Source organism: Novosphingobium huizhouense (genome assembly GCF_020179475.1).
Classification (GTDB): domain Bacteria; phylum Pseudomonadota; class Alphaproteobacteria; order Sphingomonadales; family Sphingomonadaceae; genus Novosphingobium; species Novosphingobium huizhouense.
Genome location: NZ_JAILXZ010000002.1, coordinates 501173 through 556511, shown reverse-complemented (window position 1 = coordinate 556511; position 55339 = coordinate 501173). Strand labels below are relative to the sequence as shown.

Below are 55339 nucleotides of genomic sequence, written 5' to 3'. Positions count from 1 at the left end.
CGGATCAGCTCGACGTTGATGGAAAAGGCGCGCGCCTCGATCGCGACGAGTTGCCGGCGGCTGGCCAGCAGCGCGTCTTCGGCGGTGAGGACCGAGAGATAGGTCGCAAGCCCGCCTTCGTAGCGCCTGCGCGCCAGGGCATGCGCGTCGGCGGCAGCGGCCACCGCCTCGCGCGCGGCGGCGAGTTGCGCGCTGATCGCGCGCTGCGAGGCGCTGGCGTCCGCCACTTCGCGCACGGCGCGGATCAGCGTGTCGTCGTACTGCGCCACGGCTTCGTCATAGTCGGCGCGCGCCACGCGGTAGTTGCCCGACAGGCGTCCGCCCTGGAAGATCGGCAGGCTCAGCGATGCACCGGCCTGGCCGATGTCCGATCCCGCCGCGGTCAGGTTGCCGAGGCCGAGCGACTGGACCCCGATGAAGGCGAGCAGGTTCACGTTGGGATAGAAAGCCGCGCGCGCCACGTCGATCCTGGCGCCAGCGGCGGCGACGCGGGCCTTGGCGACGGCAATGTCCGACCGGCGCGCGACGAGTTCGAGCGGCAGGTTGGCGGGCAGGGCCACCGCGCGCGGAACCGCCGTCGGCGGCGTGATCGCGGCGCCGCGCTCGGGACCTTGGCCGAGCAGCGCGGCGAGCGCGTTGCGGGTGAGCTGGAGCGACTCTTCCGCGGCGGCGAGGTCCGCCCGGGCGCTCGCGGTCGAAGCCTCGGCCTGGCGCATCTCGGCGCGCGTGTCGAGGCCGTTGGCGACCCGCTGGCGCACCAGTTCGGCGGTGTCCTGGCGAAGCTTCAGCGCCTCGCCCGCGAGATCGCGCTGCGCGGCCGCGCGCCCGAGGTCGGACCACGCCGAGGCGACCGAGGTGGCGAGGGCGAGACGGGCGGCCTGCGCCTCGATCGTCGCCGCCAGCGCATCTTCGCGCGCCGCCCGCAGCGCGGCGCGGTTCTTGCCGAAGAAGTCGATTTCGTACGACAGATCGAGGCTGAGACGGCCAGTCTGCTGCCACCCTTGCGGCACGAACTGGGCGGGAATGCCGTTGTTGTAGCTCTGCTTGGCAAAGCCCGCGTCCGCCGAAGCAGCCGCCGTCGGCAGCAGCGCCGCACCGGCGGCCTGCGCGTATCCCGCGGCCCGCCGCATCCGCGCATCCGCGATGGCGAGCGAGGGCGAACCGCGCAGCGCTTCCTCGACCAGCGACGCCAGCTGCGGATCGGCGAAGTCGGTCCACCAGTCCGCGCGCGGGAACGAGGCGTCCGCGGCGGCACCGGCGTCGAGTCCGCGCGTCACGGCCTCGGCGGCAAGCGGGGCCGGCCTGGGCCCGAGCTGGGGCACGCTCGCGCAACCGCCGAGCGAGGCCAGCAGCGCGGCGAGCGCAAGAGCGGCAGGGAGGGGTTTCGAAGGGGCTGGGTTCGGATCGGACATGGAGACTCGTCACAACTGTACAGATCGGTCACTAACCCGCCACTGCCGTCTTGCACTTCCGCTGTCAAGCGCTATCTGTACACTATGGTCACTAACTGCAGATTGGGGCGCACGTCACCCGACGAGCGCCGCGAACACATCATCGACGTCGCCTCGCAGGTGTTCCAGTCCGAGGGCTACGGCGCCGCGTCGATGGCCACCATCGCAGCGCGCCTCGGCGGCTCGAAGGCGACGCTGTACAAGTACTTTCCGTCGAAGGAGGCGCTGTTCGCCGCGATGCTCGCGCACAAGTGCGAGCGCGTGATCGCGCCCTTGCGGGTGATCGGCATCGAGGCCAACGACTTCGAGAGCTATCTTGCGGCGTTCGCGCGCGGGTTCCTGTCGTCGCTGCTGCAGATCGATGCGCTCAAGGTCTTCCAGATGATCCAGGCCGATGGCGGCCGCTTCCCCGAGATCTCCCGGCAGTTCATGGCCACCGGGCCCGAGGCCGGCTACCGCGAGCTGGCCAAGGGCATCGAGAAGTTCGTCGCCCGCGGCGACATCGTCTGCGACGATCCGCGGCTGGCCGCCGAGCAGTTCTTGGGCGCGGTCCGGGCCGATATCCATCTTCGCGCCACCATCGGCATCGGCGCCCCGCCCGACGAAGCGGAGATCGCCCGGCAGAGCGCCCACGCCGCGCGGATCTTCGCCAAGGGACTCGCCGCCGCGCACTCCTGACGCCCCGAACGGCTCGATCAGAACAGCTCGATCCTGACGCCCTCGCTCGCGTCGGGGCGCGCCTCGTCGAGCACCGCGCTGTGGACGCTGCGCTGGCTGTCCATCACGTAGCTGCTGCGCTGGTCCTGCACCACGTCGAGCAGCGAGCGCTCGGCCGGCGCTCCGCTGCTCGCGCGCGAAACCACGTCCTCGAGCTCGCGCAGGGCATGGAAGACCTGTTCCAGCCGCTGCCGCATCACGTCCTGGAACTGCAGGTTGCCGAGGATGTCCGACAGCGTCGCGACGATCTGCTGGTGCCCGCCGTCGAGGGTCTGGATCATGCGGTCGAGCGCGGCGCCGCTGTCGACGATGCTCTCCTGGGCCGCGCGCAGTTCCTCGACGATCCCGTCGAGGCGCGCGGGGCCGGTGCTGTGGTCGGGCATCGCCGCCGCGATCTGGAGATGCATGCGCTCGGCAAAGGCGTTGATCGTCTGGCCGACATCGCGCGCGCCCTCGGCCGTCTGCCGCGCGAGCGAGCGCATCTCCGCCGCGATCAGCCCGAAGGCGCTGCCGGCGGCGCCCCGGTGCTGGGCTTCGACGGCGGCATTGACCGAGAGAAAGAACGCCTTGTCGGCGATGGTGGTGATCACGTCGACCGCCGAGCGCAGGCTCTGGAATTCGTCGGCGAGCGCTTCCAGCCCGGCGAAGTTGGTCTGGATCTGGCGGTCGCGGTCGGCAAGCATCGCGGCGAGGCGGGCGACGATCGCGCTCGGCACCTGGGCGGCGCGGCGAATGGTGTCCGCGCCGCTGACCGAGGCGCGGATCCGGTCGCGCTGATCCTGCGAGGCGCGGTCGATCGCGCGGACCTTGTCGACCACCTGCACGACCCCGTGTTCGACGTCCTGCTGGATTCCTTCGATCTGCCCGCACAGCGTGTCGACGAAGGGGCGCACCGCCTGCATGTCCGCGAGCACGGGAGGCGGGATGGCGAACGGGTCGGCGAGAAACGCGAGCGAGACCGGCGGAGGCGGAGCAGAGAGGGGCGGAGCGAGGAGGGACGTATCGGAGAGGGACCGATCGCAGAGCGACGCAGCGGTCTGCATGGCGTCGGCCGCGTGGTTTCGCGGGCGCAGGCAAAGCGCGGCAAGCGCGCCGCCGGCAGCCGCCCACCCGAGCGCGACCATGCCGCCGAGCGCGCCGGCCACGGCGAGCAGGATCGCCGCCGCGACGACCCTCGGCCACGCGGACCAGAGTGGGTGGGCCACGGCTGGCTGCGGCTCAGGCGGGAAGCACCTGGCGGATCACGCCCAGCAGGTCCGGTCCGGAGATCGGCTTCACCAGCCATCCGGTCGCGCCGAGCCGCCGGCTCTCCTCGCGCTTGGTGCGCTCGCTCTCGGTGGTCAGCGTCAGGATCGGGGTGAAGCGGCAGCCGGGCAGGCCGCGCGCGTTGCGGATGAAGTCGAGCCCGCCCATGTTGGGCATGTTGATGTCGGTGATGATCAGGTCCGGCTTGAGACCGCCCGACAATGCGCTCAACGCGCGCGCGCCGTCCGCGGCGGTCTCCACGCGAAATCCGTTCATTTCGAGCGTCGCCCTTACGCTCATGATCATCGTCGGAGAGTCGTCGACGATCAGGATGGTCTTGCTCATGGTCACGGTCCTTCCTCATGCCGGGCAGGTGTGCACGCGGTCCCTTCGGGCCCATCCCGCTGTCGACGACGACTTGTCCAACCTTGCGCCTGTTCGGGATCGGCGTTCCCGTCCGGCGCCGGGCGCAGCCACGATCTGTGGCGAAGGGCCTGATGCGCCCCGAACCTCCAAGCAACTGTTGCGCAGCGCGCTTTACATCCGGGGGGACTGGCGCCCGCGAGACTACGTAGGCGGGACAGGATCGGGCGGATCGGGTTGGACAAACGGAGGACCGGGTTAACACTCGATAAGGCATCGCAGGGCGATCGTCCCGGCATGACCGACCCGTCCACCGCTTCCGCCCTGCTCACGCTCGGCGACGTCACCCGATCGACCGGGATGGCGGCCGACCTGTTGCGGGCATGGGAACGGCGCTACGGATTTCCGCAACCCTTGCGCGACGGGCGCGGCAGCCGGGTCTACCCGCAGGCGCAGGTGGAGCGGCTGATCCTGCTGCGCCGCCTCGTCGATCATGGGGCGAGGCCCTCGCGGATCGTCGGGCTGCCGCTGGCGCAGCTCGAACTGCGCGCCGCCGCCTTGCCGGGCGGTCGCGGCGCCGGCGCGGCGTGGATCGGCTATTCGGAGATCGTCGAGCGTTCGGTCGCGCTGCTCGCGCACGACCGGCTCGAAGCGCTCGACACCGAATTGCGGCGCGACATGGCGCTCAAGGGCAGCCGCCGCTTCCTTGTCGAAACCGCCGCGCCCCTTACCGCGGCGGTCGGTACGGCCTGGGAAACCGGCAGGATCGCCGTCCACCAGGAACACGCCTTCGCGCAGGTCATGCTCGAGGTCCTGGCCCTGGCCCGCGCGTCGAGCCCGCGCGGATCGGGCCCGAGGTTCCTCCTGACGACGCCGCCCGGCGAAGCCCACGGCATCGGCCTCGCCATGGCCGAAACCATGATCGCCATCGAAGGAGGGCGCTGCATTCCGGTCGGGCTTCAGACCCCGCCCGACGAGATCGTCGCGGCCGCCTCGGCCCACGCCGTCGATGTGGTCGGCCTCTCGTTCTCGACGTTCTTTTCCCCGCGCGGCGCGCTCGCGTTCGTCGATGACCTGCGCGATCGGCTGGATGCGCGGATCGCGCTGTGGGTCGGGGGTTCGTGCGCCTCGCTCGCCCGGATCGCCGCGCCGGGGCTGCGGCGCTTCGCGGACCTCGACTCGATCGGGCCCGCCATCGCCGAACTGCAGGCGCGCGCACCGGCCTGAGCCGTCCCGTCAGAACAGCTCGATCTTGGGCGCAGTGGCCGCGGCCTCGCCGCGGTGGGCGGCGCGCTGCTGCTCCATGACGTAGTTTTCGAGGATCGAGGCGAGGCAGGTCGCGATCGAGCTGTCGGGCGGCGCGTCGTCGTGGATGATGGCGTTGGACAGCGAAACGAAGTGATCCGAGATCATCGACAGCGCGCGGCTGACCTGCTCGAGCTGCTGGCGCGCAACGTCCTGGAACTGGATCGACCCGCACAACGTGTTCAACGGATGGCGCATTTCCTCGCCGCGCTGCTGCACCTGGCCGATCAGCTCGGCCTGGAACTTGTTGAGCAAGGCCATGTGCGTGGACAGCTTCTCGAAGCTGTCCTGCAGGTCCCTGGCCTTGGCGTCGTCCGAACTCTTCTGGCTCGAGACCTTGCTCAGCAGGTCTTCGCCCACCAGCCGGTCCATTTCCGTCAGCTCGGTGTTGAGGTTGTGCGCCAGCGAACCGGTCTGCGTCGCCAGCGCCCGGATCTCCTCGGCAATCACGTCCAGCCCGGTATTGTTGCCGAGCCCGGCGATGCGGATGCGGGCGTTGATCGCGAGCAGATCGGTATAGCGGCGGATGTCCTCGATCTCGTCGAGGTGCGAGCGCATGCGCTTCGACAAGGTGCGGACCGTCGACAGGCTATCGCGGATTTCCGCCTGGGTCTCGCTGTGGTTGCGGATCAGGTCGGCGATCACCGAGCGCCCGGTGGCGACGCTCAGCTGCAGCGTGTCGCTGGCATCGAGCAGGGCGTCGGATTGCATCGTGTCGCTGACGTGCCGGACCAGCGAGGTGACGCTGCCCTCGATGTCCAGCGCTTGCCCGAGGATGTCCTCCGCCGCGCTCTGCGTCTCGGTGCAGACGTTGGCGAGGTGGTGCTGCATGATCTCGACGAAGCCGGCGTAACTCTTCATCTCCTCGACCAGCGCCATCGTCTGGGGATGGATCCGGTGGAAGCGGTTTTCGCTCGAGGCGATCGGGATCACGTTGCTGACCGGGGGGCGCGCTTCGGCGACGGGATCGGGGGGCGGCTCGGGGGCGCGCTCGGCAGCCGCGTCGGCAGCCGGCGCGAGCTCGTCCACCTGCAGTTCGACCTCGGCGTCCTGCGGCCGGGCGAAGCGACGGAACAAGCGGCGGAGAAGCGGGGGCATCGTCAGGATCCGGGGACCATCTGCTTGACCACAGCGAGCAGGTCGCCGGGCTGCACCGGCTTGACGATCCACCCCGTCGCGCCGGCGCTGCGCGCCTCCTGGCGCTTGTCGAGCGAGGATTCGGTGGTCAGCATGATGATCGGGGTAAAGCGCGTCTGCGGCAGCTGCCGAAGATTGCGGATCAGGTCGATGCCGTTCATCGCCTGCATGTTGAGATCGGTGATCACCAGGTTCGGCCGGCCGCCGCCCTGCAGCTTCTGCAGCGCGTTTTCCCCGCTGTCGGCCTTGAGCACGCCATAGCCGGCCCGCGCAAGGATCGACTCCATGCTCATCAGGATCGTGGGGGAGTCATCGACAATCATCACCGTTTTCATGACGGATCGGCCTTGCTGGTACGGCGGGGAGACTTGGCGCGCCCGGCAGCGCCGGAGCCTGGCGTGGATTTGGCCCCGCGGGTGCGGCGGGTGCGGGCAGGGCGGGCGTCGGCCGGCGCGGCTGCGTCGGGCAGGTCCGGCTCCGCGGCGGCGGGGCCGGCGGCGCCGTCCTCGCTTGCGGTCGCGATCGGCGGGAGCACCCGCGACAGCCAGCGCGACAGCGTCGGGTCGACGGGGCCTGCCGCGAGTGGGGGGCGGAGCGCCATGACTGTCTGGAGGATCGAGGCGTGCAACCCCTCGCACCCCGACAGGTCGATCCGCCGCGACCGGTCGGCGAGCAGCCATTCGGTCAGCTCGCCCGCTTCTTCCACCGCGCACTGGCCGGAAAAGCGCGCCAGCGATCCCTCGAAGCTGATCCCCATCACAAGATCTCCTTGAGGTTGAGCACCAGCAGCACGCGTCCGTCGCCGAGCACGGCCGTCCCGGAAAAGCCGCTGAGGTTCGACAGGATGCCCGAGAACGGCTTGAGGATGATGTCCATGCCGGTGCCGAAGTCGTCGATGACCATGCCGACCGTGGCATTGCCCACCCGCAGGATCAGCACCGATTCGAGCGCCGGGCGATGCGCCTCCATGCCCAGCATGTCGCGAAGCCGGGCGATCGGGATCACCTGGTCGCGCAGCACCACCGCCTCGGACGCCTTGAGCCGCCGGATCGACTGCGGGCTGATCCGCACGGTCTCGACGACGAGGTCCATCGGCACGCCGTAAAGCTGGCCCGCCATCTCGACCGTCAGGACCCGCGTCACCGCCATCGACAGCGGCAGCTTGAGCCTGACCGTGGTGCCTTCGCCCGAGCGGCTTTCGAGCACGACATTGCCGCCGAAGCGCTCGACCACGGCCCGCACGGCATCCATCCCGACGCCGCGGCCGGACAAGTCGGACACCGCGTCGGCGGTCGAAAATCCGGGCAGGAACACGAGCTGCACCGCCTGGGCATCGCTCAGCTGGGCGACCCGCTCGGCATCGAGCAGGCCCCGCTCCACCGCCTTTGCCCGGACCTTGCCGGGATCGATCCCGCGCCCGTCGTCGATCACCTCGATGACCACGCAGTCCCCGTCCTGGAAGGCGCGCAGCTTCAGCGTGGCAAGGTCGTCCTTGCCGGCAAGCGCGCGTTCGCCGGCCTTCTCGATCCCGTGGTCGAGGCTGTTGCGCAGCACATGCGTCAACGGCTCGGCCAGCGCCTCGATGATGTTCTTGTCGGCCTCGGTGGTCTCGCCCTCGATCACCAGGCGGACCTTCTTGTCCTGCTTGCGCGCGATGTCGCGGACCAGCCGCGGGAACCGCTTGAACAGGTCGGACACCGGCATCATCCGGATGTCCATCACCGCGTTCTGCAACTGCCGCGAGATCCGGTCGATGACCGCGTACTTGTCCTTGATCTCCCGCGACAGCTCGCGGCTGCCGAAGCGCAGTTCGGCATCGCGCGCGAGGAAGGGCAGGGCGTTCTTGGCCACCACCAGCTCGCCGACCAGGTTCATCAGGATGTCGACCTTGCCCTGCTCGACGCGCAGGGTGCGCTCGCCGGCGGCGTCGTGGCGGTCGAGCGCGATCCCGCTCGCCGCGCCCGCGGCCTGGTCCTGCGCCTGCGCCTGCGCCGGCACGCTGTCCCGGCGCGCGAGCAGCCGGTCGATCACCGGGGCCAGCGTCTCCGCGCCCGCGCAATCCGCGCCGAGCGGCCAGTCGATCCCGCACGAGCGGCACAGGTTGCGCACGGTGGTCTCGATGTCCTCCACCTGGCTGGCGCGGCCTGGCAGCGACAGCGCGCGCCGCTGGGCCTCGAGCAGCTCGATCGCGATCGGATCGAGCGGATGTTCCTCCTCCGCCACAGCCGCAGCCGCAGCATCGCCCGACGCCGCGTCCGCGCCCGACACCGCGCCCGACACCGCGCCCGACAGGGCGTCCGCTTTGGCCCGGACCAGCGAGATGCAATCGGGAACATAGCGGAAGTGGTGCTCGACCGCTTCGCGCGGCGCCCGCGCGGCGAGCCGGAAGCGAAGATTGCAGGCGAACGGATCGAAGGCCACCGGCTCGGGCCAGGCGGTCTGCGTGCCGATGTCGAGCCAGGCGAGTCCGGGCGTCGCGAGGACCAGGCGCAGCGGATCGTCGCCGGCGAAGAAGCAGCCTTCGTCGGGCGCGTATTCGACCAGCACCACCGCCTCGCCGGCGGCCGCCGCCGCAAGCTCGGCCGCCGCCTCGCCCGCCCATCCGGGCAGGCGCACGCGGTCGGGCGATGCTGCCGCCGCGGCTGTACCGGCGGCGGCCCCTTCGCCGAGGCGCGCGCGGTAGAGCGCGGCGAAGCTGCGCGCCTCCTCCATCGCCTCGGCCGGAAGCTGGCCGTCGCTGCGGAACAGCTCGTTCCAGCGGCCTACGCGGTCGAGCCCCGCCAGCAGCTGGTCCGCCAGTTCGCCGTCGAGCGCCAGCCGGCCGTCGCGCATCGCGCCGAGCAGGTCTTCGCCGGCATGGACGAGGTGGATCATCGCCGGCAGGTCGAACAGGCCCGCCGCCCCCTTGATCGAATGGACGCACCGGAACAGGGCGTTGACCGCCTCGGCATCGTCGGGATTGCGCTCGAGCGACAGCAGCGCGCCGTTCGCCTCCTCGAGCAGCGCGCGGGTCTCCTCGACGAAGCTTGCCGCAAGTTCCGCGGTCTCGGCGGCGCGCGCCGCCTCTTCGGCCGGTGTCAGCGGCGGGTTCGATCTCATCGGCATGGCACACCAGTCATCAGGTTCACCGTCGCAAGGAACCGGGTCGGGTCGATCGGCTTGGTCAGGTAGAAGTTCGCGCCCGACTGGAACGCGCGCGCGATGTCCTCGCGGCCCTGCTCGGTGCTCATCATCACCGCCGGGACCGAGCGCAGGTCGCCGTGCCGGCGCACTTCGGCAAGGAAGGCGTAGCCGTCCATCTTCTGCATGTTGATGTCGACCACGAACAGGTCGAAGCGCTGGTTCAACGCCTGTTCGAGCCCCTCGAGGCCGTTGATCGCCTCGCTCACCGCGAAGCCCGCGCGCTTGAGCAGCTGCGAACAGTACAGCCTGACCGTCAGCGTGTCGTCCACGATCAGGACGCGCGCCTTGGGAGTGTCCTCGGAAGCCGGAGCGGGCGTGTCCGCCGGGTCGCGGTCAGTGGCGGTGATGGTCATGCGAGCGGCCTCTGGTGGACAAGCGCTTCGGGAAACTTGCGGGGCAGGAAGATCGGCGAGATGCGGCTCATGCTTTCCGAATGACCGAGCGCCACGAAGCCACCGGGGTTGAGCGCGTCGAAGAAGTTCTCGGCGGTCTGTCGCCGCGACAGGTCGTCGAAATAGATCAGCAGGTTGCGGCAGAAGATCACGTCGATCCCGCGCATCCGCGCCATCTGCACCGGGTCGCTGACGTTGACGATGCCGAAGTCGATCGAATCGCGCAGGTCCTGCACGACCTGCCAGCTCTCGCTGTCGATCTTGCGGAAATAGGTGTCGCGCACCCGTTGCGGCACGCGATGGAGCGCGCGCGCCTGGTAGATCCCGTTGCGCGCGCGGCCGAGCGCGCGCGTGTCGATGTCCGAGGCGATGATCTCGATGTCGTACTGGCTGGCTCTCGGCCAGTTCTCCAGGATCGAGATCGCGATCGAATAGGGCTCCTCGCCGGTGGAGCAGGGCACCGACCAGATCCTGATCCGCTCGCGCCGCGGGTCCTTGCGGTCGGCGATCTCGTCGAGCATCCGCTTGGTCAGGCAGGCGAACTGGTAGTCCTCGCGGAAGAAGTAGGTCTCGTTGACCGTCATCTCGTTGATCAGCGCCTGCATCTCGGCGCCGCCCGGCTGGAACTTCACCAGCGAGAGATATTCGCGGAAACTGCGGCATTCGTTCGCCGCCATGCGCTCTTCGAGCCGCCGGTCGATGAAATATCGGCGGCTGGCATCCATGCTGATGCCGGTCTTCTTGTAGAAGAAGTCGCAGAAGACCGTCACGTCCTCCGCGGAAATGCGCGCCGAGCCGATATCGGGAGCAGGGGAACTGGCCACGTATCAGGCCTCGCGCAGCCGCTGCACCGCCGTTTCGACGGCGAAGGCAAGGAACGGCTCGTCGGGGAAGCGCCGGCCGATGGCCTCGAGCGCCGGAACGGCTTCGGGCCGGTCAGTCCCGCCCAGGGCCTCGGCAAGGTTGGAGCAGACGTTGGCGTCCTGCTCGTGTTCGGCGAGCCGGAGCAGCCAGGTGCTCGCCGCATCGTCCTGCAACTCGCTCGCCAGCAGCACCGCGAAGATGCGCACGTCGGGGTCCTCGTCCCGACCGAGCGGCTCGAGCAGCGCTCCGGCATGCGCCGGCATCGCCGACAGCGTTTCCAGCGCGCCGTTGCGCAGCGCGGCGTCGGCGTCCGACAGCAGCACCGAGACGCCCCGCGCGGCGCGCTCGGAATTGAGCGAGGCGAGCGCGATGAACGCGGCCTGGCGCACCAGGTTGTCGCCCTCGCTGCGCAGCAGCTCGACCAGCGGCGCCACGCTGTCGGGATCGCCCGTCAGCGCCTGCACCGCCCGCCGCCGCTGCATCGGTTGGGGGTGATCGAGCCGCGGCGCCTCGCTGGCGGAATGATCGGCCGGCAGGGCCGAGCCCGACCGTGCTTTCATTAGGCCCATGTCATCTTCCCCGTGTTGGAGCGCATCTGTCGCATCCGGGCAAAGGCCACGCGTTCCAGCCGCGCGGCGATCTGCGAGCCGTGCAGCACCTCGCTCGCCCCGCCGCGCTCGACCAGCGCGCGCGGCATGCCGTAGACGACGCAGCTGTCCTCGCTCTCGGCGATCGTATGGCCGCCCAGACGGCGCAGTTCGGCGAGTTCCGCCGCGCCGTCGTCGCCCATCCCGGTCAGCAGCACGCCGATCAGCGAATCCGGCGTCAGCGTCCGCAGCGCGCTCGCGACCATGCGGCTCACGCTGGGGTGCCAGGTGAAATCGCGCGAAGGCGGCGTGGTCGTCGCCATCAGCCGCCCGCCGCGTTCGACCACGAGCATGTCGGCATCGCCGCGCGCGACATAGATCGTGCCCGCTTCGAGCTCGGTCTGGCGGCGCAACTCCTCCACCCGCAAGGCGCAGCAGCTGTTGAGCCGGTCGGCGAAATGCCGCGTCACCGTGCCCGGCATGTGCTGGCACACCAGCACCGGCATCGGGTAGTCGGCGCTCAACGCGCCCAGCACGTCCTCGAGCACCGCGGGCCCGCCGGTCGATGCGCCGATCAGGGTCAGCGCCTCGTTGCCCGGGCCATAGGTGCCGATGTTCCGCCCGCGCGCCGGGGTGGGGTTGCGCAGGATCGTCTCGCGCTTGGCGACGAGCCGCTGGCGCAAGCCGTCGCTGCGCCGCACGCGCGCGCCGACCGCGGCCTTGACCTTGCCGATGATCAGCTCTTCCTGGTCGCGCAACGCGGTCGAGACGGTCCCGCCGGGCTTGTGGACGAAGTCGACCGCCCCCAGCGCGATCGCCTCCAGCGTCGCCAGCGCGCCTTCCTCGGTCAACGAGGAGATCATCACGACCGGCGCGGGACATTCCGCCATCAGGCGGCTGAGGCAGGTCAGCCCGTCCATTTCCGGCATGTTGATGTCCAGCGTCACCACGTCGGGGCGATCCTCGCGCGCGCGGTCGAGCGCTTCGGCGCCCGTGCGCGCGGTGGTCACCTCGAAGCCGCCGCGCGTCAGAATGTCGCTGATCTGGCGGCGCATCAGTGCGGAATCGTCAACAACTAGTGCTTTCATCGCCTCGGTCTCGCGTCTGGTCCTTCGCCCGGTCCGGCTCCCTTCAGGCCGCTTCGGCCGCGGGCGCGGCCGTGGTGAGCATCTGTTCTGCATCGAGCAGCAGGATCATGCGTCGCGATTCGGGCAGGTTGACCACGCGCCGGATCATCCGGCGCTGGCGGTCCGACATGTCGGGCGCGGGCTTGATGTGCTCGCGCCGGATGCGCATGACCTCCGAAACGGAATCGACGATGAAGCCGGTCTGGACGCCGCCCATCGTGAAGACCACGATCCGCTGGCGGTCGTTGTCGTCGAGCGGGGGCAGGTTGAACCGCGCGCGCTGGTCGATCAGCGGGATCACCGCGCCGCGCAGGTTCATCACGCCGCGGATGAAGTCCTCGGTCCGCGGAACCTTGGCGAGATCCGACGGGACCCGCACGATTTCCTGGACCACCGCGATGTCCACGCCGAATTCCTCGTCCATCAGCCGGAACACGACGAACTGTTCCTCGTCGCCGGCGCTGCCGGTCGAACGTACATGGCTCGCTGCGGTCATCACCATCGCCTCTCCGCCGGTTGCCTCCATCGCGCTCTCGAGCGCTCCCTCGATCGAGCGGCGGTCGAACATCGCCTCGGCCGAAAGGATCGAAACCAGCCGCTTGCCGCCATCCAGCCGGCAGATCGCGCTGAATTCGGACAAGTCGGCATCGTCGGCGAGCATCGGCGGCATCGCATCGATCCCGCCGCGCCGGACGCGCAGCACCTCGTTCACGCGGTCGAGCACCACGCCGACGAGAAGCCCGCCGTCGCCCACCGAGACCACCGCGACGCGGTTGTGGTCGGAGCGCTCGGCCGGCGGCAGCCCGAACAGGCGTCGCAGGCAGACGACCGGGAGGAGCCGGTCGCGCAGGCTGATCACCCCCATCACGCTCGGCGCCGCGCGCGGCACGCGCGTCACCGTCTCGGGCAACTGCACGATCTCGCGCACGCTGTGGATCGGCAGCGCGTATTCCTGGTCGGCCACTTCGAAGCTGACCAGCTGGATCTCGTCGCGCTCGGCGTCGGCGGCGGGCGGCTGGGTCTCGGCCGGGCCGGCGGCGTGCGCCCTCTCGACTGTTTCGCCCCGGGCGAGGGCGAGCATCTCAAACTCCTGCTCGATCAGCCGGCCACTGTCGAGGATCATCACCAGGCCAAGCTCGCCTTCGTCCTTGATCACCCCGCGCAGAAGGTCCGAGCGCACGCTGGTCTCGACCGAGGCGGCATCCTCGATCCGGCCGGTCTCGATCGTGACCACGCTGACCACGCGGTCGACGACGATCCCCACCGGCTGCCCGTGGTCGAGGATGACGACGCGGGTCGCATCGTCGGCGGCCGCCGGCGCGCTGCCGAACAGCCGGCGCGTGTTGACGATCGGCAGGACCGTGCCGCGCAGGTTGGTCAGCCCTTCGAGGCTCGGCGGGGCGAGCGGCACCCGCACCACCTCGGGCATGCGGATGATTTCCTTCACCTCGTCGAGCGAAACCGCGAACGTCTCGCCCTCGACGGCGAAGATGGTGAACTGCCGCGCCGTCCGCGTGTCCGCGGCAAGCGGGCTGTCCGCGATCGGGGCGACGGCCTCGCCAGCGATTATCTTCGATTGGTACATGACTGGGGCCCCTCGCGCTCGGCGGGATCGGGCGGACAGCGTCCGCCCCGGGTCAGGCGTTGGTCTGCAGCTCGTCCGCCATCGAGGCGATCTCCTCGATCGCGACCGCGAGTTCCTCGGCGCCCTGGCTCTGCTGCTTGGCCGCGCTGGCCGCCTGCGTGCTCGCCTGGTCGGCCTGGGTGGCGGCGGCTGCGATCTGGTTGATGCCGGTCTGCACCTCGCTGACCTGCCGCAGCATCTCGGTTGAGCTCGCCTGGATCGCGCGATTGCCCTGGAGCACTTCGTCCATGTCGGCGGTGACCCGCGCGAGGTCCGCGGTGATCACCTTGTTCTTCTCCACCTCGTCGAGCGCGGCGCGGCTGATCTCGTCGAGATCGCGCGCCACATTGCCGATCTGCTCCTGGATCGTCTTGACCAGGTCCTTGATCCGGTCCGCGTTTTCCGAGGATTCCTCGGCAAGGTTGCGGATGTCGTTGCTGACCACGGCGAAGCCCTGGCCGAACTCGCCCGCCCGCGCGGCTTCGACCGAGCCGTTGACCGCCAGCATGTTCGTCTTGATCCCGACGGTGGTGATCGCCTCGACGATCTTGTCGATCCGGCGCGAGACCTGGCCCAGCTGGGTCACCTGCGCGCGCAGGCGCGAATTGCCCTCGACCGATTCGGCCACGCCGGAGATCATTTCCTCGACCGAGCTGCGGCTCTGCGCGATCAGCGTGGAGATCGCTTCGCCGCGTTCGAGACCCACCGTCGCCGCCTCGCTCGAGCGCTCGGCGCCCTTGCGGATCTGCTCGACTGCCGCCGCCGACTGGTTCGCCGCCGCGGCAGAGGTGCGCGCCCCGCTCGAGATCTGGTCGATCGCCACGAGGATCTGGCTGGCCGAGCGGTTGATCTCCTCGACCGCCGACGACAGCTCCTCCGCCGCCGAAGCGACTTCCTCGGCGCTCTTGCGCACGTCGGTCGAGTTCTTCATGTCCTCGGCGATTTCCGACAGGTTCTGCGCGGTCTGGTCGCTTTCGCGCAAGGCCGAGCCCTGCTGCTCGAGCGTCGCCAGCACTTCCTCGCACGCCGCCGACTGCTCGGCCGCCGCGCTCGAGATCGCTTCGGACCCCTTCTGCGCCTCGGTCACCGCGGTTTCGGATTCGGCGTTCAGCCGGGCGATGTCGTTCGCGCCCGCAAGGATCGCCTCCATGTCGGCGCGCAGCTCGCCGAGGCGCTCGGTCACTTCGCTGCCCTTCTGCGCCTCGCTGCGCGCAGCCTCGGCCGAATGGAGGATGCCTTCGGCGATGACCTTCACTTCGGCCTGGATCTGCGCGACCAGCGACTGGATTTCGGTGGCGCACTTCTCGGAGGTTTCGGCAAGGGTGCGAACCTCGTCGGCCACCACCGCGAAGCCCTTGCCGTGTTCGCCCGCGCGCGCCGCCTCGATTGCGGCGTTGAGCGCGAGCAGGTTGGTCTGGTCGGCGATGCGGGCAACCGCCTTGACGATGTCGCCGATGTTGGTCGCCTGCTCCTCGAGATCGGCCACGACCTTGACCGAGCCGGCCTGCCGTTCCGAAGCGGTCTCGAGCGCGCGCACCGAGGCGCCGATCTGCGCGCGGTTCTCGTCGAGCAGCTTCTGCAGCGCGCGGGTCTTGCCCAGCGACTGGTCGGCGGCGACCCGGCAGTCGCGGATCAGGCTGGCGATGGCGCCGACGTTGTGGAGCGACTGCTGCGCCGCGCTCGAAGCCTGCTCGGCGCCCGCCGAAATCTGCGTCATCGCCGATTGCAGCAGGTCGAGCGCTTCCGAAGCCTCGGTCACCCCGCCGGCAAGCTGGATGCTCGCGGCGGCGATGCGTTCGGCCGCCTGCTGCTGGCGGGCATAGGTCCGCGCCGCGCGCTTGCGCGCATCGGCTTCGCGGCTGTTCGCGCCATCCCCGCTCGATGCGCGCGGCTTGGCGGCGGGGCGCCGCTCGGCCAGCGCCTGGGTTGCCAGTACGCCCCGGTCGGGGCCGGCGCCGTTCAGATTTTCCTTCTTCACCAGGGCCATCGCCATCACTCTCCGTCACGGGAAAGCCGGCGGAAGCGCATGGGGACAAGGCTGCCCCGATTGGCCGGCTCGCGACGAAAATGGCCGCAGACGCCTTACCGTCCGCCCCCCTGCGGCCTTAGGAGGTTCCGCAGGGGGCTTCGGTGAAGAGAAACTAACCCTCTGCCCGGCGCTCAGGCAAAGGGAATGTCGAGCCCGGGGTCCGCCTTGGCGAGCGCGGCGCGCGCCTTGGTGGTGTCGAGCACGCGCTGGATGTAGGCGCGGATGTTGGGGAAGGGCGCAAGGTCCTTGGGCACGAACAGCCGCCCGGTGGTCAGCGTGAAGAAGTTCATCATGTCCGCGGCCGTGAACGCATCGCCGGCAAGGTAGGGCACCTGCCCCAGCCGCGCCTCGAGCGAGGTCCAGGCGTTGTCGCCCCGCGCGGTCAGCGCCGCCACCTGGGTCCGGTCGATGCCGAGCATGGCGACGATGATCTCGACCAGCATCGCCGGCTGCACCGTCCCCGCGGCATAGTGGAACCAGTAGAGGTAGTCGGCGTAGTTCGGCGCGTCCGCGGCCACCGTCAGCCGCCCGTTGCCGTACTTGCCGAGAATGTATTCGAACACCGCCGCGCTTTCGGCGAGCGTCACCTCGCCATCCTGGATGGTCGGCGCGGTCCCGGCAGGGTGCAGCGCCTTGTAGGCTGCGGGGGCGAGCCGGGTCACGGGATCGCGTTCGTAGACCTTCAGTTCGTAGTCCAGCCCCAGTTCCTCGCAAAGCCAGACGACCTTGTCGGACTGGCTCACGCCGAGGTGATGAACGGTCAGCATTCTGCGTGCTCCTTGAAGGCCGCTCCGGGCCGGTTGATGGTGATCAGTGCATCCCGCCATCGCAGCGGACGATGGCGCCGGTGACGAAGCTCGAGGCCTCGCTCGCCAGCCACAGCGCGGTGCCGACGATCTCCTCCGGGCGCCCCGGCCGGCCCAGCGCATTGTCCGAAGTCTCGCGCATTTCCTCGGGCCAGGCCTTCGAAATGTCGGTCAGGAACGGCCCCGCGCTGATCGCGTTGACGCGCACCTTGGGGCCATAGCCATGCGCCAGCGAAACGGTCATCGCGTTGAGCGCGGCCTTGGCGCCGCCATAGGGGATCGTGCTGGGGGCAGGGACCAGCGCCCCGCTCGACGACGTCGCGATGATCACCCCGCCATCGCCCTCGCGCATCCGGTGCGCCACTTGCGCGCAGAGCCGGAAGGGCCCCTTGAAGTTGAGGTTCATCACGCTGTCGAACAAGGCTTCGGTCACCTCGTGCGCCGGCACCGCGGGCGACATGCCGGCATTGGCGACGAGGATGTCGATCCGCCCGAACGCTGCATAAGCCTTCTCGATCAGGGCGTCGACCTCGTCCCACTTGCCGGCGTGGACCGCGATGGCGGCGGCGCGGCGGCCCTTGGCGCGCACGTCTTCGGCGACCTCTTCGCACGCCGCGATCTTGCGGCTGGCGACGATCACGTCGGCGCCGGCATCGGCGAAGGCGAGCGCCATCTGCCGCCCGAGGCCCCGCGATCCGCCGGTGATCAGCGCGACCTTCCCGGACAGGTCGAACAGGCCGGGATGGGAATTTTCGCCCATGTTTCAGATACTCCCCCATCGGCCTCGCCCTGCGCGGGTCGCCGGTTTTCATTACTTGCTTGAACAACTACCCTCTGCTGTGATGCGCGTAAAGCCGCCAGGCGAAAAGGCGGCGGGAGAAGATGCCCATGGCCACCGTCCTTACCGAGACGCACAGCGCGCTCGCGCTGATCCGGCTGAACCGGCCCGAGGTGCTCAATGCGATCGACTACCCCATGCTCGCCGCGATCGGCGCGGCCTGTGACGCGGCGGTGGCCGATCCTGCGATCCATGCCATCGGCATCACCGGCGAAGGGCGGGGCTTCTGCGCCGGGCTCGACATGGCGCTGCTCGCCGCCCATGCCGACGAAGGCCGGCTGCACGAACCCGGCAGCGCCCCGCCGCCGCCGCTGTTCGGCTTCCTGCGCGACGTGCCCAAGCCGGTCATCGCGCTGGTCAACGGTCCTGCGGCAGGCGGCGGCTTCATCCTGACGATGATGGCCGACCTGCGCTTTGCCAGCACCGCCGCCAGCTTCACCACCAGCTTCACCCGCCGCGGCCTCGTCGCCGAACACCAGGCGAGCTGGCTGCTGCCGCGCATCGTCGGCCTTGGCCGCGCCACCGACCTGATGATCTCGGGCCGCAGGATGGATGCCGAGGAAGCGTACCGCATCGGCTATGCCGACCGCCTCGTCGCGCCCGATGCGCTCATCGATACCGCGCGCGCCTATGCCGACGATCTTGCCGCCCACGTCGCCCCGCGCGCGGTCGCGGTGGTCAAGGCGCAGATCAACCGCGATCTTTCGCTCGACGAAGGCGCGGCCTGGGCGCAATCGGCCGAACAGATCAGCGCCGCGCTCGGCCACGCGGACGCCGCCGAAGGCGCGCTGTCCTTAGTCGAGCGCCGCAAGCCGCGCTTCACCCCTTTCACCGGGCGCTGAGATGTTCGCCGCAACCGAATACCGCCTGCGCCAGGTCGCCGCCGTCGTCGGCGATCTCTCTGCCTCGCTTGCGCAAGTGGAGGCCGTGCTGGGCCTCAAGGTCGGCCACCGCGATCCGGGCGTCGCCAAGTACGGCCTCGAGAACGCGATCCTGCCGATCGGCGCGCAGTTCCTCGAACTGGTCGCGCCCACGCAAGACGGCACTTCGGCGGGCCGCTACCTCGAACGGCGCGGAGGCGATGCAGGCTACATGCTGATCTTCCAGGCAAGCAGCGCCGAGGATCACCGCAAGCGCCTCTCGCAGCTCGGCGTCCACGGCATCGAATACTGCGGCGGCGAGGCCTACGGCAGCCGCACCGCACCATCGCTCGACGGATCGCACGACGCCGCGCTCTCGGCCTTCGCGCAAGTCCACCACATGACCCATTTCCACCCGCGCGATTTCACCGGCATTCTCGCCTCGATCGATTCCGCGCCCACCGTGCCCGACTGGCGCGCACCCCATTCCGATTGGTATCCCGCCGGCGCCGACTGGCGCGGCAGCCTGACCGACTTCTGCACCGGCCTTCGCGCCGTCGACATCCAGTCCGCCGACCCCACCGCGGCAGCCGGCCAATGGTCGCGGATGCTGGCCCTGCCGGTGGAGGGCGGCGAGACCCCCGAAATCCGCACCTCCGACTGCACCTTGCGCTTCGTGCCCCCGGTCGATGCCGACGGCACCGGCTTCGTGGCGCTCCACGTCGGCGTGCGCTCGGTTGAGAGGGCGCGGGACGCAGCCGATCGCTGCGGCGCGCTCAACCCGAGCGGCGCGGTGCGGCTGGCCGGAATGGAGATCGTGCTGGTGGAAGCAGGCGCGGCTTGAACGGCGGATTTTGGGTGGAAAGCGGAAGTACGCTCGCCCTGCATCATCCTCCCCTGACAGGGGAGGTGGCGCCCCGCACGGGGCGACGGAGGGGTAGCCGCCACACACGCGAACGGTCGCGCTCGTCGTTACCTCTCCACCACCCTTCGGGCGGTCCCCCTCCCCTTCCAGGGGAGGATGCCCGAAGGGGCCGCCTCTGGGCGCAAGCGGACGTAGTCGTCAGCAGCCCGGGCAGCGCAATTTTGCTGTCCTACAGCGGACGTCTGGGGCAAAAAGCAGGCGATGCGCATCGCTTCTTCACCCCGATTGCTGCTGGTGCGCCAGCTTCGATCATTGATTGCCCGAAGCGATCAATATCGAAAGACTGATCGATTTCAATTTTTCCGCAGGACAGTGTCAACCCCGTCAACCCTGGCGGATTCCGGAGTTTTTCGAGCGGAGCGCGCAGTGCCGGTCCGAAGCTGTGACTCGCCGCCGAAACCCGTCATCACCCCCGGTGTGGGGCCGGGGGTGAAGGGGCGGATGGTCGGCGGAAGCTCAGCCCGCCGCCGCAGCCGGGGTGAACTTGTGCGTGTAGACTTCGTTGAACACGATCAGCCCGTCCTGCAGCTTGCAGTGATCGAAGCCGCGCATCTTGATCGCTTCCGCGCCGGTGCCGAAGTCCATATACCAGCGGCCGATGAAGCCGCCGTCGATCGCCTGCACCCATTCGGGCGCATAGTCCCATTCGGGCACGGCCGCGAACAGGCCGGTCAGGTAGGCCCCCAGCGCCTCCTTGCCCTTCAGCCCGGCGGGCACGCCTTCGTCGTAATACTCGATCTGGTCGTGGTAGAACGACAGCACGCCCTCGACCGACTTGGCGGTCCACTGTTCCAGCCAGCGGCGGTTGAAATCCTCGATGTCCATGGAATGTCTCCCTGCTTGCGCTCAGCCGCGCTGGATGCCTTCGACGATGTGGCCGGCGTTGTCGGTGAACATGGCGAAGCTGATGCCCAGCTGGTCGAGCTTGGTGATCGGCGTGGTGGTCTTGCCGCCGTTCGCCTCGACCCGGCCCTGGAAGGCGGCGAGGTCGTCGGTGTCGAACACCAGCACGCATTCGCCGGTGCCGGGCGAGGTGTCGTCGGTCAGGATCACCAGCCCCGCGCCCTTGCCGTCGGCCGAGGCCATGATCACCTCGGTCATCGGCCCGAGCGAGAATCGGCCGGTCTCCTTGAAGCCGCAGACCGCGGCATAGAACGCCACCGAAGCCTCCAGATCGGAGACCACCAGCTTCGTCATCGACAATCTTGTCACGCAACTCTCCCTAAACTGGTCGATTCTGACCACTATTTCATGGTGGAAGGCATTATCAGCGTTGACAACAAGTTTCGCCCGCAGGACGCTTCGATCCTGTGAGGCAGGCCCGGCAGAGGCCGCCCCAACGGAGTGGACCTGACATGGCGACCTTGGCCGAGGGCGAGACCCGTCCGCGCGATTTAAGCGAACAGAAACAGCAACTTGTCGAAGAAGGCTATTGCGTCGTGCCCGGCGTGCTCGCGCTCGACGAGGTGGCCGAGGTGGTCCGCCGGCTCTACCGCGCCGCCGAGGCGAGCGAGCGGCAGGGGGTTTCGACCTACATGCCGATCCTCGATCCCAATGCGGCCAACGTGCGGGTGTTCTACCTGCTCGAACACGATGCCGTGTTCCGCGACCTGATCCAGCATCCGCTTGGCGTCGAACTGGTGCAGGCGCTGCTGGGCGAGGAGTTCCTGATCTCGAACTTCACCGCCAACATCGCGCGGCCGGGCTCGGGCTCGATGTTCCTCCATTCGGACCAGTCGCTGGTGGTGCCCGAACCCTGGCTGGAGCCGTGGGCGATCAACATCATCTGGTGCCTGTCCGACGTGCGCTTCGAAAACGGCGGCACACTGCACATCAAGGGCAGCCACAAGTGGCGCACCCGCGCGGACGTTCCGGAGAACGCCCGCGACCTGCTCGAATCGTTCGTCGCGCCCGCCGGCTCGATCGTCGCGATGGACGGGCGGATGTGGCACACCTCGGGCGCGAACATCACGCAGGACGAGGAGCGCCCGCTGCTGTTCGGCTACTATACCAAGCCGTTCCTGCGCCCGCAGGTCAACTGGAACGCAGCGCTCAGCCCCGAGACGCAAGCCTCGCTGAGCGAGCAGATGCAGATCTGGCTGGGGCTTGGCGTCACCGCCAACACCGGCATCGTCGATGGCCACGTCAACCGCCAGGAAGGCGTCAGGGGGAAGCTGTGAACACGACCACCACCGCACGGCCGGTCGTCCTGCCCGAACCCACGCGCGATCTGGCACAGGGGCTGAAGAACATCGCCGAGCATGGCCTGACCATCGTGCCCGACGTGCTGACCGGCGATACGCTGAAGGCCACGCGCGATGCGCTCTACCGCGCCGCCGCGTCGGATCGGGCGCGGGGGCGCGAGCAGAAGTTCTCGCTCGACTATGGCCACGACGACAGCAACCAGCGCGTCTGGAACGTGCTCAGCCGCGATCCCTTGTTCGAGGACCTCGCCTTCCACCCGATCGCGCTCGACTACGTCAAGGCGCTGCTCGGTTGGCCGGCGCTGCTCGGCAACCTCTCGGCCAACGTGACGGGGCCGGGCGGGGGCGAGATGATCCTCCACGCCGACCAGATCTTCGTGCCCGAACCCTGGCCTGCCGAGCCGCAGGGCATGAACGTCGCCTGGTGCCTCGACGATTTCACCGAGGCGAACGGCGGCACGCGTTTCGTCCCCGGCAGCCACAGGCTCAACCGCGCGCCGCGCCCCGAGGAAGCTGAAGTGGAGACCGCGGCGATCGTCGCGCCGGCCGGCTCGATCGCGATCTTCGAAAGCCGCGTCTGGCACAAGACCGGGCACAACGTGACCGCCGACCAGACCCGCGCCGGGGTGTTCGCCTGGTACACCCGGCCGATCTACCGCCAGCAGGAAAACTGGGCTCTGTCGCTGCGGCCGGAGATGCGCCAGTTTGCGAGCGACGAGGCGCTGACGCTGCTCGGCTTCCGCACCGAGGGCCTCGGCCTCGTCAACGGCAAGTCGCCCGCCTGAGGGGCGCACTCCGCGCCCGCCAGGTCAGTGGACCTGGCGATCCATCCCCTGCCAGTAGGGCGCGCGCAGCGCGCGGCGCAGGATCTTGCCCGAGGCGTTGCGCGGCAGCGCCTCGATCACGTCGACGCTCTTGGGCACCTTGAACCCGGCCAGCCGCTCGCGCGTCCAGGCGATCACGCTCGCCGGATCGATCGCATGGCCGGGGCGGGGCACGCAGATCGCCTTGACCGCCTCGCCCCACTTTTCGTCGGGCACGCCGATCACCGCCACTTCGGCGACGTCGGGGTGGCCGTAGATCGCGCTCTCGACTTGCGCGGGATAGACGTTTTCGCCGCCCGAGATGATCATGTCCTTGATCCGGTCCTGGATGTGGACATAGCCGTCGGCGTCGAGCGATCCCGCATCGCCGGTTGCCAGCCAGCCGTCGTCGGTCAGCGTCGCGCGCGTCGCCTCGGGCAGCTTCCAGTAGCAGATCATGTTGTTGGTCGAGCGCGTCTGGATCTCGCCCACTTCTCCCGGCGGCAGCACCTGGCCCTGCTCGTCGACGATGCGCACCTCGACGCCGGGGAGGGGGCGCCCGGCCGAGCGCATCCGCGCATTGCCCTCGCTCGTGTGGTCCTCGGGCGGCAACGTGCAGAAGGTGCCGGCGGTCTCGGTCATGCCATAGGCCTGGACGAAGCCTGCATCGAACATCGCGATGCATTCGCGCAGCAGTTCGAGCGGGATCGGGCTCGCGCCGTAGACGATGGTGCGGATGCGGCTGAAGTCGACGCTGGCGCAGTCGGGGTGGCGCAACAGCATCTGCAGCGCGGCGGGCACGATGAAGAAGCGCGTCACGCCCTTGCGCTCGACCGCATCGAACACCTCGCGCGGATCGAACTCGGCGAGGATCACCGCCGGCAGGCCCGCAGCCAAAGCGTTCACGCCGAGCCCGGTGCCGCCGATGTGCGCGCACGGCATCGTCACGAGGATCGCCTCGTCGTCGTCGAATGCCTGGTGCGGTTCCTGACCGGCGTGCTGCTTGCGCAGGCCGAACAGGTTCATGTTCGACAGCACCGCGCCCTTGGGGTTGCCGGTGGTGCCCGACGTATAGAGCTGCAGCACCGGATCGTGCGGTCCTGCGGGCGCGAAACCGGCGGGCCGCGCCGCCGCGATCCGCCGCCGCGCCGCGTCCGCGGTCAGGCAGGCCTCCAGTCCGGGAAGCGTCGCGAAGGTCTCGGCGAGATGGTCGAACCCGTCGCCCAGGAACATCGCGCGCACCTCGGCATTCTGGGCGATCCACCGCGCCTCGGCCTCGGCGAGCCGCCAGCCGATCGGCACCATCACGATCCCTGCGCGCGCGGCGGCATAGAACAGCGTGAAGTAGAGCGCGCAGTTCTTGCCGACCCAGGCGATGCGGTCGCCCTTGCCGATGCCGAGATCGGCGAGCGCGCCGATGACGCGCGCGGTGGCGTCCTCCAGCGCGGCGAAGTCCAGCGTCGCATCGGGGCCGTCGAGCGCGACGCGGTGCGGGCGGTCCGCCGCCCAGAAACGGATGAAGCCGTCGAAAGTGAAGAGGTGCGCCGTGCGCGCGACGGTATCCGCCGCCGTCGCGGCGAGCGTGCCCTGTGTCATCCCGATCCCCCGCAACCGGCTGTCCCGCCGGTCGTCATGCCTGTCGTTGCGCCAGAATGCGTTGCTGGCGTTCGCTTGGCAACCACGCAAAGCTGCCCGGAAGGCCCAGGCGCTCCGCGGCGTGCCAGGCAGGCGAGGTGGTATCGCGCCAGGTGTCCGCAAGCCGGCCGGCAATCTTGAGCGCGGCACGGTCGCGTGCCGTCAGATCCCATTCTGCGCCGAGTTCGAGCCGCTCGCGGACCACCGGCGGAAGGATCGAGACCGCGCCGCGCGCCAGCGCCCGGTGGAGAAACTTCGGCGTCCCCGGGGCCGCCTTGCCCGATGCGATGATGTCGAGGAATTCGGTGTTGATCGGGTGCGGCTCGAAATCGGGAAGCAGGGCCTCCATCATCGCCATGAAATCGGCTTCCGACGCGGCAGCGTGGGTCACGCCGTACAGCGCTGCAATCGGCGCGCCTTCCTCGAAGAAGCGGGTCTGGTCCGCATCCGACAGCGGGCGGACGAAGGTGTGGTAGGCCTTCATGAAACCGAACGCTGCGGTTGCGTGGACCCAGTTCAGCAATTCGGGCTCGAGCGCCTTGTACGCCCGGCCCGAAGGCGTCGTGCCGCCGACCTTGGCATGCATGCGCGTCACGCCCGCGATCACCTTGCGCGCCATCGATTCAGGACCGTAGACCCCGACCATGGCCGCCAGACCGGTGCGGCGAGAGCGGCCGATCGGATCGACCGGATAGACCGAATGATCCCAGACCCCGCTCCGGATACGGGCGTCGGCAAATTCGAGCAGGACCGCCGCGACGCCGCCGACGCCCATCGCGATCATGTTGCGGAAGACCTTCCACTGCACGGAATCGGGCGGGACGAGCGACGGCTCGCCAGCGGGCGCGCGATAGTCGACGGTCCACTCGCGCTGCGCTGCCGCCCTGACGCGCTGGGCCATGGCCGGGTCGAGGGGCGCCGTCTCGGGATCGTGCAATGCCATCGTTGTTGCCTTCAATAAACCTATCAAATGATATAGGGCTTATCATTCGACAGGTTCCCCTGCAAGCGCTTCACCGCTATGGCTGCGGCGATGATCGATCGACTGCTTTCCGCACCGCTTTCCCCGCTCGAAGTGTCCCCCGAACCGGAGACGACGCGCCAGCGCATCCTGCGCGTCGGCATGGCCTGCTTCGCGCAGGAGGGCTTTGCCGGGGCGACGACGCGGATGATCGCCAGCGCCGCGGGCGTGACGCTGCCGGTGATCGCCTACCACTTCGGCAACAAGGACGGCCTGCACCTCGCCTGCGCCGAAGAGATCGTCGAGCAGCATCGCCGGCGGCTGCTGCCGGTCGCCGCGGCGGCGCGCTGCGCGGCCGACGACGGCAGCCTCACCGCCGACCAGGCGCGGATCTGGCTCGAGAAGATCCTCGCCACGCTGGTCGCCGCGATCACCGCCGACGACGAACAGCGCCTCGCCACCGATTTCGTGCTGCGCGAACTGAGCGAGCAGGGACCGGGCTACCACCTGCTCTACGAGGAGCTGTGGAAGCCGGGCATGGAACTGGTCGCCGAGCTCATCGCCATCGCCCGCGGCCGCTCGGCCACCGTCGAGGGCGACCGCGTCGGCGCGATGATGCTGCTCGCCTCGCTGTCCTCGCTGACGCGCGACGAGCCGGTCGCCAGCGCCTTCCTCGGTGGCAGCGCCTCGGAAGAACCGCACCGCACGCTGATCGGCGAATGCGCGCGCCGGATGCTGTCGGGGCTGATCGCCGCATGACGAGCCTTGCAGGTCCTCCGTCTCTTGTTTATCAACTCTGATAAACAAGAGACGGAACGAGACGATGGACCTGGAGTGGACGGCTGAGGACCTTGCATTTGCGGCGCAGGCCCGCGAATTCTTCGAAAGCGAACTGACCCCCGAACTGCGCGACGCCGGGAAGCTGATGACCAGCGTCTACGGCGACCACGACCTCGGCATGGAATGGCAGGCCAAGCTCCATGCCAAAGGCTGGGCCGCGCCGCACTGGCAGGTGGAGCACGGCGGCCAGGACTGGACCGACGCGCAGCACTACCTGTTCGAGCGCGAGCGCATCCTGGCCGGCGCGCCGCCGGTATCGCCGATGGGCATCCACATGGTCGCCTATGTGATCCAGGCCTATGGCACGCCCGAGCAGAAGGCGTTCTTCCTGCCGCGCATCCTCTCGGGCGAAGTGTTCTTCTGCCAGGGCTACAGCGAGCCGCAGTCGGGCTCGGACCTCGCTTCGCTGCAGATGCGCGCCGATGCCGATGGCGACGACCTGATCCTCAACGGCTCGAAGATCTGGACGACGCACGCGCAGCAGGCGAACTGGATGTTCTGCCTCGTGCGCACGACGCGCGGGCTTCGCCCGCAGCAGGGGATCACCTTCCTGCTGGTCGACATGACCAGCCCCGGCGTCACGGTCCGCCCGCTGGTGATGACCTCGGGCGAGACGGTGCAGAACCAGGTGTTCTTCACCGATGTGCGCGTGCCCAAGAGCAACGCGGTCGGCGCGATCGACGACGGCTGGACCGTCGCCAAGTACCTGCTCGAATTCGAGCGCGGCGCGCGCGGCTATTCCGCCGGGCTCAAGGTCCGCGCCGAAGCGCTGCGCGAGAACGCGCGCAACACGCCGACGCCCGATGGCATGCTGCTCGACGACGAAGTCTTCGCTTCGCGGCTCGCCCGGCTGATGATGAAGCTCGACGTGCTCGAAGTGCTCGAATTCAAGCTGCTCGCCGGCGCGCGCGACGACGGTTCTGTCGGCGCGCTGTCGTCGATGATGAAGGTGCTTGGCACCGAACTCGCGACCGAGATGACCGAGCTCGCCTATCGCGCCGCGGGCACGACCGGCACCGTCTACCAGCCGCACGTCACCCGTCCCGGCGGGCCGGTGCCGAACTACACTCCGCCCGAGGACGGCGGCAGCATCGGCGAAGTGTGGCAGGCGCTGGCGCCCTTGCGCTACTTCAACGAGCGGGCAGGGCCGATCTACGCCGGCTCGAACGAGATCCAGCGCAACATCCTTGCCAAGCGCGTCCTCGGCCTCTGACCGGGTGAACGAAAAAAGGCCCCGGAACCAGGCCGGTTCCGGGGCCTTCTTTTTTGCCTGGAAAGCGCGGGTCAGGCGACCTTGAGCTTGCGATAGCGCCTGGTGTGCGCGTCGGCGTCGCCGAACTGGTTCTCGATCGCGGTGGTGCGACGGAAGTAGTGGCCGACGCGCAGCTCCTCGGTCAGGCCCATGCCGCCGTGCAATTGCACCGCCTGCTGGCCGATGTAGCGCGCCGCTTCGCCGACTTGCGCCTTGGCGGCGGAGACCGCCGCCGGATCGTTGCCGCGCAGCGCCGCGAGGATCGCTGCGGCCGCGCTCTGTTCGAGCTGGATGCGCATGTCGACCATGCGATGCTGCAGCACCTGGAACGAGGCGAGGGCCTGGCCGAACTGCTTGCGCTGCTTGGTATAGTCGACGGTGTCGTCGAGCAGCGTGCGCATCAGGCCGACGCCTTCGGCGCAGACTGCGGCGGTCCCCGCATCGACCGCAGCAAGGATCGCCGCCTCGGCGGCATCGCCCGCAGCAATCAGCGTGGCAGGAGTCGCGTCGAGCAGCAGGTCGGCCGCAGGATGGTCGTCGATCAGGCGATAGTCGCGGGTGGGTGCCGCCCCGTCGATGCGGAACAGGGCGAGCCCGTCCGTGGTCCGTGCGGTCGCCAGCACCGTATCGGCCTGGGCGGCCCAGCGAACCGCGCGCTTTGTCCCGGTGAGCCGCCAGCTCGCGCCGTCCTGCACCGCCTGCGTCCGCACCGAGCGGGCATCGCCCCGGCTTTGCTCTTCCTCCCAGCCGAGCACGACCAGCTTGCCCGCCGCGAGCGCCGCGCCCAGTTCGTCGTGGCCGCCGAGCTTCGCCAGCAGCGTGCCGACAACCACCGGGCTTTCGATGTACGGGGTAGGGGCGAGCGCGCTGCCCAGCGCCTCGGCCACGACCATGTGCGCTTCGGGGCCGTGCCCGAATCCGCCCCAGGCTTCGGGAAGCCCTGCGCCGGCAATCCCGAGCGCGCCCTGCATCTCGTCCCAGAACGCGCGCATCGCTGCGCCGCCGCGCAGTTCGCGCCGCCGGTCGAAGGGCAGGTATTGCTTGAGCCAGCCGCTCACGCTGTCAGCCAGCATGCGCAGGTCTTCGTCGAGTTCGAGATTCACCGGCAGTCTCCCAAGGTCCTTTTATCAGTTCTGATAACGAACTCGGTCAGAGAAGCAAGCCGCGCATGAGCGTCTCGACGGTGTGCTCGCGATAGCGTTCGTGCAGCGCGCGATCGGCGCTCGGGATTCCGCCGAACACCGCCGACAGGGTAAAGCGGTTGGAATAGAGGCCGTCGGCCGAACCGATGGTGTTGAAGTAGAACAGCTTGGGATCGACGTCGCGGAATTCGCCCGCGGCGATGCCCTCGGCGATGATCCGCGCCTGCGCCGAAGCGATCGGGATCAGCAGTTCGTCGGCGATATGCTGCACCCGCTGCGGATCGGCTTCGCGCACCATCACCTGGATCAGCCGGTTGAGGTAGGGGATCTCGTAATAGGTATCGAGAATTCCGCGCAGGTGGATGCGCATCCGCTCGGTCGGCGTCACCTCCATCCTGAACAGGCGGTCGAGCTGGCGGATCCTGCGATAGACGTCGCGGTCGAGCAGGGCGAGCAGAAGGCCCTCCTTGCTGCCGAAGAAGTAGCGGATCATCGCGTGGTTCACGCCGGCGCGCTGCGCGATGTCGACGATCCCGATCTCGATCGTGTCGAGCTCGCGCATCAGCGCGCTGGTGGCGTCGAGCAGCGCCTCCCTGCTGTTCTCGCGCTGGGGGCGGGCGCTCCCGGCAGCGAGGGCAGGTGGTTCGGCGCGACGGCTTTTGCTCATGCCCCGGTTTGATCGCGCAACGCGCCCTTTGGCAACCCTTTGCAGGGCTGCCTTGGCAAAAATGCCACACCCGGCAGAATATTCCTTATCATGATTGATAAGCGCCTATCGCGTGATAAAAGCCCGGCGACCAAAGCATAACGGGAGACAAGGGATGACCTTTACCAGGACGCAGCTGCTGGCATTGCTGTGCGCGGGCTCGGCGCTGGCGACTCCGGCTTTCGCCCAGTCGGCGCCGCAGTCGGCACGGGAATCGGCGCCGCAGGCTGACGAGGCAAATGCCGCCGCCTCGCAGGAAATCATCGTCACCGCGCAGCGCCGCGAACAGTCGCTGGCCGACGTGCCGGTCTCGATCCAGGCGTTCGGCGCGCAGTCGCTCAAGAACCTGCGCGTGACCTCGACCGAGGACCTGCCGTCGGTCGCGCCTTCGCTCAACATCTCGCGCGGCTACCAGGGCGTGCCGATCTACACCCTGCGCGGCGTCGGCTTCAATACGATCAACCTGTCGGCAACGTCGACCGTCGGCACCTATCTCGACGAAGTCGCGCTCGCCTATCCGTTCATGAATTCAGGTCCCGTGTTCGACCTCGAGCGCGTCGAGGTGCTCAAGGGACCGCAGGGCACGCTCTATGGCCGCAACACCACCGCCGGCCTCGTCAACTTCATCACCGCCAAGCCCAAGGACACGCTCCAGGCGGGCCTCACCGTCGAAGGCGGCAATTTCAAGACCTTCAATTCCGAAGGCTTCGTCAACCTGCCGCTGGGCGAGAACCTCGGCCTGCGCGCCGCCTTCCGCACCGAGGACAGCTGGGACGGCTGGCAGAAGAGCGCGAGCCGCAACGAGACGCTGGGCGAGAACCACCGCTACGGCGGCCGCCTGACGCTGACCGCGCGCCCGGTCGAGGGCATGAAGATCGAACTGGCCGCCAACGGCTGGATCAACAAGTCCGACGCGCTCGCCGGCCAGGCGGTCGGCTTCACGCCCAACACCGATCCCGCCAACAAGACCTTGTTCAGCAACTTCAACGCGCCGGGCGTCGCCGACTTCATCGCCGCCAACAAGACCCGCTGGGACCAGGACCATGCCGACTGGGCGCCGCTGTCGCAGCGCGGGCCCGACATCGGCCGTGGCGCCGGGATCAGCGACCCGCTCGCCGAGGACGACTGGTTCGTCGGCTTGCGCGGCCTGCTCGAGTTCGAGATCACGCCCGACGTCACCTTCGTCGCGCTCACCGGCTACAACAAGGTCAAGCGCGACGCGACCTTCGACTGGTCGGGCGCCCCTTACGAGATCCTGATCCAGAAGGCGCAGGGCGAAGCGCGCTCGATCAGCCAGGAAGTGCGCTTCCAGGGCAAGACCGGTCCGGCGCAGTGGACCGTGGGCGGCTACTTCTCGAACGACAAGGTCACCGACAACAACCGCACGCTGTTGGGCCAGAACGCCAATGTCGGCGCGGTGCGGGGCCTGATCTTCGGCCTCGGGCTGCTCGGCACGCCGTTCAACTCGCCGGGCTACACCGCCGCCGACGTCGCGACCTCGTTCCGCACCTATCGCGATACCGCCGACTTCGACGTCGAGACCAAGAGCGTCTTCGCCAGCGCCGACTGGACGCTCGCGCCCAGCCTGACGCTCACCACCGGCATCCGCTACACCCGCGACACGCAGGACTACGCCGGCTGCTCGCGCGACTTCAACGGCTCGATGCAGCCCAACGTCAACTTGTTCAACCGCTCGTTCTTCTACCAGGTCTACGGCGCGTTTACCGCGCCGATCGGGGTGAACCAGTGCAACACGTTCGATCCGGCGACCGGCACTTTCGGCATCGTCCGCTCCAAGCTCGATGAGGACAATGTCGCCTGGCGCGTGGCGCTCGGCTGGGAAGCCAACGCCGACACCCATTTCTTTGCGTCGGTCTCGCGCGGCTACAAGTCGGGTTCGACCCCGGTGAATGCCGCAAACATCTCGACCCAGAACGCTCCGGCGCGGCAGGAAAAGCTGACCTCGTACGAACTCGGCACCAAGGTTGCGCTCGCCAACCGCGCGGTGAACCTCAACCTGACGGCGTTCTACTACGACTACGGCGACAAGCAGCTCGCGGTATATTTCGCCGACCCGATCTACACCACGCTGCTGCGGCTCGACAACATTCCCAAGTCGCGCGCCTATGGCCTCGACGGCGATGTCAGCGTCAACATCGGCAGCCACCTCAACGTCGTGCTCGCCGGCACCCTGCTCAAGACCGAGATCCAGGGCTACACCGGGATCGACGCTGCGGGCCTGCCCAAGAGCTACGACGGCGCGACCTTCCCGCTCAGCCCCGAATTCTCGGGCGCCGCGACTGTCACCTGGGATTCGCCGATCAACGACAGGCTGGCCTTCCGCGCCATCGTCAACGGCCGCTACCAGTCCTCGGCCAAGAACACGCTCGAGGACGATCCGCAGCTCAACCTCAAGCCATATGGCACGATCAATGCGAGCATCGGCGTCCACGATGTCGACAACAAGTGGGACCTCTCGCTCTGGGCGCGCAACCTCACCAACGAGTACTACTGGGTCTCGGCGGCGACGAACGCGAACCTTGCGGTGCGCTTCCCCGGCCACAGCCGCACCTGGGGCGTGACGCTGCGCACGCTGTTCAAGTAAGCCGCAACATCCTGCGGTAAACATCTGAAGGAAAAGGAAGGGGAGACGTGGGAATGGAGCGCCGCGAGGTCGACGCCGTGGTTGTCGGAGCCGGTTTTGCCGGCATGTACATGAGCTTCGCGCTGCGGCAGCGGGGCTACGATGTGCAGGGCATCGAGGCGGCGGCCGACGTCGGGGGGACGTGGTACTGGAACCGCTACCCCGGCGCGCGCTGCGACATTCCCAGTCTGCTCTACCAGTACAGCTGGCACGAGGAGATCCGCACCTCTTGGCGCTGGAGCGAAAAGTACGCGACCCAGCCCGAAATCCTCGCCTATGCCAACCATTGCGCCGACATCCTCGGCATCCGCCCGCTCTATCGCTTCGAAACCCGCGTCACCGCCGCGCACTGGGACGAGGCGGCCGACCGCTGGCTGGTCGATACCGACAAGGGCGAATTCCTTTCCGCGCGCTTCCTCGTCATGGCGACCGGCGCGCTGTCGGTGCCTAAGGAGCCGGATTTCCCCGGCCTCGACAGTTTCAACGGACCGCAGCTGGTCACCGGACGCTGGCCGCACCAGCCGGTCGATTTCAAGGGCAAGCGCGTCGCCGTGGTCGGCACAGGCAGTTCGGCGATCCAGTCGCTGCCGCACATCGCCGCCGAAGCCGCGCAGGTCTACGTCTTCCAGCGCACCCCGAACTTCAGCCTGCCCGCGCTCAACGCCCCCATTCCCGACGAGGAGCGCGAGGCCTTCGAGGCGATGTGGCCGATGTACAAGGCCTCGATCGATGCGGGCGAAGCCGGCGTCGAACTGCTGCCCGAGGACTGGGAGCCGACCGACGAGGAGCTGGCCGAACACGTCAGGATCCTGTGGAACGGCGGCGGCCTCGTCTCGACCGTGCAGATCCCGCGCCTGACCAAGGACGAGCGGATCAACAACGCCGCCTGCGACTTCGTTCGCAGCCAGATCCGCGCGCTGGTGAACGATCCGGTCGTCGCCGAAAAGCTCTGCCCGACGAGCTTCCCGATCTCGACCAAGCGCGCCTGCGTCGACACCGACTACTACATCACCTTCAACCGCGACAACGTCACCCTCGTCGACCTTACCGAAGGCGCGATCGAGGAGGTCACGCCGCGCGGCATCCGCACCGCCAATGCGGAATACGAGGTCGACATGATCGTCTGGGCGCTCGGCTTCGATGCGATGACCGGCGCGCTCACCCGGGTCGACATCCGCGGCGAGGAGGGCAGGCCGCTCAAGGACGCGTGGTACGCCGGCCCGGCGATGTGGATGGGGATGATGGTCGCAGGGTTCCCCAACCTGTTCACGATCACCGGCCCTGGCAGCCCCTCGGTGCTGATGAACGTGATCCTTGCCGGCGAACACAACGTCGAGTTCGTGCAGGCGGTGGTCGAGCGGATGCGAGCGCGCGGCCAGACGCGCGTGACGGTCGACGAGGCCGCGCAGGACGCCTGGGTCGCCCACGTCCGGCAGGAAGCCGAAGGCACGCTCTTCCCGCGCGCCAATTCGTGGTACATGGGCGCCAACATCCCGGGCAAGCCGCGGGTCATGCTTCCCTATGTCGGCACCGACTACAAGAAGCGGCTCAACGCGATCGTCGCCGCGGATTTTCCCGACCTGCGATTTTCCGCCTGACGGCTTGCATCGGCGCCGGGCCGGTGCTTGACCGTGCGCGCAACCGCCACGGAGACGTCGACATGGCCGCCCCGATCCGCCTGCACGGCTATTTCCGGTCGAGCGCCACCTGGCGCGTGCGCATCGCGCTCGCGCTCAAGGGGCTGGCGTGGGAGAGTGTTGCGCATTCGCTGCTCGATGGCGAGCAGCGCGATCCCGCCTATCTTGCGCTCAACCCGCAAGGGCTGGTGCCCGCGCTCGAGATCGACGGCCTCGTCCTCACGCAGAGCATGGCGATCTGCGAGTACCTCGACGAGACCCGGCCCGCGCCGCCGCTGCTGCCGCGCGATGCCGCCGGTCGGGCGCGGGCGCGCGCGCTGGCCCAGGCGATCGCCTGCGACCTGCACCCGGTCCAGAACCTGCGCGTGCTCGAACGCATCCGCACACTCGCGGGCAGCAAGGATGCTGGAACCGCCTGGGCGCGGGAAACCTGCGAACAGGGGCTCGATGCCTTCGCGGCGATGGTCGGCGAGGGCGCGCTTCGCTTCTGCCTCGGCGACGAACCGGGCCTTGCCGATCTGATGCTGGTCCCGCAACTCGCCAACGCGCGCCGCTTCGGCGCCGATCTGCGCTGGCCGCGCCTGCTCGAGATCGAGGCGAACTGCCTTGCGCTGCCTGCCTTTTGCGCGACCGCGCCGGAGGTTCAGGCGTAGGTCCTTGCGTCGGCGCGCCGAATCGTGCGCGGCCGGAGCAGCAAAACCTGCTTATGAAAAAGCTAATTCGGCTTGGAATCAGACCGAAGCGGTCCAATAATTTGTGCAACGGGCCAAGAGTTTGGCGCTTTGACTTCGAAGTGGACAGGAATCCCGCTTCCCAAAGCTGCACGTTTGTTCAACCAGTGCGGCCCAGCGCCGGGCGCCACGGCTCCTCGGTATCGTCCTGACGATGCCCTCGGCCAAGGCGGATAAGGCGGGTTGCTCTCGGTGCGGATGGCGCTCGAGATTGCTTGGAGCAGGCGCGAGATGACCTTGATGATCCGCACGCAGCGCGGCACCCTGGGGATTACGATGTCGACTGGCCACCTTCCGCAGCCCGCCCAGCGCATCGCCTGCGCCAACGATACCGTGCTCGACGAAGCGGCTTTCCACCTGCGCGAGGCGCTCGCCTGCCTCGACCGCGCCGAAAGCCTGATCGCCGCTGCCTACGTCGACCAGGCCCTGTCCATGCTCCGCGTCCAGCGCGCCGCGCGCGCCAGCGAGGGCTGACCACCCCTTCGCTTGCCTGCGCCAGGGCCGGCAGAGAGACGGCGCGCGCCGTGCCCCGTGCGGCGGATCGGCAGGCGTACGCGGCCCTTTCGCGCGCCGCAGTTCCTCCGTTCGGCCGTGTGGTCCGGGCCGAGGCTGCTCGGCCGCGGCCGGGGATAAAGCTCCTCCTGTAACCGTTTCGGCTCGTCGCACCACGGCCACGTTTCACGGCATTCCGCCGGGCGCGGCGGATATGGCGCGCCGCTCCTGCGTCTGCATGGCACCCGGCCCGGACACTCGGTTCGTCGCAGCATAGGTGCAGCAACTCCCGCGTGTCCGGGCTCCTTTTCGCTTGGCCGCCACCCGTGCGGGTCGCAACAAGAGGACCACGACAATGGACAGCATTACCCGGTTCGCCATCGCAGCAGACGGCAACGTCACCATGTACGTGAACCACAATGGATCGTACGAGGAAGAGACGCTGGCGCTCAACCAGCAGCTTTCGTTCAATGCCGCCACGAACACGGTGACGCTGACCACCACCAACGACAGCTATGTCGAGATCCAGTCGTTCCAGCCGACCCCCGACACCAGCGACAGCGCGTTCAACTACGTGCTGACCGGCGAGGCCTATACCGACCTCCAGGGCAACGTCATCGCCGAGCCGGAGCATCCGGTGCTCACCGATGACGGCGTCGCCGAGGACCAGGACAACGATGGTTCGTGGGACGATGTCCTGGTCGGCACCGACAGCAGCGAGACGCTGCGCGGCGGCGGCGGGCATGACCACCTCTACGGCGGCAGCGGCAACGACGATCTCTACGGCAACGAGGGCAACGACCACCTCGTCGGCGCCTACGGCAACGACAACCTCTACGGCGGCGATGGCTATGACGTGTTGCTCGGCGGCGCAGGCAACGACGACATTTCGTCGGGCGAGGGTGACGATCTCGCCATCGGCGGCGGCGGCAACGACACCATCAACGGCAACGCCGGCGACGACGCGCTCTATGGCGGGCTCGGCAACGACCGCATCTATGGCGACGACGGGCAGGACCTGATCGATGGCGGCGTGGGCAACGACCGCCTGTTCGGCGGCAATGGCGACGACACGATCCTGGGCGGCTTCGGCAACGACTTCATCCAGGCCGAAGCCGGTGACGACAAGGTCCAGGGCGGCCTCGGCAACGACCGCATCGCCGGCGGCATCGGCAACGACGAGATCCACGCCGGGTTCGGCAACGACGCCATCTACGGTGGCGACGGCACCGACGATCTCTACGGCGAGGAAGGCGACGACCGCATTTCCGGCGATGACGGCAGCGACCACATCTGGGCGGGCATCGGCAACGACCAGGTCACCGGCGGCAATGGCGACGACGTGATCAGCGGCGGCTTCGGCGACGACAAGCTCTGGGGCAACACCGGCAACGACATCATCAGCGGCGACGAGGGCGACGACACGATCGCCGGCGGGCAGGGCGACGACACGCTCGACGGCGGGCTCGGCAACGACACCATCGTCGCCGGTCCCGGCCACGACACGATGACCGGCGGCTTCGGCGCCGACACCTTCGTGTTCGATGCCTCGGCCGGCACGAGCGCTTCGGTCGACATCGCCACCGCCTCGACGATCACCGACTTCAACGTGCTCGAAGGCGACCGGATCATGCTGTCGGGCATCGATGCCGACACCAATGTCACCGGCGACCAAGCCTTCAGCTTCATCGGCGACAGCGCCTTCGGCAATGTCGCGGGCGAACTGCGCGCCGAGGTCACCGACGGCAACACCTATCTCTACGGCGATCGCGACGGCGACGGCTCGGCCGACTTCGTTGTCCGGCTCGACGGGGTGGTGACGCTCCACGCCGCCGATCTCGTGCTCTGATCGGTCATCGCAACGAATGGAAGGGGCGCCGCGGCTGCGGGGCCCCTTTCGCTTGCGCGCCGCCCGGCCCCGCGCGGGTCAGGATGGCGTGCGTTCGGGCGCGAGCTTGTCGGTGATGATCTTTTCGCGGGCCGCGCGCACGTCGCCCGAGGCGATCTGGACGTCGAGCCGCTCGCGGTCGTTGGCGCGATAGCGGTCCTCGGCGCGGTTGATCGCCTCCTGGCTCAGGCCCAGCGCATCGAGCGCGGCGCGCGCCATCACCACCGCCGATTCGAGCACCTCGCGCACCACCAGCGCGGTCGGCGCATCGCGCAGCCTGACCATGACCCGGCGGTCGAAGGCGCGGACGTAGAGCGCGGCCTGCGGGAAGGCTTCGTGGACCGCCTCGACCAGATCGGGCGGCAGCTGGTCGCCGTCGAGGCAGAACAGGATCACCTCGGCCTCGGCCGCGCCCGCCTGGCGCAGCATGTCGATGCGGGTGCCGTCGCCGAAATAGACCTTGGCGCCGAACTGCCCGGCAACGTCGATCATCTCGACGTCGGTGTCGATCAGGGTCACGTCGATCCCGCTCGCCAGCATCATCTGGCCCACGGTCTGGCCGAACCGGCCATAGCCGACGATCAGCGCGCCGGCGCGCTCGCCGTTCGGACCCTCGCGCTCTTCGGCGACGGCCGGGGCTTCGCGGAACCGGCGCGTGGCCATCATCAGGAACGGCGTCGTCGCCATCGACAGCGTGACCACCGCGCTGAAGATGCTCGAGGCCTCGGGCGCGATCAGCAGCGCGTTCTGCGCCTGCGCGAACAGCACGAAGCCGAACTCGCCGCCCTGGCTCAGCAGCAGGCCCATCGCGAGCGCAGGGCGCCAGCCCATGCCGAACAGCCGGGCGAGGCCGAAGATCACCGCCGCCTTCACCGCGATCAGCGCCGCCGCCATCGACAGCACGAACACCGGGTTGCGCGCGATCGCGCCGAGGTCGAGCATCATCCCCACGGCGAGGAAGAACAGCCCCAGCAGGATCGAGCGGAACGGCTCGACGTCGGCCTCGAGTTCGTGGCGATAGGGACTGTCGGCGAGCATCACCCCCGCGATGAACGCGCCGAGCGCGGTCGACAGCCCCAGCGCCTCCATCACCGCCGCGCTCGCCATCACCGTGAACAGCGCGGCGACGACGAACATCTCGCGCTCGCCGAGGTTGCCGATCAGGCGGAACAGCGGCCGGATCAGGAAGCGCCCGGCGAGCACCAGGCCGACGATCGCGCCGATCGTCTCGAGCCCCAGCAGCCAGCCCGGAGGTCCGCCCGCATCGGCCGGATTGCGGCTGAGCGCCGTGATGATCGTGATCAGCGGGATGATCGAAAGATCCTGGAACAGCAGGATCGAAAAGGTGCGTTCCCCAAAGCGCGTGCGCAGCCGCCCCGCCGATTGCAGCATCGGCAGCACCTGCGCGGTCGAGGACAGCGCGAGCGGCAGCCCGAGCGCGATCGCGGCGGGGGCCGAGAAGTCGGTGAACAGGTAGATCACCCCCGACACCGCGATCCCGCACAGCACAACCTGCAGGCCGCCGAGCCCGACGATGTCCTTCTTCATCCGCCAGAGCTTGGCGGGATCGAGCTCGAGCCCGACGATGAACAGCAGCAGGGTGATGCCGAGCTCGGCGAACCCCAGCTTCTGCTCGGCCTCGCCGACGATGCCCAGCACGTGCGGTCCCAGCACCGCGCCGGCGAGGAGATAGCCCAGCGTCGCGCCCAGCCCCAGCCGGCGGAACACCAGCACGAAGACCAGCGCGAACCCCAGCAGCAGGAACCCGTCGTGGAGTATGGAACCCGGCTCGTTCACTGTTGGTCGCCTTCCGGTTGATCAACCGACGATATGAGGATCGGCCGCATCGTCAAGCGCGGGTCCAAATCATTTCATGCGATAGGAATATATTGACAGCAGTGTAGGTTGCAGCGAGCATTCGCGGATCATCAAGGAGGATGCCCATGTCGATTTCCGGTACCTACGACTGCGTGACCAAGAGCCCGATGGGCGAGCAGACCTCGAAGCTCACGATCGTCGCCGATGGCGACAGCTTCACCGGCACCAATGCCGGCCCGATGGGCTCGGTCGACATCGCCGACGGCAAGATCGACGGCAACACGCTGACCTGGACGATGAAGCTGACCTCGCCGATGCCGATGACGCTCGAAGGCAAGGCCACGGTCGATGGCGATACTTTCGCCGGCGAAGTGAAGGCGGGGCCCTTCGGCACCTTCCCGATGACCGGCAAGAAGGTCGGCTGAATCCCGGCCGGGCGCTCCCCCGCGGGGGGCGCCCGCCTCAGTGCGACACGAACTTGGTCTTGACCCGCTTGATCGCGCCCGAGAACGCCAGCACGTTGGTGCCCTCGCTGGTGATCATGCCGCGCACGAAGATCAGCCCGCCGCCCTTGCGCACGATCTCGCCGCGGGCATGGAGCGGGACGTCCGCCGGCGCGCCGCTGACGAATTCCGAATTCATCGTCACCGTCACCCCGTGAACCACCTCGCCGTCCTCGGCGGCGATCATGAACAGCGCAAAGTCGGCGAAGGTCATCAGGCTGCCGCCATGGACCATGCCGTGGCCGTTGAGGTTCTTGTGCGTGGGCATGAAGCCGCACAGGATGCGCCCTTGCGCGTCGCGGCAGACCCTGAACGGGCCGGCCAGGCCCTCGAACGGGTCCTCAGGAAACCACTCCCACCACCCCTCGAACGGGGCGTCGGTCACCTGGCGCAGATAGCCGCCGTTGAACGGCGGAACGGGAAGCGTGTCGGACATGGGCTTCCCGCTGCGACGGACGCGGCGCGAGGTCAACCGCAAAAAGAGCCTCCCGGACCCCGATCGGAACCCGGGAGGCAGTCGCGTCAAGCGCGTGGCAACGCCAGGGAAGGCGGCGTCGGAAGGCGCGTCAGAAGGCGGCGGTCAGCGAGAACACCACCGCGGCGCCGGCGATCGAGCCGGTGCCGTCCTGCCCGCGCGAGAAGCTCGGCTGGAGGTAGGCGGCGTCCTTCTTGGTGATGTCGGTGTCGACATAGGCCAGGCCCAGCGTCAGCGGCGTGCCGCCGATGGCGTAGTCCGCGCCGATCAGCCAGTCCCAGTATTCGCCGGTCGGCGCGACCGAGGTGGCGAACGGCCCCAGGCCCTTGTTGCCCTTGGAATAGCCGATGTGCCCCTTCACGGTCAGGCCGGTGTTCGGAATCCCGGCGGCGGCATCGCCCCACAGGTAGAGGTTGTCGTTCTTGTCGCCGGGCTTGGTGTAGACGCCGGCGGCGGCATCGGCGCCGGTCGCGTACCAGGCGCCCAGCGCTTCCTGCTGCGGGGCATAGGCGACGCCGGCGGTCAGCGTGACCGGGCCGGTGGTGCCCGAAATCTTGACGTAGGGCTCGATGAAGTCGGTGTTGTCGAAGCCCTTGGGGTACATGTACCAGGTCGCGCCGACGTCGACGGTCGCATTGCCGAAGCTCTTCTTGAAGCCGGCGATCAGGTCGAGCTCCATGTTGGCGCCGCCGAAGGTGCCCCAGCCGGCGAGGTTCGAGCCCCAGGTGCCGACATAGACGCCGCTCTCGTGCGCGATCGTCAGGCCGCCCTGGATGGCGAGGTTGCGGTCGGACTGCGACACGCCGCGGAAGCGGTATTCGGAGACGAGGCCGACACTGCCCGAAACGGTGATCGGCTTGGCTTCTTCCTCCTGGGCCATCGCGGGCGCGGCGAAGGAAATCGAAAGCAGCGCCGCAGACAGCGCGCACAGGTTGCGGATCTTCATGTTGGAACGTCCTCCCTGACGTGGGTTTCCGTTCCTCCTGCGGTCCTTCGGCGCGGCCTCGATCCGGGCCTCGTCGCGAAGAACCTTTCCAGTTTATCGCCTGATATTTTCCGCTGCGTTTCCGGCCGGTGTCGAAGTGTTGCCGGCCACGGTCCGCCAAAAAAGCGGCCGGACCGGTGCGCGCGAAGGGATCGCGACCGGTCCGGCCTCAGCGAAGCGCCGGACGACGGGGGGCGTGCATCCGGCGGTGGCGCTGCCGCAGCTTCGGGCCGAGAGCCGTGCGGCAGCGCCGGTTGGTGAAGCCCGGTTCAGGCCGTCCGGGCGAGGGGCCTCAGGATCGGCTCGGGTCCGGTCACGTGCACCGCCGCGCCGCGCTGGCGCCGGCGGGCGAGCCATTCGCCCAGGGTCTCGGCGGTGGTGTGGTCCATCAGCTTCACCTTGGCGAGGTCGAGGTGCACGCCCTTGTCCGCCGGCACGCCTTCGAGCACCGCGTTGATCCGGGTGAGGCCGAGGAACGTCGCCGCGCCTTCGAGCTCGACCTTGTGGGTATCGACCATCTCGCGCTCGGCGACCTTGAGCTTGAGGTTGCGCGCGTGGGGCAGCAGCTCGAGCAGCGAGAGCGCGAGGCCGACGAGCACGCCGGTCAGCAGGTCGGTCGCCACCACCAGCACGAACGTCGCCGCCCAGATCACCGCCGGCACAAGCCCGTGCGTCCGCAAAAGGTGGCGCGGGTGCTTGAGGCTGACGAGCTTCCATCCGGTGACCACCAGCACGCCGCCCAGCGCCGCCATCGGCACTTCGCGCAGCAGCCACGGCAGCAGCGCGACGAAGCCGAGGATCCACGCGCCGTGCAGGATCGTCGAGACCCGCGAGCGCGCGCCGGCCTGGACGTTCGCCGACGAGCGCACGATCACGCCGGTCATCGGCAGCGCGCCGAACAGGCCGCACAGGGCATTGCCCACGCCCTGCGCGCGCAGCTCCTTGTTGTAGTCGGTGCGCGGGCCGTCGTGCATGCGGTCGACCGCCGCTGCCGAAAGCAGCGTCTCGGCGCTGGCGATGAAGGCGATGGCGATGGCCGAGGCGATCAGCGAAGGACTGCCGAGCAGCGCGAAGACGCCGCTTTCGGGCAGCACGAACGCCGCGGCGATCGAATCCGGCACCGCGATCCGCGCCACCTGCAATCCGCCGAGCCAGGCCACCAGCGTCGCCGCCAGCACGCCGAGCAGCGCGCCCGGCACCAGCGCCAGCCGCGCCGGCTTCAGCTTGTCCCAGCCGAGCATCACGCCGATCGTCAGCAGGCCGAGCATCAGCGCCAGCTCGGTCGAACGGATGTCGCTCGACAGGCCGAGGATGCGTCCGGGCATCGCGGCGAGATTCTCGATCCCGCTCGACAGCGGCTTGGCATCGAACAGGATGTGGAACTGGCCGATCACGATCAGCGCGCCGATCCCGGCCAGCATGCCGTGGACCACGGCGGGCGAAATCGCGCGGAACAGGCCGCCGAGCCGGGCGATCCCGGCGACGAGCTGGATCGCGCCGGCCAGCAGCAGCACCGGGCCGAGCGCCGAGATGCCGTTGTCGCGCACGAATTCGAACACGATCACGGCAAGGCCCGCCGCAGGGCCGCTGACCTGGAGCGGCGAACCGGCGAGCAGGCCGACGACGATGCCGCCGATGATCCCGGTCACCAGCCCCTTTTCGGGTGGGACGCCCGAGGCGATGGCGATGCCCATGCACAGCGGCATCGCCACCAGGAACACCACGATCGAGGCGGTGAAATCGCGCGCGAGGAAGGCGAGGGGGGCGCGCCCTGCGCCCTGCGCCGAGCCGGCGTCCGAAGCGGCAGGGGTGCTCATTCGGCGGCCTCGACCAGCGCGGGCTCTGCCGCGAAGCGCGGCGCGGCGGCGAGCGCGACCGGCAGCGCCTTGTCCTCGCGCATCACCACGAACTGGCCGCTGTCGCCGTCGAGCCCGAGCACCTGCCCGGCCGTGATGTCGACGAACCAGCCGTGCAGCGCCATTTCGCCGCGCGCGATGGCGGCGGCGACCGAGGGGTGGGTGCGCAAGTGCGCGATCTGCGCCTTGATGTTCTCGAGGCTGACCGCGCGCACGCGCTCGTTGCCGTCGAGGTGCGGCGTGCAGGTCGAAACGACGTGTTCGGCCGCCGCGCCGTGGCGCAGCCAGGCGACCACGTTGGGCATGCCTTCGGGGGCTTGCGGGGCCGCCAGCGCCTTCATCGCGCCGCAGTCGGAATGGCCGCAGACGATGATGTCGCGCACGCCCAGCGCCACGACCGCGTATTCGACCGTCGAGGAGACGCCGCCGTTCATCGTCGCGTAGGAGGGGACCATGTTGCCGGCATTGCGGCAGACGAACAGTTCGCCGGGCTCGGCCTGCATGATCTGCTCGGGCACGATGCGCGAATCCGCGCAGGAAATCATCAGCGCCTTGGGGCTCTGGCCTTCGGTCGAGAGCTTGCCGAAGAGTTCGCGGCTGTCGGGAAACACGGTTTTCTCGAAGCTGAAGACCCGTCCGATCAATTCGTTCATGTTCGCGTCTCCTATCCGTCGATGGATCAGGCGACCGCAGCGGGATGCCGCGACTGCGAACAAAAGTTAAGGCTCCGACCTTGCCGGTTTCGGGCCTGCGCGTGACGAAGTGTTGCGAGCGGCGCCCTGGCCGCTCAGGCCACCGCGCCGGGCAGGCGGATGACCGCAGTGAGGCCTTCGACCTTGCCGTCGGCTTCGCGGTTGAGCAGGTGCAGCGAGCCGCCTTCGAGCTTCACCGCCCGGCGCACGATCGGCAGGCCCAGGCCCATGCCCGGGGTGTCGCGCTGGCGCGCGTTGTCGAGCCGGACGAAGGGCTGGAGCACGTCGTCGAGCCGCCCGTCGGGAATGCCGGGGCCGTCGTCCTCGATCGTGACGAGGGCGTCGGGCCCCTCGCGCGTCACCGAAACCCGGACGCGTTCGCCGTAGTGGATCGCGTTCTCGATCAGGTTCGACAGCGCCCGGCGGATCGAGACCGACCGCGCCATGATCTCGAGCCGGTCCTCGCCGGCGTAGCTTGCGTCCTTGCCCGCGTCCTGCGCGCTGTCGACCAGCGTCGCGGCCATCGCGGCAAGGTCGATGCGCTCGGCCGGGATGTTGCTGCCGCCGGTCTCGACGAAGGCCTGCAGGCTTTCGAGCAGGTGGCGCATCTCGGCGATGTCGCCGTCCATCTCCGCGAGCGTTTCGGGGCTGATCGCGGCGTTCTCCAGCCGCAGCTGCAGGCGCGAGAGCGGCGTGCGCAGATCGTGGCCGATCGCCAGCATCGATTGCGTGCGCGTCTGCAGCGAGCGGTGGATGCGCTGCTGCATCTGGTTGAACGCGCGGATCAGCTGGCGCACTTCCTCCGGTCCCGCCTCGTCGAGCGGGCGCGGCTGGCCCGAGCCGACCCGGCGCGATGCCTCGACCAGCCGCTCGAGCGGGCGCAGCGTGAAATGGAACAGCGCCCAGGCGAGCACCGCCAGCACCACCGTCGGCAGCAGGTACGAGGCGATGCGGCCGAGGTTCAGCGTCCAGGCGCCGCTCGCGCTGGTCTCGAAGCGCAGCACCGACCGATCGGACAGCACCATCGACCCGGCGACGTTGCCGCCGCCCGGCAGCGACTTGAGCGCGAGCTGAAGGTCGCCGTGCGCCAGCTCGGGCGAATGCTCGACCACCTGCGCGCGCAGCGTCGAGAGCGCCAGCGAGCCTGCGGCGCGGCTGCCGTCGGGCGTCCAGGCGATCAGGAAGCGCGGGCTGCTCAGCGTCCTGGCGGCAAGGCCCCGCTCGCCCGGCGGCGTCGCCTCGATCGCGCGGCTCGCCACGACCAGCGTCTCGGCGATGCGCGCGGCGTCGTCACGGCGCAGCGCGAAGGCGCTGGCGCGGTCGAACAGCAGGGTGTTGGCGGCAAAGTCGGTCAGCGCGACCAGCAGCAGGATCGCCAGCAGCCGTTCGGGCAGACCGAAGCGTCGCAAGAAGGTCACTCCCCCGCGTATAGCCCAAGCGGGCGCGTCAGTCGCGCTCGACTTCGGCCCTCAGCATGTAGCCGACGCCGCGCACGGTGACGATCGGGGCGTTGCCCCCGGCCGAGGCGAGCTTGCGCCGCAGCCGGCTGACCAGCACGTCGACGCTGCGGTCGGAACTGTCGCCCAGCCGGGTGCGCGACAGCTCGATCAGCCGCTCGCGGCCGAGCACGCGCTGCGGCTGGCCGACGAAGGTGGCGAGCAGGTCGAACTCGGCGCCGGTCAGGTCGACCATCGCGCCCGACGGCGAATGCAGCTCGCGCCGGGCGAGCGAGAGCGTCCAGCCGTCGAAGCGCACTTCGCCGCTGCGGCGCGCGCCGCTGGCGCCCGAGCTGTCCTCGCCGCTGCTCTCGGTGCGGCGCAGCACCGCGCCGATGCGGGCGAGCAGTTCGCGCGAGCTGAACGGCTTGGCGAGGTAGTCGTCCGCGCCCAGCTCGAGCCCGAGCACGCGGTCCTCCTCGCTGCCCCGCGCCGAGACGAAGATGATCGGCACGTCGCTCTGCCGGCGCAGGCGGCGGAACAGCTCGATCCCGCTGGTGCCCGGCAGCATGATGTCGAGCACCACGAGGTCGGCCGGTTCGGCCTCGAGCGCCACCCACATCTCCGCCCCGGTGGCGGCGGTGCGCACCGCATAGCCGTGTTCGCGCAGCGCCCGCGCCGTCAGGGTCCGAAGGGGGCCGTCGTCTTCGACAAGGACAATGGAAGGGGCGGTCATGCGGCTCCGGTCGGAAAGGGCGGTCGGTGTTCGGTGATAGAAAGGTGCAGGGGCGCTTTCAACCGGCGCCCCTGCACGAGGGCGGTTCAGCGCACGTCGTCCTTGGTCGCGGCGGCCTTGCGCAGCGCCAGCGCTTCGGCGTGCGGGTCGGCGCGCAGGCAGCCCTTGTTCTTGCTCGGATCGGGGTGGCAGAACTTGAGCGCCTTGGCGTCGGTGGTCTTGACGCCGGCGCCCGGCTTGTCGAACACGGCAAGGCCGCTGCCGCAGTGCTGCGGGCGCGGGCCGCTGGGGTTGCAGGCGAGGGCAGCGCCGGCCGGAGAAACCGGGGCGGCGAGGGCGAGGGCAAGCGTGGTGAGCAGCATCGGGATAACTCCACCGCAGGGATTGCGATGACCGGCAGCTAATGTGTCCAGCTTTGCCGGCGCTGCTCCAACCCGTGACAAATTGTTTCCTGCGATCATTTGCATCCGTTTTGAACGGACCACGCTTTCCCGAACGGGCTTGCCACCGCAAGAGCGGCGGTTTAACCGATCGATTAAGTCAAGCCGACGTAGCGGAAAAGGGAGATGCGCATGACCGGTCCAAGAATGCTCGAAGGCCTGCGCGTCGTCGATCTCACCTCGGTGGTGTTCGGCCCTTACGCCACGCTCACCCTCGCCGACCTCGGCGCCGAGGTGATCAAGGTCGAGGGGCCGACCGGCGACCAGTTCCGCTATGCCGGCACGCCGGTGAGGACGCGCGGGATGGGCGCGTGCCACATGAACCTCAACAAGGGCAAGCAGTCGGTCGCGCTCGATCTCAAGACGGCCGAGGGCAAGGCGGGCCTGACGAAGCTGCTCGAGACCGCCGACGTGTTCATCCACAACGTGCGCGGCAAGGCGGTCGAACGGCTCGGCTTCGGCTACGAGGCGGTCAGGGCGATCAAGCCCGACGTGGTCTACGTCCACTGCGTCGGCTTCGGCTCGGGCGGCCCCTACCGCGACCTGCAGGCCTACGACGACGTGATCCAGGCCGCCACCGGCACCGTCGGGCTGCTGCCGCGCGCCGACGGCAACCCGCGCCCGCGCTACCTGCCCTCGCTGATCGCCGACAAGGTCGCCGGCCTCCACGCCGCCTATGCGACGCTCGCCGCGATCGTCCACCGTCTGCGCACGGGCGAGGGCCAGTTCGTCGAAGTGCCGATGTTCGAAGCCTTCAGCCACTTCATGATGCTCGAGCATCTCTACGGCAAGACCTTCGTGCCGCAGCCCTATCCCGCCGGCTACCCGCGCCAGATCGACGCCGAACGCCAGCCGTTCCCCACCGCCGACGGCTGGATCTCGATCGTGCCCTACACCGATCCCTCGATCGGCCTGCTGGCGGAACTGCTCGGCGCGCCCGAACTGATGCAGGAGGAGCGCTTCGCCGATCCGCTCTCGCGCATGCAGAACATGACCGCGTTCTATGCCGAGATCGCCCGGCGCACCCCGGCGAAGACGACCGAGCAATGGTGCCGCATCTTCGCCGAGCACCAGATCCCGGCGATGCCGGTGCGCGACATCGAGGACCTGGTCGACGATCCGCACCTGCAGGCGGTCGATTTCTTCCAGCACCGCCAGCACCCGACCGAGGGCGAATACCTGCGCACCCGCGCCCCGGTCAGCTTCTCGGTCGGCCTCGACGAGCCCGGCCCCGCGCCCACCATCGGCGAACACAACGAAGCGCTGCTGGGCAAGGGCGCCTAGGCGAAAGGGCCGGGGCATCGCCCCGGCCCGTCACCTTCAGATCTCTTCCATGTCGTAGTCGTCCTTGCCCACGCCGCATTGCGGGCAATAGAAGTCGTCGGGGATGTCCTCCCAGCGCGTCCCCGGCGCGATCCCTTCCTCGGGCAGGCCCAATGCCTCGTCGTAGACGAAGGCGCAGTAGCGGCAGCGATACCGCTTGTACGGACGGTCCGACATCATCGCCCCCGGGTCACGCGGCCACGGTGAAGCGGATCGGCACCGACTTCGGCCCGCTGACGAAGCTCGATTGCGTCAGCTTCGGCGCGCCGGCGAGCGCCACCGTGTCGATCTTCGGCAGCAGCTCTTCCCACAGGATGCGCATTTCCATGCGGGCCAGGTGCTGGCCGAGGCACACGTGCGGGCCCGATCCGAACGCCACGTGCTTGTGGATCGGCCGGTCGATGCGGAACTCGAACGGGGCGTCGAACACGTCCTCGTCGCGGTTGGCGCTATGGTAGGACAGCATGATCCAGTCGCCCGCCTTGACCGGCTTGCCGCCCACTTCGGCATCGGCGATCGCGGTGCGCATGAAGTGCTTGACCGGCGAGGCCCAGCGGATCGTCTCCTCGATGAAGCCCTGCATCGCCGCGGGTTCCGCCTTCAGCTTCGCCAGCACCTCGGGGTTCTCGGCCAGCGCCCACATCGCCGCGGCGGTGGTGTTGGCGGTGGTGTCGTGCCCGGCGGTCGCGGCAATGATGTAATAGCCCATCATCTGCCGGTGGGTGAGGTACTCGCCGCCGATCTTCGCATTGGCGATCAGGCTGTTGATGCACGCTTCGGGATGGGCGCGGAACTTCCTGGTCACTTCGCCGAAGTAGCCCTCCAGGTCGAGCATCGTCTGCTGCATCATCTGCATCACCTGCTCGGGCGGCACTTCCTTCTTCTCGCGGTTCATGTCGGGATCGTTCGGCCCGAACAGCTCCTGCGTCAGCCGCAGCATGAACGGCTCGTCCTCCTGCGGCACGCCGAGCACGCGCATCACCACGCGCAGCGGGTAGAGGAAGGCGACGTCCGAGGCGAAGTCGACTTCCGGCCCCTTGGCGAGCATGGCATCGACGAATTCGCGCGCGATTTCGCGGATCTGCTCTTCCAGCACCTTCAGCGCCTTGGGCGTGAAGGCGGGGAAGGTGAGCGCGCGCAGCTCCTTGTGCTCCTGCCCGTCGACCTGGACCAGCGAGCGGATCAGGTTGCGCTCGCCCCCGGTCACGAACTGGACGAAGGCGTCGCCGGCCTTGTCGGTCAGCGTCGCCGAACGCGCGGCGTTGAGGAACACGTCGGCGCGGCGCTCGATCTCGAGCACGTCGGCATGGCGGGTCGCCACCCAGAACGGGTCGAAGCCGTCGATCTCGGCGACGTCGAACGGCGCGGTCCGGCGCAGCTCGGTGAACGCGGCGTCGAGCCGGTCGCGGTCGGCATAGGCGCGCGGATCGACGATGGTCTGGGCAAGCTCGGTCTTGATGGTCACGGCATCCGCTCCTGCATGGTTCTCGTTTGGCCTTGGTGTAAGATACTATATGGCCGTCCAGCAAGTTGCAAATTGTCCCCGGTCAAAGTTTCTGGCATCTGCCCGAAGGACCATGATCAAAGCGCACAAGACCACAGCCGCCGCTTCCCAACCCAGGCTCACCCAGGCCGAGCGCCGCCAGCAGTCCGAGCACGGCCTGCTCGTCGCCGCCGCCGAAGTGGTGCTCGAGCACGGCTACACCGGCGCGACCTTCGACCGCATCAGCGAGCGCGCCGGCTACAGCCGCGGCCTCGTCACGCTGCGCTTCGGCTCGAAGGACGGGCTGGTCGCGGCGATGATCGAATTTCTCGGCGCGCAGCTCGAGGACATCTACCGCCAGCGGCTCGAAACCGCGCGTTCGGGGCGCGAGAAACTGATCGACTTCGTCGACGTGTTCATGGTCCGCCTCGACGAGGACCGGCTGACCCGGGCCTATTTCGTCCTCCTCGCCGGCGCGCTCGGCAATCTCCTGCCGCAGGCGCGCTATTTCCTCGCGCAGCACGAAAAGGTGAAGCAGCTGCTTGCCGACCTGATCCGCGAAGGCATGGCCGACGGCACCATCGCCGCCGACATCGCGCCTGAAGACGCGGCGCTGGCGCTGGGCTGCTTCCAGCTTGGGGTCGCCATCCAGCACCAGCTCGATCCCGCGATGCCGCTTGCCGCGATGCGCAGCTTCGTCCGCCGCTTCGCCGGGGACGGGGGCGCGGGAGATGCGGGGGCAGGGGAGGGCGACGCGCTTCGCTGACCCGCGCCGTAAACCACCGCGATCCTGCCGGATCCGACCTTTTTCAGGCGTTGCGCCGGCTTTCATCAATCTGTCTTGAAACCATAGCATGCGCAGTCTCGCGGGATTTTGCTTAGGCAATCCCCTTGGACCAGCGCCTGTGGGGGGCAGAACGAAATGCGGATCAAGGGCATGAGCACGGCTGGCGACTGGGCGCACCGACCGTTGCGCCGCATCAGCCTGCATGTCCTGCGCTTTACCTCGATCGTGGTCGGTGCGGGGCTGATCCTGCGCGCCGGCGCCTCCGAGCGCGCGATGTCGGCGGTCGACGAAGATCGCAGCGCCGGCTCGTTCCCGGGCGAGCCGCGCACCCCCGGGCTCGCCCGCGGCGCATCGGCCGATTCGCGGTTTGCGCGCGCCGACTTCGCGCGGCCGGCCTTCGGCCTTGCTCCGCCGCTCGGCGACGGATCGGTCGACCGCCTTGCAGCGCAGGGGGCAGCGCCGGGTGCCGTGCCGAGTTCCGTGCCGGCTGCCGCGCCCACGCTCGCGGCGATGATCGCGGCCGACCGGACGCTGCCGATCGCCGCGCCCTCCGCGCTGCGCTCGCGCGCCGCAGGGTTCGTGCCCGGCAAGCTCGCCTCGCTCGATGCTGTGGCGCCTGCGCCCTCTGCGCGGGTTGCTGACCGGCTCGCCGCGCCGGCCGTCACCCCGGCCGCTGCGCCCGCCGCAGCATCCGCCGGCCTGCGCAAGGGTGCGGGCGCGGCCGTCGTCGCCCCGGCGATCGCGCCGGTCGCCGCCGCGATCATGACTTCGGGCACCGCTTCGGGCGCTGCTTCGGGTGCTGGCCCGTCCGCTGCGCGCGCTGCCGCCATGTCCGCTTCGCCGGTCGCCTCCCCGGTGCTCGCCGCGGCAGGCCCGGCGCGCGGCGCCGGCGCCGCGCTTGGGCAGGGCGTGGCCGCGCCCGCGCCGGGGCAGGTCGATTCCGAAACGGTCGATACCTCGCAGCTCGTCCCGCTCGCCCGCAGCGCGCCCGCCGCAGGCCGGGGCGCGCCGCTCGAGATTCGCGTCCAGCCGCTCGCCGCCCCGTCCCCTGCCGCCCCGTCCCCTGCCGCCCCGTCCGCTGCTGCCACGGCGCCCGCGCCCGTGCCCGCCGCTTCGCCGGTGGCGGCGAGCGCGCAGGCCCTCGCGCTGCCCGTCGCGCAAGTGCCGCAGGGCGGCCTGCGCCAGCGTTCGGCCTCGCCTTATGGCGCGGTCTCGCCCGCGCCGGGCACGCGCACCGATTTCGAGGCGATCCTCAACTCGCCGGCTTCGGCCTGGGACTATGCCGAAGGCGTTCCCGACGAACTGCGCCACCCGGCGGGTGTTGCCCCGGTCCGCGCCCCGGCGCCCGCGCCGGCCGCGAGCGCCCCGGCAGGTCGCGCCTACCCCGCGCCGCAGTTCTGATCGTCAGGGGTCGCGCGGCGCTTCGCCGAAGGGGCTTTCGGCCCTTTGCATATCCCTGTTGCATATGCAGCGATAGCGGCGGGCTTTCCTACAGCGCCCCGCTTGCGTAGATTGCCGTCGATGGTGGTCGGCAAATCCTTGTTCTCCGGCGTTTTCGAACCGCTTGCGGCGGTGGTCCCGGCGCCGCGGCGAAGGGCCGGAAATTTTTCCCAGGACAGTGTAAACCCCGTAAACCTTTCGGCCAGGACCGGGGGCCGCGCGCCTTGGCGCAGGGGCCTTGGGGAAGGTGGCGCGCCCTACAGGATTCGAACCTGTGACCACCCGCTTAGAAGGCGGGTGCTCTATCCAGCTGAGCTAAGGGCGCGCGTCCTTGCGGGGCTTCCCCATAAGCGCGCTTTGCCCGCCGTGCAAACCGCGATAGCAAGCGCGACATGACCCAGACCCGTCCCGAAGCCGCCACCCTCGCGCAGCCAGCCCGCATCGGCGGAACCGCCGGTGGCAGGCGCCACTTCCGCTACTTCGATGTCATGATGGCCGCCTTCGTCGCCATCCTGCTGCTCTCGAACCTGATCGGCGCGGCCAAGCTCGCCAGCGTCGGCGGCGTCACCTTCGGCGCCGGAATCCTGTTCTTCCCGGTGTCCTACGTGCTCGGCGACGTGCTCACCGAAGTCTATGGCTATGCCCATGCGCGGCGCTGCGTCTGGGTCGGCTTCTTCGCGCTGCTGTTCATGGCGCTGATGAGCTTCGTCGTCGTCGCCATGCCGCCCTCGCCCGACTGGGGCTGTGCTTCGAGCGCCGATCCCCGCTTTTCCGAACTCGTCGCGCGGACCTCGGCCGGCGCGGTCTGCCAGACCACCTACGAATCGGTGTTCGGCAGCACCTGGCGGATCGTCCTCGCCTCGGTCGTCGCCTTCTGGGCGGGCGAATTCGTCAACTCCTTCGTCCTTGCCCGGATGAAGGTGCTGACCGACGGCAAGCACTTGTGGACCCGCACCATCGGCTCGACCGTGTTCGGCCAGGCGGTTGACAGCGCGATCTTCTACCCCGTCGCCTTCCTCGGCACGTGGACGAGCCAGGCGGTGCTGACGGTGATGGTCACCAACTGGGCGATGAAGGTGCTCTGGGAGGTGCTGCTGACCCCGGTCACCTATGCCGTGGTCGGCTTCCTCAAGCGGCGCGAGGGGGTCGAGGTGTTCGACACCGACACCGACTTCTCCCCCTTCGCCAAGGTCCGCGCGGACTAGGTCAGGCCGCCTGCGCCGCCTCGCCCAGCGCGCGGCGGTACCGGCCGGGCGGGACCCCGAACCAGGCGCGGAACGAGCGGCCGAAGGTCGACATGTCGGTGAAGCCGATCGCCGCGGCGACGTCGGCCAGCGACAGCTCGTCGCGGCGGATCAGCTGCGCGGTCATGCGCTTGCGCTCGTCGTCGACGATGGCGTGGAAGCTGGTCCCCGCGCCCGCCAGCATGCGCACCATCGTGCGGTTCGAGACGCCCTCGCGCCCCGCCACTTCCTTCAGCCGCGGCGCGCGCCGCTCGTGGGCGAGGTGGTCGCAGACGATGCGGCGGATGCGGGCGACGACGTCGGTTTCCCCGGCGCGGCGCACGTGCTCGAGATGCGCGGCGAGCATCGCGTCCCACTCGGCCGGCTCGTGCTGCGAATTGGGCGTCTGCGCCCAGGCCGCGGGGAATTCGAAGCAGTCCTCGTTGGCCTCGGCGACGATCGCGCAGCCGAGCGCCGCGCCGAGCTTCGCCCCGTCGACGCCAAGCAGCGCCCGCGCGCACAGCCGCGCCTCGCCGATCTGCGCGCCGACGTAGATCCGCGTCATCTTCGCCGCGAAGATCGTCGCGACCAGCCCGGTCGCCGCCGACACGGGGCCGAGCGCGACGGCATGGTCGGCGCAGAACGCGGCGCCGCCGTGCTCCTTCCGGGCGAAGCGGTAGCCGACGTGCGGGACCCCCGCCGAAGCGGCCTCGGCCATGACCGACAGCGTCGTGGCGAGATCCGGGGCGGCGAGCATCAGCGTCATCCCGGCGTTGCTGATCACCGGCCAGGGCATCTCGACCAGCCGCGCGATCACCGCCGGCAGGCAGCCTGCGTCGATGATGTTGGCAAGGATCAGCACGTCGTCGGCCAGCGTGATCGTCGCCGGCACCGCGCCCTGGTGTCCGGCGAGCCCGGTCCCGCGGTAGAGCCAGTCGGGCCAGTCGAGCCACTGCCCGAAGCTGCGCAGCAGGCCCGAGCGGACCGGCCGGGCGATCGCGCCGTCGAGCCTGACCAGCCCCTGCAGCGCCGCCGCGCGCGCCGCACCGACGAGCGCGCCGGTTGCGTCGGCCGCCGGCATCAGCCGCAGCGGTTCAATGTCCTGCATCGAAGGCGAAGCGCATTCGCGGGCCACGGTCGCAGTCTGCATCGTTCGATCATCGTCCCTTTGCACACGATATCGTCGAAAATCCAAAGCAGCGACCGATAGTTACTCTTTTCTGGCAGGCATTCGGCTTCTGTCGCACTTCGCACCGTGCGACACGAATTGTCATAAATAATTGAGGCAGAAGCCTCTTCACTGGCGCAAAGAGTATACCGCGCGGCGCAGATCGCCAAGGCCTGCGATTGCCGGGCTGTCTGCCTCAAAACGCAAAAGTTACCAGATCGGTCATCCTGTTGCGCCGCCGCGAGCGCGGCGAGCGGCGATGGCGTGGCGCGCCGCGCCCATCGGCTGGCTTCATTTGTCAAATGAACTGCGGGGACGTGCCCTCTAGTGTCGAGGCACTGGCGACGACGATTGCGCCGCGACAGGGGGACCGACCGATGCAGACCTTCAAGTCAACCTCGTGCCTTGCCGGCGTCGTCGCGATGGCGATTCAGGCGGCGCCGGTGCAGGCGGCCACCACGCTTCCGGGATCGGTCCGCGACCTTGTCGGCGTGCGCGCGTCGAGCGGCGAGCAGGAGATGACCCGTCGCGGCTTCAAGCAAGTCCACACCAGCACCAGCGGATCGCGCAAGTACGGCACCTGGTGGAACGAGAACACCAACGAGTGCATCGTAGCGACGACCTACGACGGCACTTACGAGAGCCTCGCCGTCACCAACACCGAGGACTGCAAGAAGAAGGGCGACGGCGGCAAGACCGCGGCGATCGCGATCGGCGCGGCGGCGCTGATCGGCGCGCTGGCGATCGCGGGGAGCAGCGGCAGCAAGGACAAGGACAAGGACGAGAAGTACCGGCGCGAATACGACCGCGGCTATCGCGACGGCTACGACGGCCGGCGCTACGACAACTGGGACAACACCTCTGCCTACACCGACGGCTACAACGAAGGCCGGCGCCAGAGCAATCGCCCCGGGAACGGCAACTGGGGCGGCAGCGGCGGTTCGTGGAACAACAACGGCTGGATCAACACCAACGACCTCGTCGGCCGGCCGAGCAGCCAGGTCTGGCGCGAACTGGGCTACCGCGGCTTCCAGCTGCGCGACGACAAGTGGAACCGGGGCGAGCGCTATGCGACCTTCTGGCGATCTCGCTCGGAGCAGTGCATCGTCGTGCGGGCGCGCTACGAGACGGTCAATTCGATCCAGAACACCTCGTCGCGGACCTGCGACCGCTAGTATCGCAACGGGCCCCGCACGATGTCGCATGCTTCCCTGCTCCGCCGCGCTGCGGCTTCGCTCCCGATCACCATTGCGCTGGCGATCGCGCCCGGCGCGGCCGTGGCGCAGGGCCGCCAGACCTCCTCTCCTGTCGAGTTCGCCCGCCAGGCCGAGGCGCTTAGCCCTGGCGAATGGGTCTGGGCCGAGAACATCGCCCCGGCTGGCCCGGTGCTGGTCTACGTCGACGTCGCCCGGCAGATCGCCACGGTCTATCGCAACGGCGTGCGCTTCGCGGTGTCCACGGTCTCCACCGGCAAGAAGGGCTACGCCACGCCCACCGGGGTGTTCACGATCCTGCAGAAGGACAAGAACCACCACTCGAGCAAGTACAACAACGCGCCGATGTACTACCAGCAGCGGCTCACCTGGGACGGCGTGGCGCTCCATGCCGGCGGCCTGCCCGGCTATCCCGAAAGCCACGGCTGCGTCCACCTGCCGATCGAGTTCGCCAAGCTGCTGTTCGGCGCCACGCAGATGGGCGGGACAGTGATCGTCAGCGGCAGCGCGGGCGTGGTCTCGAGCGCGGCCGAGGCCAGCGTGCTGTCCGACATCGACCACGCCGGGCAGCCGGCCGAGCACGTGGCGCTGGCGGGCGGCGAACCGTGGCGCTGGGAGCCGCAGAAATCGCCGTCCGGGCCGCTGTCGCTGATCGTCTCGCGCGCCGACCAGCGGGTGATCGTGTTGCGCAACGGCCGCGAGATCGGCCGCGCGCGGATCACCATGCCCGACGCGAGCGACGAGACCCATGTCTATACCTTCAGCGGGATTGTCGAGGGCAAGTACCTGTGGACGGTCGCCGGCGTGCCCGGGCACGGCCAGAGCCCGGGCGACCGGGTGCAGCCCTGGCTCGCCGAGCGGATCGCCATTCCCGGCGAGTTCCTGACGCGGGTGCGCTCGCAACTCCAGCCCGGCGCCTCGATCCTGGTGACCGATGCGCCGGTGCTCAAGAGCAACAGCGGGCGGCGCATGACGGTGCTCGCTTCCGCCGCGGACAAGTAGGCGCCCCGCCAGCGGCGGGCGGAGCTGATCCGCGCGCCGCCCGTCGATCTGCTTGTCCTGCCCACCGAGCTTGTCAGCGGCGAAGCGGCGATGCCACCGTAGGCGATCGAAACGCCGCCTCGGCTCGCCGCTGTTATTGCCAAGGTTCTGCTTGCCGAGACGTGCGGAACCGGTTCAGTTGCCTTCGACCTTGGTCGGCGCCGGGACGTCGGGGCTGAGCACCCGGTAGACGAGGCCGCCGAGCGCGCCGCCGACCAGCGGGGCGACCCAGAACAGCCAGAGCTGCTGCAGCGCCCAGCCGCCGACGAACAGCGCCGGGCCGGTGCTGCGCGCAGGATTGACCGAGGTGTTGGTGACCGGGATCGAGACG

The 55339-nt window shown here is 69.0% G+C and carries 53 protein-coding genes and 1 tRNA gene (2 of these 54 cut by a window edge); 20 read left to right on the top strand and 34 right to left on the bottom strand.

Annotation, left to right across the window (positions count from 1 at the left end; genetic code table 11):
• Positions 1–1412, bottom strand: the 5' portion of a protein-coding gene (locus K3A85_RS11010) for an efflux transporter outer membrane subunit (protein ID WP_225206553.1). It extends 31 nt beyond the left edge of the window; the window shows 1412 of its 1443 coding nt (coding positions 1–1412); it begins with the start codon at positions 1410–1412; the stop codon falls past the left edge of the window.
• A 102-nt stretch (positions 1413–1514) separates the two neighbouring features.
• On the opposite strand from K3A85_RS11010, the gene K3A85_RS11005 reads away from it, so the two are divergent.
• Positions 1515–2129 carry a TetR/AcrR family transcriptional regulator gene (locus K3A85_RS11005; protein WP_225206552.1) on the top strand — a complete coding sequence of 205 codons (615 nt, stop codon included), beginning with the start codon at positions 1515–1517 and terminating at the stop codon, positions 2127–2129.
• A 17-nt stretch (positions 2130–2146) separates the two neighbouring features.
• On the opposite strand, the gene K3A85_RS18135 is transcribed toward K3A85_RS11005, so the two are convergent.
• Positions 2147–3373, bottom strand: a complete 1227-nt coding sequence (locus tag K3A85_RS18135) for a methyl-accepting chemotaxis protein (protein WP_225206551.1) — start codon at positions 3371–3373, stop codon at positions 2147–2149.
• 13 nt (positions 3374–3386) lie between these two features.
• Positions 3387–3758, bottom strand: coding sequence for a response regulator (locus K3A85_RS10995; protein WP_225206550.1), 372 nt, complete (start codon positions 3756–3758; stop codon positions 3387–3389).
• Between the two features lie 315 nt (positions 3759–4073).
• Between K3A85_RS10995 and K3A85_RS10990 the strand changes: the two genes are divergently transcribed.
• A complete protein-coding gene (locus K3A85_RS10990; protein ID WP_225206549.1) occupies positions 4074–5003 on the top strand; it encodes a MerR family transcriptional regulator in 930 nt (309 codons plus the stop codon).
• Between the two features lie 9 nt (positions 5004–5012).
• Here K3A85_RS10990 and K3A85_RS10985 read toward each other — a convergent pair whose 3' ends face one another.
• The 12 genes from K3A85_RS10985 to K3A85_RS10925 all read right to left on the bottom strand — a co-directional run bounded on the left by K3A85_RS10985 (position 5013) and on the right by K3A85_RS10925 (position 17590).
• Positions 5013–6179 (bottom strand): methyl-accepting chemotaxis protein, encoded by a 1167-nt coding sequence (locus K3A85_RS10985; RefSeq protein WP_225206548.1) that lies wholly within the window; start codon positions 6177–6179, stop codon positions 5013–5015.
• A gap of 2 nt (positions 6180–6181) precedes the next feature.
• Positions 6182–6553 carry a response regulator gene (locus K3A85_RS10980; protein ID WP_225206547.1) on the bottom strand — a complete coding sequence of 124 codons (372 nt, stop codon included), beginning with the start codon at positions 6551–6553 and terminating at the stop codon, positions 6182–6184.
• Entirely contained in the window at positions 6550–6975 is a 426-nt protein-coding gene (locus K3A85_RS10975; RefSeq protein WP_225206546.1) for a hypothetical protein, read from the bottom strand. The genes K3A85_RS10980 and K3A85_RS10975 overlap by 4 nt, the downstream gene beginning before the upstream one ends.
• On the bottom strand, positions 6975–9317 hold the full coding sequence (locus K3A85_RS10970; protein WP_225206545.1) for a chemotaxis protein CheA: 2343 nt from the start codon (positions 9315–9317) through the stop codon (positions 6975–6977). The genes K3A85_RS10975 and K3A85_RS10970 overlap by 1 nt, the downstream gene beginning before the upstream one ends.
• A complete protein-coding gene (locus tag K3A85_RS10965; protein ID WP_225206544.1) occupies positions 9314–9754 on the bottom strand; it encodes a response regulator in 441 nt (146 codons plus the stop codon). The genes K3A85_RS10970 and K3A85_RS10965 overlap by 4 nt, the downstream gene beginning before the upstream one ends.
• Positions 9751–10617: a CheR family methyltransferase gene (locus tag K3A85_RS10960; protein WP_225206543.1), complete on the bottom strand. Its 867-nt coding sequence runs from the start codon at positions 10615–10617 to the stop codon at positions 9751–9753. The genes K3A85_RS10965 and K3A85_RS10960 overlap by 4 nt, the downstream gene beginning before the upstream one ends.
• A gap of 3 nt (positions 10618–10620) precedes the next feature.
• Positions 10621–11217, bottom strand: coding sequence for a HEAT repeat domain-containing protein (locus K3A85_RS10955; RefSeq protein WP_225206542.1), 597 nt, complete (start codon positions 11215–11217; stop codon positions 10621–10623).
• A complete protein-coding gene (gene cheB, locus K3A85_RS10950; protein WP_225206541.1) occupies positions 11217–12332 on the bottom strand; it encodes a chemotaxis-specific protein-glutamate methyltransferase CheB in 1116 nt (371 codons plus the stop codon). The genes K3A85_RS10955 and cheB overlap by 1 nt, the downstream gene beginning before the upstream one ends.
• A 43-nt stretch (positions 12333–12375) precedes the next feature.
• Positions 12376–13956: a chemotaxis protein CheW gene (locus K3A85_RS10945; RefSeq protein ID WP_225206540.1), complete on the bottom strand. Its 1581-nt coding sequence runs from the start codon at positions 13954–13956 to the stop codon at positions 12376–12378.
• 52 nt (positions 13957–14008) lie between these two features.
• Complete coding sequence (locus K3A85_RS18030; protein ID WP_263624790.1) at positions 14009–15988, bottom strand: methyl-accepting chemotaxis protein; 1980 nt, start codon at positions 15986–15988, stop codon at positions 14009–14011.
• A gap of 167 nt (positions 15989–16155) precedes the next feature.
• On the bottom strand, positions 16156–16791 hold the full coding sequence (locus tag K3A85_RS10930) for a glutathione S-transferase family protein (RefSeq protein WP_225206539.1): 636 nt from the start codon (positions 16789–16791) through the stop codon (positions 16156–16158).
• Between the two features lie 43 nt (positions 16792–16834).
• Positions 16835–17590: an SDR family NAD(P)-dependent oxidoreductase gene (locus K3A85_RS10925; RefSeq protein WP_225206538.1), complete on the bottom strand. Its 756-nt coding sequence runs from the start codon at positions 17588–17590 to the stop codon at positions 16835–16837.
• Between the two features lie 128 nt (positions 17591–17718).
• On the opposite strand from K3A85_RS10925, the gene K3A85_RS10920 reads away from it, so the two are divergent.
• On the top strand, positions 17719–18510 hold the full coding sequence (locus K3A85_RS10920; protein ID WP_225206537.1) for an enoyl-CoA hydratase-related protein: 792 nt from the start codon (positions 17719–17721) through the stop codon (positions 18508–18510).
• 1 nt (position 18511) lies between these two features.
• Positions 18512–19372, top strand: coding sequence for a VOC family protein (locus K3A85_RS10915; RefSeq protein ID WP_225206536.1), 861 nt, complete (start codon positions 18512–18514; stop codon positions 19370–19372).
• A 537-nt stretch (positions 19373–19909) separates the two neighbouring features.
• Here the strand turns inward: K3A85_RS10915 and K3A85_RS10910 are convergent.
• Together K3A85_RS10910 and K3A85_RS10905 are read right to left on the bottom strand one after the other, a co-directional pair.
• Positions 19910–20278, bottom strand: coding sequence for a nuclear transport factor 2 family protein (locus K3A85_RS10910; protein ID WP_225206535.1), 369 nt, complete (start codon positions 20276–20278; stop codon positions 19910–19912).
• A gap of 21 nt (positions 20279–20299) precedes the next feature.
• Complete coding sequence (locus K3A85_RS10905) at positions 20300–20665, bottom strand: VOC family protein (protein ID WP_225206534.1); 366 nt, start codon at positions 20663–20665, stop codon at positions 20300–20302.
• A gap of 143 nt (positions 20666–20808) precedes the next feature.
• On the opposite strand from K3A85_RS10905, the gene K3A85_RS10900 reads away from it, so the two are divergent.
• Together K3A85_RS10900 and K3A85_RS10895 are read left to right on the top strand one after the other, a co-directional pair.
• The gene (locus K3A85_RS10900) at positions 20809–21633 is read left to right on the top strand and encodes a phytanoyl-CoA dioxygenase family protein (protein WP_225206533.1); all 825 of its coding nucleotides are present in this window, start codon (positions 20809–20811) and stop codon (positions 21631–21633) included.
• Positions 21630–22442, top strand: coding sequence for a phytanoyl-CoA dioxygenase family protein (locus K3A85_RS10895; protein ID WP_225206532.1), 813 nt, complete (start codon positions 21630–21632; stop codon positions 22440–22442). The genes K3A85_RS10900 and K3A85_RS10895 overlap by 4 nt, the downstream gene beginning before the upstream one ends.
• A 24-nt stretch (positions 22443–22466) precedes the next feature.
• Here K3A85_RS10895 and K3A85_RS10890 read toward each other — a convergent pair whose 3' ends face one another.
• Both K3A85_RS10890 and K3A85_RS10885 read right to left on the bottom strand, forming a co-directional pair.
• The gene (locus tag K3A85_RS10890; protein ID WP_225206531.1) at positions 22467–24056 is read right to left on the bottom strand and encodes a long-chain-fatty-acid--CoA ligase; all 1590 of its coding nucleotides are present in this window, start codon (positions 24054–24056) and stop codon (positions 22467–22469) included.
• A gap of 34 nt (positions 24057–24090) precedes the next feature.
• Positions 24091–25038, bottom strand: coding sequence for an oxygenase MpaB family protein (locus K3A85_RS10885; RefSeq protein WP_225206530.1), 948 nt, complete (start codon positions 25036–25038; stop codon positions 24091–24093).
• A gap of 90 nt (positions 25039–25128) precedes the next feature.
• Here K3A85_RS10885 and K3A85_RS10880 point away from each other — a divergent pair, with 90 nt between their 5' ends.
• Positions 25129–25815 carry a TetR/AcrR family transcriptional regulator gene (locus tag K3A85_RS10880; RefSeq protein ID WP_225206529.1) on the top strand — a complete coding sequence of 229 codons (687 nt, stop codon included), beginning with the start codon at positions 25129–25131 and terminating at the stop codon, positions 25813–25815.
• Positions 25816–25879: 64 nt separating this feature from the next.
• Positions 25880–27109 (top strand): acyl-CoA dehydrogenase family protein, encoded by a 1230-nt coding sequence (locus K3A85_RS10875; protein WP_225206528.1) that lies wholly within the window; start codon positions 25880–25882, stop codon positions 27107–27109.
• 71 nt (positions 27110–27180) lie between these two features.
• Here K3A85_RS10875 and K3A85_RS10870 read toward each other — a convergent pair whose 3' ends face one another.
• Positions 27181–28251, bottom strand: coding sequence for an acyl-CoA dehydrogenase family protein (locus tag K3A85_RS10870; RefSeq protein WP_225206527.1), 1071 nt, complete (start codon positions 28249–28251; stop codon positions 27181–27183).
• Positions 28252–28297: 46 nt separating this feature from the next.
• Positions 28298–28957, bottom strand: coding sequence for a TetR family transcriptional regulator (locus K3A85_RS10865; RefSeq protein WP_225206526.1), 660 nt, complete (start codon positions 28955–28957; stop codon positions 28298–28300).
• 154 nt (positions 28958–29111) lie between these two features.
• Here K3A85_RS10865 and K3A85_RS10860 point away from each other — a divergent pair, with 154 nt between their 5' ends.
• The 5 genes from K3A85_RS10860 to K3A85_RS10840 all read left to right on the top strand — a co-directional run bounded on the left by K3A85_RS10860 (position 29112) and on the right by K3A85_RS10840 (position 36349).
• A complete protein-coding gene (locus K3A85_RS10860; RefSeq protein WP_225206525.1) occupies positions 29112–31601 on the top strand; it encodes a TonB-dependent receptor in 2490 nt (829 codons plus the stop codon).
• Positions 31602–31654: 53 nt separating this feature from the next.
• A complete protein-coding gene (locus K3A85_RS10855; protein WP_225206747.1) occupies positions 31655–33238 on the top strand; it encodes a flavin-containing monooxygenase in 1584 nt (527 codons plus the stop codon).
• Positions 33239–33300: 62 nt separating this feature from the next.
• The gene (maiA, locus tag K3A85_RS10850) at positions 33301–33930 is read left to right on the top strand and encodes a maleylacetoacetate isomerase (protein ID WP_225206524.1); all 630 of its coding nucleotides are present in this window, start codon (positions 33301–33303) and stop codon (positions 33928–33930) included.
• A gap of 309 nt (positions 33931–34239) precedes the next feature.
• A complete protein-coding gene (locus K3A85_RS10845; protein ID WP_225206523.1) occupies positions 34240–34482 on the top strand; it encodes a hypothetical protein in 243 nt (80 codons plus the stop codon).
• A gap of 373 nt (positions 34483–34855) precedes the next feature.
• Complete coding sequence (locus K3A85_RS10840; RefSeq protein ID WP_225206522.1) at positions 34856–36349, top strand: calcium-binding protein; 1494 nt, start codon at positions 34856–34858, stop codon at positions 36347–36349.
• A gap of 78 nt (positions 36350–36427) precedes the next feature.
• On the opposite strand, the gene K3A85_RS10835 is transcribed toward K3A85_RS10840, so the two are convergent.
• Entirely contained in the window at positions 36428–38185 is a 1758-nt protein-coding gene (locus tag K3A85_RS10835) for a cation:proton antiporter domain-containing protein (protein WP_225206521.1), read from the bottom strand.
• Between the two features lie 146 nt (positions 38186–38331).
• Between K3A85_RS10835 and K3A85_RS10830 the strand changes: the two genes are divergently transcribed.
• Entirely contained in the window at positions 38332–38631 is a 300-nt protein-coding gene (locus K3A85_RS10830) for a hypothetical protein (protein ID WP_225206520.1), read from the top strand.
• 37 nt (positions 38632–38668) lie between these two features.
• Here the strand turns inward: K3A85_RS10830 and K3A85_RS10825 are convergent, their stop codons facing one another.
• From K3A85_RS10825 to K3A85_RS10795, 7 genes are all read right to left on the bottom strand, one after another.
• The gene (locus tag K3A85_RS10825; RefSeq protein WP_225206519.1) at positions 38669–39145 is read right to left on the bottom strand and encodes a PaaI family thioesterase; all 477 of its coding nucleotides are present in this window, start codon (positions 39143–39145) and stop codon (positions 38669–38671) included.
• A 130-nt stretch (positions 39146–39275) separates the two neighbouring features.
• Complete coding sequence (locus K3A85_RS10820; RefSeq protein ID WP_225206518.1) at positions 39276–40130, bottom strand: TorF family putative porin; 855 nt, start codon at positions 40128–40130, stop codon at positions 39276–39278.
• Between the two features lie 308 nt (positions 40131–40438).
• Positions 40439–41986: a SulP family inorganic anion transporter gene (locus K3A85_RS10815; RefSeq protein WP_225206517.1), complete on the bottom strand. Its 1548-nt coding sequence runs from the start codon at positions 41984–41986 to the stop codon at positions 40439–40441.
• Positions 41983–42678: a carbonic anhydrase gene (locus K3A85_RS10810; protein WP_225206516.1), complete on the bottom strand. Its 696-nt coding sequence runs from the start codon at positions 42676–42678 to the stop codon at positions 41983–41985. Before K3A85_RS10810 ends, K3A85_RS10815 begins: the two co-directional genes overlap by 4 nt.
• Before the next feature lie 134 nt (positions 42679–42812).
• Entirely contained in the window at positions 42813–44135 is a 1323-nt protein-coding gene (locus K3A85_RS10805; RefSeq protein WP_225206515.1) for an ATP-binding protein, read from the bottom strand.
• Between the two features lie 28 nt (positions 44136–44163).
• Positions 44164–44889, bottom strand: a complete 726-nt coding sequence (locus K3A85_RS10800) for a response regulator transcription factor (RefSeq protein ID WP_225206514.1) — start codon at positions 44887–44889, stop codon at positions 44164–44166.
• Between the two features lie 86 nt (positions 44890–44975).
• Positions 44976–45251 carry a hypothetical protein gene (locus K3A85_RS10795; RefSeq protein ID WP_225206513.1) on the bottom strand — a complete coding sequence of 92 codons (276 nt, stop codon included), beginning with the start codon at positions 45249–45251 and terminating at the stop codon, positions 44976–44978.
• A 210-nt stretch (positions 45252–45461) separates the two neighbouring features.
• Here K3A85_RS10795 and K3A85_RS10790 point away from each other — a divergent pair, with 210 nt between their 5' ends.
• Positions 45462–46613, top strand: a complete 1152-nt coding sequence (locus K3A85_RS10790; protein ID WP_225206512.1) for a CaiB/BaiF CoA transferase family protein — start codon at positions 45462–45464, stop codon at positions 46611–46613.
• A gap of 36 nt (positions 46614–46649) precedes the next feature.
• Here K3A85_RS10790 and K3A85_RS10785 read toward each other — a convergent pair whose 3' ends face one another.
• The gene (locus K3A85_RS10785) at positions 46650–46829 is read right to left on the bottom strand and encodes a rubredoxin (RefSeq protein ID WP_225206511.1); all 180 of its coding nucleotides are present in this window, start codon (positions 46827–46829) and stop codon (positions 46650–46652) included.
• 13 nt (positions 46830–46842) lie between these two features.
• The gene (locus K3A85_RS10780) at positions 46843–48117 is read right to left on the bottom strand and encodes a cytochrome P450 (protein WP_225206510.1); all 1275 of its coding nucleotides are present in this window, start codon (positions 48115–48117) and stop codon (positions 46843–46845) included.
• Positions 48118–48229: 112 nt separating this feature from the next.
• Here K3A85_RS10780 and K3A85_RS10775 point away from each other — a divergent pair, with 112 nt between their 5' ends.
• Both K3A85_RS10775 and K3A85_RS10770 read left to right on the top strand, forming a co-directional pair.
• Positions 48230–48901, top strand: a complete 672-nt coding sequence (locus K3A85_RS10775) for a TetR/AcrR family transcriptional regulator (RefSeq protein WP_225206509.1) — start codon at positions 48230–48232, stop codon at positions 48899–48901.
• 171 nt (positions 48902–49072) lie between these two features.
• A complete protein-coding gene (locus K3A85_RS10770) occupies positions 49073–50323 on the top strand; it encodes a hypothetical protein (RefSeq protein ID WP_225206508.1) in 1251 nt (416 codons plus the stop codon).
• Between the two features lie 287 nt (positions 50324–50610).
• Here the strand turns inward: K3A85_RS10770 and K3A85_RS10765 are convergent.
• Positions 50611–50687 (bottom strand) — tRNA-Arg (locus K3A85_RS10765).
• Between the two features lie 67 nt (positions 50688–50754).
• Between K3A85_RS10765 and K3A85_RS10760 the strand changes: the two genes are divergently transcribed.
• Positions 50755–51567, top strand: coding sequence for a queuosine precursor transporter (locus tag K3A85_RS10760; protein ID WP_225206507.1), 813 nt, complete (start codon positions 50755–50757; stop codon positions 51565–51567).
• Between the two features lies 1 nt (position 51568).
• Here K3A85_RS10760 and K3A85_RS10755 read toward each other — a convergent pair whose 3' ends face one another.
• Positions 51569–52693 (bottom strand): helix-turn-helix transcriptional regulator, encoded by a 1125-nt coding sequence (locus K3A85_RS10755; protein WP_225206506.1) that lies wholly within the window; start codon positions 52691–52693, stop codon positions 51569–51571.
• Positions 52694–53130: 437 nt separating this feature from the next.
• Between K3A85_RS10755 and K3A85_RS10750 the strand changes: the two genes are divergently transcribed.
• Both K3A85_RS10750 and K3A85_RS10745 read left to right on the top strand, forming a co-directional pair.
• Positions 53131–53928, top strand: coding sequence for a hypothetical protein (locus K3A85_RS10750; protein WP_225206505.1), 798 nt, complete (start codon positions 53131–53133; stop codon positions 53926–53928).
• Positions 53929–53949: 21 nt separating this feature from the next.
• Positions 53950–54969, top strand: coding sequence for a L,D-transpeptidase (locus tag K3A85_RS10745; RefSeq protein ID WP_225206504.1), 1020 nt, complete (start codon positions 53950–53952; stop codon positions 54967–54969).
• Positions 54970–55143: 174 nt separating this feature from the next.
• Here the strand turns inward: K3A85_RS10745 and aqpZ are convergent, their stop codons facing one another.
• Positions 55144–55339: the final stretch of an aquaporin Z gene (gene aqpZ / locus K3A85_RS10740; RefSeq protein ID WP_225206503.1), read on the bottom strand. The gene runs 521 nt beyond the window's last position; only the last 196 of its 717 coding nucleotides appear in the window; its start codon lies beyond the right edge, outside the window — the gene reads right to left on this strand; its stop codon occupies positions 55144–55146.

What these genes read in the sequence shown, in the direction of transcription:
- K3A85_RS10985 (WP_225206548.1), bottom strand. Translation starts at nt 6,179, where the DNA reads ATGCCCCCGCTTCTCCGCCGCTTGTTCCGTCGCTTCGCCCGGCCGCAG.
- K3A85_RS10875 (WP_225206528.1), top strand. Translation starts at nt 25,880, where the DNA reads ATGGACCTGGAGTGGACGGCTGAGGACCTTGCATTTGCGGCGCAGGCC.
- maiA (WP_225206524.1), top strand. Translation starts at nt 33,301, where the DNA reads ATGGCCGCCCCGATCCGCCTGCACGGCTATTTCCGGTCGAGCGCCACC.
- K3A85_RS10925 (WP_225206538.1), bottom strand. Translation starts at nt 17,590, where the DNA reads ATGGGCGAAAATTCCCATCCCGGCCTGTTCGACCTGTCCGGGAAGGTC.
- K3A85_RS10825 (WP_225206519.1), bottom strand. Translation starts at nt 39,145, where the DNA reads ATGTCCGACACGCTTCCCGTTCCGCCGTTCAACGGCGGCTATCTGCGC.
- K3A85_RS10745 (WP_225206504.1), top strand. Translation starts at nt 53,950, where the DNA reads ATGTCGCATGCTTCCCTGCTCCGCCGCGCTGCGGCTTCGCTCCCGATC.
- K3A85_RS10975 (WP_225206546.1), bottom strand. Translation starts at nt 6,975, where the DNA reads ATGGGGATCAGCTTCGAGGGATCGCTGGCGCGCTTTTCCGGCCAGTGC.
- K3A85_RS10855 (WP_225206747.1), top strand. Translation starts at nt 31,655, where the DNA reads ATGGAGCGCCGCGAGGTCGACGCCGTGGTTGTCGGAGCCGGTTTTGCC.
- K3A85_RS10790 (WP_225206512.1), top strand. Translation starts at nt 45,462, where the DNA reads ATGACCGGTCCAAGAATGCTCGAAGGCCTGCGCGTCGTCGATCTCACC.
- K3A85_RS10770 (WP_225206508.1), top strand. Translation starts at nt 49,073, where the DNA reads ATGAGCACGGCTGGCGACTGGGCGCACCGACCGTTGCGCCGCATCAGC.
- K3A85_RS10845 (WP_225206523.1), top strand. Translation starts at nt 34,240, where the DNA reads ATGACCTTGATGATCCGCACGCAGCGCGGCACCCTGGGGATTACGATG.
- K3A85_RS10820 (WP_225206518.1), bottom strand. Translation starts at nt 40,130, where the DNA reads ATGAAGATCCGCAACCTGTGCGCGCTGTCTGCGGCGCTGCTTTCGATT.
- cheB (WP_225206541.1), bottom strand. Translation starts at nt 12,332, where the DNA reads ATGAAAGCACTAGTTGTTGACGATTCCGCACTGATGCGCCGCCAGATC.
- K3A85_RS10990 (WP_225206549.1), top strand. Translation starts at nt 4,074, where the DNA reads ATGACCGACCCGTCCACCGCTTCCGCCCTGCTCACGCTCGGCGACGTC.
- K3A85_RS10830 (WP_225206520.1), top strand. Translation starts at nt 38,332, where the DNA reads ATGTCGATTTCCGGTACCTACGACTGCGTGACCAAGAGCCCGATGGGC.
- K3A85_RS10970 (WP_225206545.1), bottom strand. Translation starts at nt 9,317, where the DNA reads ATGAGATCGAACCCGCCGCTGACACCGGCCGAAGAGGCGGCGCGCGCC.
- K3A85_RS10945 (WP_225206540.1), bottom strand. Translation starts at nt 13,956, where the DNA reads ATGTACCAATCGAAGATAATCGCTGGCGAGGCCGTCGCCCCGATCGCG.
- K3A85_RS10840 (WP_225206522.1), top strand. Translation starts at nt 34,856, where the DNA reads ATGGACAGCATTACCCGGTTCGCCATCGCAGCAGACGGCAACGTCACC.
- K3A85_RS10965 (WP_225206544.1), bottom strand. Translation starts at nt 9,754, where the DNA reads ATGACCATCACCGCCACTGACCGCGACCCGGCGGACACGCCCGCTCCG.
- K3A85_RS10750 (WP_225206505.1), top strand. Translation starts at nt 53,131, where the DNA reads ATGCAGACCTTCAAGTCAACCTCGTGCCTTGCCGGCGTCGTCGCGATG.
- K3A85_RS10755 (WP_225206506.1), bottom strand. Translation starts at nt 52,693, where the DNA reads ATGCAGGACATTGAACCGCTGCGGCTGATGCCGGCGGCCGACGCAACC.
- K3A85_RS18030 (WP_263624790.1), bottom strand. Translation starts at nt 15,988, where the DNA reads ATGGCGATGGCCCTGGTGAAGAAGGAAAATCTGAACGGCGCCGGCCCC.
- K3A85_RS10860 (WP_225206525.1), top strand. Translation starts at nt 29,112, where the DNA reads ATGACCTTTACCAGGACGCAGCTGCTGGCATTGCTGTGCGCGGGCTCG.
- K3A85_RS10865 (WP_225206526.1), bottom strand. Translation starts at nt 28,957, where the DNA reads ATGAGCAAAAGCCGTCGCGCCGAACCACCTGCCCTCGCTGCCGGGAGC.
- K3A85_RS10775 (WP_225206509.1), top strand. Translation starts at nt 48,230, where the DNA reads ATGATCAAAGCGCACAAGACCACAGCCGCCGCTTCCCAACCCAGGCTC.
- K3A85_RS10900 (WP_225206533.1), top strand. Translation starts at nt 20,809, where the DNA reads ATGGCGACCTTGGCCGAGGGCGAGACCCGTCCGCGCGATTTAAGCGAA.
- K3A85_RS10760 (WP_225206507.1), top strand. Translation starts at nt 50,755, where the DNA reads ATGACCCAGACCCGTCCCGAAGCCGCCACCCTCGCGCAGCCAGCCCGC.
- K3A85_RS10885 (WP_225206530.1), bottom strand. Translation starts at nt 25,038, where the DNA reads ATGGCATTGCACGATCCCGAGACGGCGCCCCTCGACCCGGCCATGGCC.
- K3A85_RS10995 (WP_225206550.1), bottom strand. Translation starts at nt 3,758, where the DNA reads ATGAGCAAGACCATCCTGATCGTCGACGACTCTCCGACGATGATCATG.
- K3A85_RS10930 (WP_225206539.1), bottom strand. Translation starts at nt 16,791, where the DNA reads ATGCTGACCGTTCATCACCTCGGCGTGAGCCAGTCCGACAAGGTCGTC.
- K3A85_RS10880 (WP_225206529.1), top strand. Translation starts at nt 25,129, where the DNA reads ATGATCGATCGACTGCTTTCCGCACCGCTTTCCCCGCTCGAAGTGTCC.
- K3A85_RS10785 (WP_225206511.1), bottom strand. Translation starts at nt 46,829, where the DNA reads ATGTCGGACCGTCCGTACAAGCGGTATCGCTGCCGCTACTGCGCCTTC.
- K3A85_RS10795 (WP_225206513.1), bottom strand. Translation starts at nt 45,251, where the DNA reads ATGCTGCTCACCACGCTTGCCCTCGCCCTCGCCGCCCCGGTTTCTCCG.
- K3A85_RS10810 (WP_225206516.1), bottom strand. Translation starts at nt 42,678, where the DNA reads ATGAACGAATTGATCGGACGGGTCTTCAGCTTCGAGAAAACCGTGTTT.
- K3A85_RS10955 (WP_225206542.1), bottom strand. Translation starts at nt 11,217, where the DNA reads ATGAAAGCACGGTCGGGCTCGGCCCTGCCGGCCGATCATTCCGCCAGC.
- K3A85_RS10800 (WP_225206514.1), bottom strand. Translation starts at nt 44,889, where the DNA reads ATGACCGCCCCTTCCATTGTCCTTGTCGAAGACGACGGCCCCCTTCGG.
- K3A85_RS10915 (WP_225206536.1), top strand. Translation starts at nt 18,512, where the DNA reads ATGTTCGCCGCAACCGAATACCGCCTGCGCCAGGTCGCCGCCGTCGTC.
- K3A85_RS10910 (WP_225206535.1), bottom strand. Translation starts at nt 20,278, where the DNA reads ATGGACATCGAGGATTTCAACCGCCGCTGGCTGGAACAGTGGACCGCC.
- K3A85_RS10980 (WP_225206547.1), bottom strand. Translation starts at nt 6,553, where the DNA reads ATGAAAACGGTGATGATTGTCGATGACTCCCCCACGATCCTGATGAGC.
- K3A85_RS10890 (WP_225206531.1), bottom strand. Translation starts at nt 24,056, where the DNA reads ATGACACAGGGCACGCTCGCCGCGACGGCGGCGGATACCGTCGCGCGC.
- K3A85_RS10920 (WP_225206537.1), top strand. Translation starts at nt 17,719, where the DNA reads ATGGCCACCGTCCTTACCGAGACGCACAGCGCGCTCGCGCTGATCCGG.
- K3A85_RS10815 (WP_225206517.1), bottom strand. Translation starts at nt 41,986, where the DNA reads ATGAGCACCCCTGCCGCTTCGGACGCCGGCTCGGCGCAGGGCGCAGGG.